51 protein-coding genes, 1 tRNA gene and 1 pseudogene (1 of these 53 running past the window's edge) are annotated in these 56825 nt (G+C 71.3%); 36 read left to right on the top strand and 17 right to left on the bottom strand.

Going from position 1 to position 56825, the window contains the following annotated elements:
- The 3 genes and pseudogenes from ACFVS9_RS03610 to ACFVS9_RS03620 all read left to right on the top strand — a co-directional run.
- Nucleotides 1-362: pseudogene (locus ACFVS9_RS03610) on the top strand (2-oxoacid:ferredoxin oxidoreductase subunit beta); the annotation flags it as partial.
- A 67-nt stretch (nucleotides 363-429) separates the two neighbouring features.
- Nucleotides 430-1113: a formylglycine-generating enzyme family protein gene (locus tag ACFVS9_RS03615; RefSeq protein ID WP_389929809.1), complete on the top strand. Its 684-nt coding sequence runs from the start codon at nucleotides 430-432 to the stop codon at nucleotides 1111-1113.
- Nucleotides 1114-1210: 97 nt separating this feature from the next.
- A complete protein-coding gene (locus ACFVS9_RS03620; RefSeq protein ID WP_383118516.1) occupies nucleotides 1211-1942 on the top strand; it encodes a hypothetical protein in 732 nt (243 codons plus the stop codon).
- 526 nt (nucleotides 1943-2468) lie between these two features.
- Here ACFVS9_RS03620 and ACFVS9_RS03625 read toward each other — a convergent pair.
- From ACFVS9_RS03625 to ACFVS9_RS03640, 4 genes are all read right to left on the bottom strand, one after another.
- Complete coding sequence (locus tag ACFVS9_RS03625; protein WP_389929811.1) at nucleotides 2469-3098, bottom strand: hypothetical protein; 630 nt, start codon at nucleotides 3096-3098, stop codon at nucleotides 2469-2471.
- 7 nt (nucleotides 3099-3105) lie between these two features.
- Complete coding sequence (locus ACFVS9_RS03630; RefSeq protein ID WP_389929813.1) at nucleotides 3106-4572, bottom strand: hypothetical protein; 1467 nt, start codon at nucleotides 4570-4572, stop codon at nucleotides 3106-3108.
- A gap of 48 nt (nucleotides 4573-4620) precedes the next feature.
- The gene (locus tag ACFVS9_RS03635; RefSeq protein WP_389929815.1) at nucleotides 4621-5091 is read right to left on the bottom strand and encodes a hypothetical protein; all 471 of its coding nucleotides are present in this window, start codon (nucleotides 5089-5091) and stop codon (nucleotides 4621-4623) included.
- Nucleotides 5092-5414: 323 nt separating this feature from the next.
- Nucleotides 5415-5486: transfer RNA gene (locus ACFVS9_RS03640), tRNA-Arg, on the bottom strand.
- Between the two features lie 161 nt (nucleotides 5487-5647).
- Between ACFVS9_RS03640 and ACFVS9_RS03645 the strand changes: the two genes are divergently transcribed.
- The 26 genes from ACFVS9_RS03645 (at nucleotide 5648) to ACFVS9_RS03770 (ending at nucleotide 33569) form a co-directional block, all read left to right on the top strand.
- The gene (locus ACFVS9_RS03645; protein WP_383118512.1) at nucleotides 5648-6130 is read left to right on the top strand and encodes a PleD family two-component system response regulator; all 483 of its coding nucleotides are present in this window, start codon (nucleotides 5648-5650) and stop codon (nucleotides 6128-6130) included.
- A gap of 79 nt (nucleotides 6131-6209) precedes the next feature.
- Nucleotides 6210-7277 (top strand): ArgS-related anticodon-binding protein NrtL, encoded by a 1068-nt coding sequence (nrtL, locus tag ACFVS9_RS03650; protein WP_389929817.1) that lies wholly within the window; start codon nucleotides 6210-6212, stop codon nucleotides 7275-7277.
- A 30-nt stretch (nucleotides 7278-7307) separates the two neighbouring features.
- Nucleotides 7308-8699 carry a diaminopimelate decarboxylase gene (gene lysA / locus ACFVS9_RS03655; protein WP_383118510.1) on the top strand — a complete coding sequence of 464 codons (1392 nt, stop codon included), beginning with the start codon at nucleotides 7308-7310 and terminating at the stop codon, nucleotides 8697-8699.
- A 95-nt stretch (nucleotides 8700-8794) separates the two neighbouring features.
- On the top strand, nucleotides 8795-10105 hold the full coding sequence (locus tag ACFVS9_RS03660; RefSeq protein ID WP_389929819.1) for a homoserine dehydrogenase: 1311 nt from the start codon (nucleotides 8795-8797) through the stop codon (nucleotides 10103-10105).
- Nucleotides 10106-10111: 6 nt separating this feature from the next.
- Nucleotides 10112-11182 carry a threonine synthase gene (gene thrC / locus ACFVS9_RS03665; RefSeq protein WP_383118508.1) on the top strand — a complete coding sequence of 357 codons (1071 nt, stop codon included), beginning with the start codon at nucleotides 10112-10114 and terminating at the stop codon, nucleotides 11180-11182.
- A 263-nt stretch (nucleotides 11183-11445) separates the two neighbouring features.
- Nucleotides 11446-12363 (top strand): homoserine kinase, encoded by a 918-nt coding sequence (gene thrB, locus ACFVS9_RS03670; RefSeq protein WP_383118507.1) that lies wholly within the window; start codon nucleotides 11446-11448, stop codon nucleotides 12361-12363.
- A 387-nt stretch (nucleotides 12364-12750) separates the two neighbouring features.
- Nucleotides 12751-14823 (top strand): transcription termination factor Rho, encoded by a 2073-nt coding sequence (gene rho / locus ACFVS9_RS03675; protein WP_383118506.1) that lies wholly within the window; start codon nucleotides 12751-12753, stop codon nucleotides 14821-14823.
- Nucleotides 14824-15075: 252 nt separating this feature from the next.
- Nucleotides 15076-16905, top strand: coding sequence for a trypsin-like serine protease (locus ACFVS9_RS03680; protein WP_389929822.1), 1830 nt, complete (start codon nucleotides 15076-15078; stop codon nucleotides 16903-16905).
- Between the two features lie 184 nt (nucleotides 16906-17089).
- Nucleotides 17090-18193 (top strand): LCP family protein, encoded by a 1104-nt coding sequence (locus ACFVS9_RS03685; RefSeq protein WP_389929824.1) that lies wholly within the window; start codon nucleotides 17090-17092, stop codon nucleotides 18191-18193.
- 177 nt (nucleotides 18194-18370) lie between these two features.
- Complete coding sequence (gene rpmE, locus ACFVS9_RS03690) at nucleotides 18371-18595, top strand: 50S ribosomal protein L31 (RefSeq protein ID WP_099174467.1); 225 nt, start codon at nucleotides 18371-18373, stop codon at nucleotides 18593-18595.
- Nucleotides 18596-18743: 148 nt separating this feature from the next.
- Nucleotides 18744-19820: a peptide chain release factor 1 gene (prfA, locus tag ACFVS9_RS03695; protein WP_383115075.1), complete on the top strand. Its 1077-nt coding sequence runs from the start codon at nucleotides 18744-18746 to the stop codon at nucleotides 19818-19820.
- A 51-nt stretch (nucleotides 19821-19871) separates the two neighbouring features.
- Nucleotides 19872-20717 carry a peptide chain release factor N(5)-glutamine methyltransferase gene (gene prmC, locus ACFVS9_RS03700; protein ID WP_383115074.1) on the top strand — a complete coding sequence of 282 codons (846 nt, stop codon included), beginning with the start codon at nucleotides 19872-19874 and terminating at the stop codon, nucleotides 20715-20717.
- A 67-nt stretch (nucleotides 20718-20784) separates the two neighbouring features.
- Nucleotides 20785-21432, top strand: coding sequence for an L-threonylcarbamoyladenylate synthase (locus tag ACFVS9_RS03705; protein WP_383115073.1), 648 nt, complete (start codon nucleotides 20785-20787; stop codon nucleotides 21430-21432).
- Nucleotides 21429-22070, top strand: coding sequence for a protein-tyrosine-phosphatase (locus tag ACFVS9_RS03710; RefSeq protein WP_073745241.1), 642 nt, complete (start codon nucleotides 21429-21431; stop codon nucleotides 22068-22070). The genes ACFVS9_RS03705 and ACFVS9_RS03710 overlap by 4 nt, the downstream gene beginning before the upstream one ends.
- Nucleotides 22071-22209: 139 nt before the next feature.
- Complete coding sequence (glyA, locus tag ACFVS9_RS03715; RefSeq protein WP_389929827.1) at nucleotides 22210-23496, top strand: serine hydroxymethyltransferase; 1287 nt, start codon at nucleotides 22210-22212, stop codon at nucleotides 23494-23496.
- Nucleotides 23497-23603: 107 nt separating this feature from the next.
- Nucleotides 23604-24965 carry an MraY family glycosyltransferase gene (locus tag ACFVS9_RS03720; RefSeq protein ID WP_383115071.1) on the top strand — a complete coding sequence of 454 codons (1362 nt, stop codon included), beginning with the start codon at nucleotides 23604-23606 and terminating at the stop codon, nucleotides 24963-24965.
- A 262-nt stretch (nucleotides 24966-25227) separates the two neighbouring features.
- Nucleotides 25228-25665, top strand: a complete 438-nt coding sequence (locus ACFVS9_RS03725; protein WP_383115070.1) for a hypothetical protein — start codon at nucleotides 25228-25230, stop codon at nucleotides 25663-25665.
- Nucleotides 25666-25887: 222 nt separating this feature from the next.
- Nucleotides 25888-26703 carry a F0F1 ATP synthase subunit A gene (gene atpB, locus ACFVS9_RS03730; RefSeq protein WP_356882050.1) on the top strand — a complete coding sequence of 272 codons (816 nt, stop codon included), beginning with the start codon at nucleotides 25888-25890 and terminating at the stop codon, nucleotides 26701-26703.
- A gap of 73 nt (nucleotides 26704-26776) precedes the next feature.
- Nucleotides 26777-27019, top strand: a complete 243-nt coding sequence (atpE, locus tag ACFVS9_RS03735; RefSeq protein ID WP_073727291.1) for an ATP synthase F0 subunit C — start codon at nucleotides 26777-26779, stop codon at nucleotides 27017-27019.
- A gap of 39 nt (nucleotides 27020-27058) precedes the next feature.
- Nucleotides 27059-27604: a F0F1 ATP synthase subunit B gene (locus ACFVS9_RS03740; RefSeq protein WP_383115069.1), complete on the top strand. Its 546-nt coding sequence runs from the start codon at nucleotides 27059-27061 to the stop codon at nucleotides 27602-27604.
- Nucleotides 27601-28416: a F0F1 ATP synthase subunit delta gene (locus ACFVS9_RS03745; RefSeq protein WP_389929831.1), complete on the top strand. Its 816-nt coding sequence runs from the start codon at nucleotides 27601-27603 to the stop codon at nucleotides 28414-28416. The genes ACFVS9_RS03740 and ACFVS9_RS03745 overlap by 4 nt, the downstream gene beginning before the upstream one ends.
- Nucleotides 28417-28561: 145 nt before the next feature.
- Nucleotides 28562-30133 (top strand): F0F1 ATP synthase subunit alpha, encoded by a 1572-nt coding sequence (gene atpA, locus ACFVS9_RS03750; protein ID WP_389929833.1) that lies wholly within the window; start codon nucleotides 28562-28564, stop codon nucleotides 30131-30133.
- A 3-nt stretch (nucleotides 30134-30136) separates the two neighbouring features.
- Nucleotides 30137-31054, top strand: coding sequence for a F0F1 ATP synthase subunit gamma (locus ACFVS9_RS03755; RefSeq protein ID WP_383115066.1), 918 nt, complete (start codon nucleotides 30137-30139; stop codon nucleotides 31052-31054).
- Nucleotides 31054-32496 carry a F0F1 ATP synthase subunit beta gene (gene atpD / locus ACFVS9_RS03760; protein ID WP_383115065.1) on the top strand — a complete coding sequence of 481 codons (1443 nt, stop codon included), beginning with the start codon at nucleotides 31054-31056 and terminating at the stop codon, nucleotides 32494-32496. The genes ACFVS9_RS03755 and atpD overlap by 1 nt, the downstream gene beginning before the upstream one ends.
- Before the next feature lie 109 nt (nucleotides 32497-32605).
- Complete coding sequence (locus tag ACFVS9_RS03765) at nucleotides 32606-32980, top strand: F0F1 ATP synthase subunit epsilon (RefSeq protein ID WP_359472776.1); 375 nt, start codon at nucleotides 32606-32608, stop codon at nucleotides 32978-32980.
- Nucleotides 32981-33122: 142 nt separating this feature from the next.
- Complete coding sequence (locus tag ACFVS9_RS03770) at nucleotides 33123-33569, top strand: DUF2550 domain-containing protein (RefSeq protein WP_014154045.1); 447 nt, start codon at nucleotides 33123-33125, stop codon at nucleotides 33567-33569.
- 99 nt (nucleotides 33570-33668) lie between these two features.
- On the opposite strand, the gene ACFVS9_RS03775 is transcribed toward ACFVS9_RS03770, so the two are convergent.
- From ACFVS9_RS03775 to ACFVS9_RS03785, 3 genes are all read right to left on the bottom strand, one after another.
- Nucleotides 33669-35549 carry a glycosyl hydrolase family 18 protein gene (locus ACFVS9_RS03775; RefSeq protein WP_383115064.1) on the bottom strand — a complete coding sequence of 627 codons (1881 nt, stop codon included), beginning with the start codon at nucleotides 35547-35549 and terminating at the stop codon, nucleotides 33669-33671.
- A gap of 168 nt (nucleotides 35550-35717) precedes the next feature.
- Entirely contained in the window at nucleotides 35718-36368 is a 651-nt protein-coding gene (locus ACFVS9_RS03780) for a response regulator (RefSeq protein WP_389929836.1), read from the bottom strand.
- A gap of 5 nt (nucleotides 36369-36373) precedes the next feature.
- The gene (locus ACFVS9_RS03785) at nucleotides 36374-37561 is read right to left on the bottom strand and encodes a sensor histidine kinase (protein ID WP_389929838.1); all 1188 of its coding nucleotides are present in this window, start codon (nucleotides 37559-37561) and stop codon (nucleotides 36374-36376) included.
- Nucleotides 37562-37711: 150 nt separating this feature from the next.
- On the opposite strand from ACFVS9_RS03785, the gene ACFVS9_RS03790 reads away from it, so the two are divergent.
- The gene (locus tag ACFVS9_RS03790) at nucleotides 37712-38269 is read left to right on the top strand and encodes a hypothetical protein (RefSeq protein WP_389929840.1); all 558 of its coding nucleotides are present in this window, start codon (nucleotides 37712-37714) and stop codon (nucleotides 38267-38269) included.
- Here the strand turns inward: ACFVS9_RS03790 and ACFVS9_RS03795 are convergent, their stop codons facing one another.
- The gene (locus tag ACFVS9_RS03795; RefSeq protein WP_389929841.1) at nucleotides 38270-38842 is read right to left on the bottom strand and encodes a cob(I)yrinic acid a,c-diamide adenosyltransferase; all 573 of its coding nucleotides are present in this window, start codon (nucleotides 38840-38842) and stop codon (nucleotides 38270-38272) included. It abuts the gene before it with no gap.
- Nucleotides 38843-39247: 405 nt separating this feature from the next.
- Here ACFVS9_RS03795 and ACFVS9_RS03800 point away from each other — a divergent pair, with 405 nt between their 5' ends.
- From ACFVS9_RS03800 to ACFVS9_RS03810, 3 genes are all read left to right on the top strand, one after another.
- Nucleotides 39248-40096, top strand: coding sequence for a 3-hydroxyacyl-CoA dehydrogenase family protein (locus ACFVS9_RS03800; RefSeq protein WP_383115059.1), 849 nt, complete (start codon nucleotides 39248-39250; stop codon nucleotides 40094-40096).
- A 244-nt stretch (nucleotides 40097-40340) separates the two neighbouring features.
- The gene (locus tag ACFVS9_RS03805; RefSeq protein WP_014154038.1) at nucleotides 40341-40664 is read left to right on the top strand and encodes an STAS domain-containing protein; all 324 of its coding nucleotides are present in this window, start codon (nucleotides 40341-40343) and stop codon (nucleotides 40662-40664) included.
- A gap of 227 nt (nucleotides 40665-40891) precedes the next feature.
- Nucleotides 40892-43360, top strand: coding sequence for an ATP-binding protein (locus ACFVS9_RS03810; protein WP_389929844.1), 2469 nt, complete (start codon nucleotides 40892-40894; stop codon nucleotides 43358-43360).
- 72 nt (nucleotides 43361-43432) lie between these two features.
- Here ACFVS9_RS03810 and nucS read toward each other — a convergent pair whose 3' ends face one another.
- Nucleotides 43433-44104: an endonuclease NucS gene (nucS, locus tag ACFVS9_RS03815; RefSeq protein ID WP_383115057.1), complete on the bottom strand. Its 672-nt coding sequence runs from the start codon at nucleotides 44102-44104 to the stop codon at nucleotides 43433-43435.
- Nucleotides 44105-44361: 257 nt separating this feature from the next.
- Between nucS and ACFVS9_RS03820 the strand changes: the two genes are divergently transcribed.
- Complete coding sequence (locus ACFVS9_RS03820) at nucleotides 44362-44754, top strand: SCO5389 family protein (RefSeq protein ID WP_030971516.1); 393 nt, start codon at nucleotides 44362-44364, stop codon at nucleotides 44752-44754.
- Between the two features lie 97 nt (nucleotides 44755-44851).
- Here the strand turns inward: ACFVS9_RS03820 and ACFVS9_RS03825 are convergent, their stop codons facing one another.
- Nucleotides 44852-45883 (bottom strand): LLM class flavin-dependent oxidoreductase, encoded by a 1032-nt coding sequence (locus ACFVS9_RS03825; protein WP_389929847.1) that lies wholly within the window; start codon nucleotides 45881-45883, stop codon nucleotides 44852-44854.
- A gap of 214 nt (nucleotides 45884-46097) precedes the next feature.
- On the opposite strand from ACFVS9_RS03825, the gene ACFVS9_RS03830 reads away from it, so the two are divergent.
- On the top strand, nucleotides 46098-46427 hold the full coding sequence (locus ACFVS9_RS03830; RefSeq protein WP_389929848.1) for an ATP/GTP-binding protein: 330 nt from the start codon (nucleotides 46098-46100) through the stop codon (nucleotides 46425-46427).
- A gap of 2 nt (nucleotides 46428-46429) precedes the next feature.
- Here the strand turns inward: ACFVS9_RS03830 and ACFVS9_RS03835 are convergent, their stop codons facing one another.
- The 7 genes from ACFVS9_RS03835 to mce form a co-directional block, all read right to left on the bottom strand.
- Nucleotides 46430-47290, bottom strand: coding sequence for an ABC transporter permease subunit (locus tag ACFVS9_RS03835; RefSeq protein WP_383115054.1), 861 nt, complete (start codon nucleotides 47288-47290; stop codon nucleotides 46430-46432).
- Complete coding sequence (locus ACFVS9_RS03840) at nucleotides 47287-48414, bottom strand: ABC transporter ATP-binding protein (RefSeq protein WP_383115053.1); 1128 nt, start codon at nucleotides 48412-48414, stop codon at nucleotides 47287-47289. The genes ACFVS9_RS03835 and ACFVS9_RS03840 overlap by 4 nt, the downstream gene beginning before the upstream one ends.
- A gap of 137 nt (nucleotides 48415-48551) precedes the next feature.
- Complete coding sequence (locus ACFVS9_RS03845; RefSeq protein WP_383115052.1) at nucleotides 48552-49331, bottom strand: ABC transporter permease; 780 nt, start codon at nucleotides 49329-49331, stop codon at nucleotides 48552-48554.
- A gap of 5 nt (nucleotides 49332-49336) precedes the next feature.
- Nucleotides 49337-50338 (bottom strand): ATP-binding cassette domain-containing protein, encoded by a 1002-nt coding sequence (locus ACFVS9_RS03850; RefSeq protein WP_389929849.1) that lies wholly within the window; start codon nucleotides 50336-50338, stop codon nucleotides 49337-49339.
- Between the two features lie 89 nt (nucleotides 50339-50427).
- Nucleotides 50428-51366, bottom strand: a complete 939-nt coding sequence (locus tag ACFVS9_RS03855) for a cellulose-binding protein (RefSeq protein WP_383115050.1) — start codon at nucleotides 51364-51366, stop codon at nucleotides 50428-50430.
- 175 nt (nucleotides 51367-51541) lie between these two features.
- A complete protein-coding gene (gene scy, locus ACFVS9_RS03860; RefSeq protein WP_389929851.1) occupies nucleotides 51542-55327 on the bottom strand; it encodes a polarized growth protein Scy in 3786 nt (1261 codons plus the stop codon).
- Between the two features lie 204 nt (nucleotides 55328-55531).
- Nucleotides 55532-55960: a methylmalonyl-CoA epimerase gene (gene mce, locus ACFVS9_RS03865; protein WP_383115048.1), complete on the bottom strand. Its 429-nt coding sequence runs from the start codon at nucleotides 55958-55960 to the stop codon at nucleotides 55532-55534.
- A gap of 134 nt (nucleotides 55961-56094) precedes the next feature.
- Between mce and ACFVS9_RS03870 the strand changes: the two genes are divergently transcribed.
- Nucleotides 56095-56825 carry the 5' portion of an acetyl-CoA C-acetyltransferase gene (locus tag ACFVS9_RS03870; protein ID WP_383115047.1) on the top strand. The gene runs 472 nt beyond the window's last position, so 731 of the gene's 1203 nt are visible here — the first part of the coding sequence; it begins with the start codon at nucleotides 56095-56097; the stop codon falls past the right edge of the window.

Consider the following 56825-nt stretch of genomic DNA (forward strand, 5'->3'; position numbering starts at 1 on the left):
AAGAAGCGGTGATCCGCCTCGAACACGGCAAACCGATCCGCTTCGGCACCGAAGGCTCCAAAGGCGTCGTCCGCGACCCCCTCACCGGAGACCTCGCCGTCGTCGCGGTCACCGAGGACAACCAGTCCCAGATCCTCGTCCACGACGCCCACAACCCCAGCCCCACCACCGCCTTCGCCCTCACCCGCCTCGCCGACCCCGACACCCTCCACCACACCCCCATCGGAGTCCTGCGCAGCGTCGAACGCCCCGTCTACGACACCCTCATGACCGACCAGCTCGACACCGCGACCGAGCAGCACGGCAAGGGCGATCTCGACATCCTCCTCACCGGCAAGGACACCTGGACCGTCATCGGCTGACCCATGCCTCCGTAAGGTGTGCCCCGGAGGCCTGTGGGCCTCCCCCCGGCACAGAGAGGTCCACCGCATGCCCCCGCTCACCGACGACCCGCTGGCCGCCTCCATGCTCCGGATACCCGCCGGCACCGTGGAGCTCCGGGACGACCGCCGCGGCACCCGCCGGCGGGAGGAGGTCGAGCCCTTCCTGCTCAGCCGCCACCCCCTCACGGCCGGGCAGCACGCAACGGTCACCGGGACGGACCTCGCGCCCTCCCCGAGCGGTGCCTCGCCCGTGACGGACATCAGCTGGCTCGACGCCGTCGAGGTCTGCAACCTGCTCTCGGCGCGAGCCGGACTGGACCCGGCCTACATCCGTGACGCACCGGATGGTGAGGTGACCTGGAACCGCGCCTCGCGCGGCTACCGGCTGCCGACCGAGGCCGAGTGGCAGTACGCGTGCAGGGCGGGGACCGGGGGGTACCGGTACGGCGTGATCGACGAGATCGCCTGGTACGAGGCGAACTCCGGCGGGAGGGTCCACGACGTCGGCGGCCGGACGCCGAACGCCTGGGGCCTGCACGACATGCTGGGCAACGTCTGGGAGTGGTGCTGGGACCTCTACGACGAGGAGGTCTACGGCTCGTACCGCATCTTCCGCGGCGGCGGGTGGGCCGAGCCGGAGCGCGGCTGCGGGGCCACGGTCCGCCGCCGCAGCCATCCCACCTTCGCGATCGACGACCTCGGCCTCCGCCCGGCCCGCAGTGTGGACTGACCGTCAGGGCCGTGCGGGCGGGCAGCCGGAGGGGCGGAAAACCGTACGGGTGAACGAGATGGCGTGAGGTACGTTTCTGTCACTCGAAGGGGGCGAAGTGACGAAGCTCAACCAGATCATCGCCGTGGAGAAGGGTGTCAAGGGCAAGTCGCTCCAGGACATCACCGCGGCCCACCACAAGGTGCAGAAGCCGGCGCTGCTGGCCGGCATCTCGCGTACGTACCAGCCGAAGGACGAGGAGGGCGAGCAGCTCCCGCCCGAGTCCGCGCGGGTGCAGGTCAAGGCCGAGGAGGCCCTGCGTGAGATGTCCGCGTCGCTGACCCGGCTGTTCGACGTGACCGCGACGAAGGACTGGGCGAACTGCTCGGCCCGCGCGGACGTCACCGTGGACGGCCGTACGATCGTCGCCGAGGTCCCGGTCAGCTACCTGCTGTTCCTGGAGAAGCAGCTCACCGACCTGCACACCTTCGTGAAGAAGCTTCCCGTCCTGGACGCCTCCGAGTCCTGGTCGCTCGACCCGTCGACGGACTGGTGGAAGACGGACCCGGTCCGCACGATCCGGACGAAGAAGGTCCCCCGCAACCACGTCAAGGCCGAGGCGACCGACAAGCACCCGGCGCAGGTCGACGTCTACTACGAGGACGTGCCCATCGGGTACTGGACGACCGTGAAGTTCTCCGGAGCCCTCCCCGCGCGGCGGGTGAACGAGCTGCTGGAGCGGGTCGAGAAGCTCCAGCACGCGGTGAAGTTCGCCCGTGAGGAGGCCAACGGCGCCGAGGTCACCGACCAGCGGGTCGGGGACGCGGTGTTCGGCTACCTGTTCGGCTGACGCCGGACGTGAGGCGGCACCCCCGAGAACGCCCCCGCGCCCAGTCGTGGGGGCTGCGCACCCTGCACGAGGCGGACATGAGGTCCGCCCCGTGTGACGAGCGCAAGCTGAAACTGACGTTCAGCCTGAAGACGCGGTGAAGGTGAAGGTTCGAGTCCTTCCCCCGGCACCACCTGCCGGGGTGGCCCAACATGGCAGAGGCAGCCGTGATCACACTCAGACTCTCGCTCCAGCTTCAGTATCGCCGCCGATTGCCAGATCGACCGAGTACGGACGAACACCGTTGAATGCTGGTTCGAATCCGGCCTGCGCCTCTGCACGGCGCGGTAGTTCAAAGGAAGAACGCGACGGTCTGACGACTGATCCGCACTCTTAAACGGCGCTGGCAAGCGCAATTGGGTGGCAACCCCAGGGGCCCGGGAGCTGGATACGACTCCCGGGCTCCGCCATGTCCGGGCGGTGCGGGAAGGGTGTGCCACCCGGCGGTGCCGGGCACCGTGCCCGCCCCCCGAGGCCCGCACCGGGGTCAGGGGGCCTCGCCCGCGGGAGGGGGCGTCACGGACGGCTCGATGGTCGACCGGACGTAGATCCGCGTGGTGCCGGGGGAGAACTCGTGGGCGAACAGGTCGACGCAGCGCTGGAGGTGGGTGCCCTCCGGGGTCGTGAGGCCGTCCGGGCACAGGCTGATCTTCCGCAGGCCCCGGACGAACGTCTCCGGTTCCGGCAGTCCGAGGTGGCCGAAGGCCGCCGCGGGCCGGTAGCCCTTCGCCTCGGGACGGGAGTTGGCGATCATCTCGGTGCCGTCCGGAACGAGCCGGCCGGTGTACGTCCTCGCCTCCTCGGCCGGGAGCACGAAGGACAGCAGACCGGTGTCGTAGCGCTCCCCGGTCTTGTAACCCGCCCGGCGGTCCGATGCCGTGTCCGGGATGCGGATGCCCATCTGGGTGCCCATCCAGGCGGGCGTGGCCCCTTCCTCCCAGCAGCAGGTCATCTCCTTGTCCGACGAGTCCGACGACACCTTCTCCGCGACGCAGGAGACCACGCCCACGGTGGCGGCGACGCAGGCGAGGAACACCGACAGGACGACCACGGCGACGGGTACACGACGGCGGCGTACGGGCGGCTCACCGGGAGCGGTCTCGTTCAGGCTCTTCATCGGTCCTCTATCGCGCTTCCTGCTGCTCACGGCCCGGGTCCGTACGGCCCCCCTCGCGCCCCGGCCCGTCCGGCGCGGGCAGGGAATCCTGGTTCGGGGCGGATCCGCCCAGATCGTAGTGCTTGACGGAACTGCTGCCCGCCATGTCGAACTCCTGGGCGATGCCCGTGGTGTGGAGGCGGGCCATCTGGCCGTCCGGAATGCTCATGTCGCTGCCCCAGGGCAGGTCGATGGTCACCCCCTTGTCCTCGTCCCAGTTGTAGCGGTCCCACGCGTTGGCCTGGTAGTCGAGACCGACCTGGGGACGGCCGCTCGCATCCGGTACGACGGTGACCACCCCCGTCACGTTCGACCGGGTCGAACCGACGGCGTAGAACCAGTTCTCACTGACGTCCTTGGTGAAACTGAAGTCCCGGTTGCCCGTCTCCACCTGCATCGAGACCGGCTGTCCGCCGTTCCGCCCGAACTCCGCGAGGGCCTCCTCACGCCAGGTGTCCTGCTTCTCCCTGATGCCGTTCTCGATGTGGTCACGGAAACCGGGCACGTCCGACATCGTCGTGTCGACGGGCAGGTCCATGTCCGTGCCGCTGTTCCCCAGGTAGTGCGCCATGTGCCGGGCGGCGTCGCTGTCGCCCGTCCAGTCGGCGGCCTCCGCGATCAGATTCATCTTCTCCCGGGTCCTGCGCTCCTCGGCCCCGGGCTCCTCCGCACCGTGGCGTCCGGAACCCCGGTCGGGAGCGGCCTGCTTGACGGACGGGGCGAGCAGGCCCGCCGCGAGGAGGTCGTCCTTGTGCCCGGCCCACAGCTCCGCACGGGCCCGGGGGCTCAGCGACGTCCACAGCCGCCGCAGTTCGGCCCGCTGCGCGGTGTCCGCGTCCTCGCCGAGCGAGGCCAGTTTCATGGCGCGCGGCAGCTGGTCCTCGTCCAGCGAGGTGTACGTCGCGTGGCCCGCGTCGTGCGGGTCGCCGCCGTGGCTCCTCCTCAACGCCCGGGTGACGGACGCGTCGATCTCCGACGCGTGCGCCACGAGCCCCGTGAGGGTGTCGGCGTACCACTGCATCAGGTCCTTGGTCCGCTGGGACGTCCCGTCCACGTCGCAGAAGGCCTCGGTGACCTTCACGGTGCCGTCGGGGCCGTCCGTCACCAGCAGCCCGGGATCGGGGCCCGCCTGCCGGCCGGGGTCGCCCCTGCGGGCCTCCGCGGACAGTTCCCGTGCCCGCTTCTGCACGTGCGTCAGTTCACCGTGCGCGTCCACGAGGACGGCCGCGATGCTCCGGGCCTCCAGGTGGAGGTCCGCGACCTCCTTGGCCGTCGTGCGGACGAAGTCCTTGGTGACAGCGGCGTTCAGACCGGCCCAGTCGGCCCCGTCCGAGAGCTGGAGGAGACCGCTGTAGACCTCGGTCCGCAGCTTCTCCAGGCCGGTCACCGCCGCCGTCCAGTCACCGGCGGCCGCACCCAGCCTGCCCAGGTCCACCTCGATGAGATCCGTGTAGGAGAACCGCTCCCATGTCCCTGCCCCCGCTCACTTCACGTACTTCTCCAGCTCCGACACGGGCACGGCCGAGCCGTCCCGCCCCGTGAGATCGGCCTCGATCCGCACCTCATCGTTGGCGTGCGCCTTCTTCGAGTAGTCCAGGTGGTCGGAGATGTGCGCACACATCTGAAGGACCGTCCTCACCTGCGAACTCCACACCTCGAGGGTGGTGTACAACTCACCCCCCGCGCCGAGGTTCCGGCGCCGCAGCTCGGCCGCGGCCCGGGCGGTCGTCCCCGCGCCCTCCTTGTCGGCACCGGCGCCGGCGATGTCGGCGCACTTCTTCAGCTCACCGTGGACCCGGAACGCCTCGTTGCCGACCGCGCCGAGGTCGTCCTGGTGGACCACGAGGTCACCGTCGGTCCCCGACGGGCCGCCGGCCGTGTCGAGCGTCATCCGGGCGGCGCGCCGCTCCCGCGCGTCCCCCTTGAGCTCCGCCCACTCGTCGTCGAACGTCATGAGTCCCCCGGCTCCCGATCGTTGTCAACGCGCCATCGCCACAACGGTGTTGTGGCGTCATGGCCCGGATTCACCGTACTGCGCCGGCCGTCGGAACGCTCCCGGATCCGCACCTCGCCCACCGGGCGGCCCCACGGACGTCCACCGGCCGCGCCCCGCCGACCGGGAGCCCTGCCGCGCCGACGGCGGCCGGGCGGTCTCGGGGCGGGAAGGCTTTCCGGGGGAGCGCACCGCACGTCCGCCGGTCGGCGGGACCGGCCCGCCCGGGTACGCAAAAAAGGTCCTGACCCGCATTTCTGCTGGTCAGGACCTTCATCCGGAAGTGCCCCCGGCAGGATTCGAACCTGCGCACCCGGCTCCGGAGGCCGATGCTCTATCCCCTGAGCTACGGGGGCGGTGTCGCTGCGCTTGGCGGCGACGAGTGAAACCCTACCAGCTCCGGGCGGGTGTCCGGGAACGGGTATTCCGCGGCGCGGGGGCGGGCGGGCGACCCCGGAGGCCGGGGCCGCCCCCGGCGGTTCCCGGGCGGGCGCGGGCCGTCCCCCCGGGGACGGAAGTGGGCAAAACCCGGACGCAGCCACTCCGCCCGACCTACCCTCGAAGGGTGTCAGGGGCGTACGGCCGCGTGCTTGTTGTAGACGACAACAAGGTCATCCGGCAGCTGATCAGGGTCAACCTCGAGCTGGAGGGCTTCGAGGTCGTGACCGCGGCCGATGGCGTCGAGTGCCTGGACCTGGTGCACGAGGTCTGCCCGGACGTGATCACTCTTGACGTGGTGATGCCCAGACTCGACGGGATACAGACCGCGGCCCGACTGCGCGCCGACCCGCGCACCGGGCATCTCCCGGTCGCCGTCATCAGCGCCTGCGCACCCCGCGAGGTGGGTTCCGGGGAGGACTCCGGGGTCGACGCGTTCCTGGCGAAGCCGTTCGAGCCCAGCGAGCTGGTGCGCCTGGTGCGCCGCCTCGCCCGCCGGGCGGATCCCGCCCCGTTCCGCGGCAGACGCGGGGCGGGGGCGGCCGGGAGCGCGGCCGGCTGACCCCGTGGCCGGACCGACCGCTGCCCGCATGGCGAAACCGGTTGGCGAAGTGACCCCCTCCCTCCCATACGCTGGTGACGTGACCCCCGCAGATCTCTCCCGGACCGTGCTGCACGCTGTGCGCCGCGCGGTCGACGAGGACGCCCTGCGCGCGCCGGTGCCCGCGCGCGTGCGGGTGGAGCGGACACGGCCCGGCGGCAGCGGCGACTACGCCTGCGCCGTCGCCCTCCAGCTGGCAGGCCCCGCCGGCCTCCCGGCCCGGGAGGTCGCCGCCCTGCTGCGGGACCGGGTCACCGGCGCCCCCGGGATCGGACGCGTCGAGGTCACCGGACCCGGATTCCTGAACTTCACGCTGGAGGCCACCGCAGGCGCCGAGGTCCGCGCCGCCCGGGTCCGCGAGATCCGGGAGCAGGGCCTGCGCTACGGGCGCGTCACCACGGAGGCCGGACGGCTCCACCGCCTGCACCACCCCCGCGAGGTCAGGGCCGCGGTCACCGCGCAGTGCGTGGCCCGCCTGCTGCGCACCCAGGGCAGCCAGGTGACCGTCGGCTGCTCCGGGGAGCCGGACCCCCGCTGGGCGGAGCTGCGGGTCACGGCCGGTGTGCGGCACGGCGACGGGGAGAGCGCCGGGATCCGCCCCGTCCCCGCCCGCGCCGAGGCGGGCGCGCTGCTGGAGCGCCTCGGGCGCGACGCCACGCTCTGGGGACTCCTGCGGCCCGCCGCCCACGACCACGCGCCGCTCGGCGACGACCTGCTCGTGCAGGGGGAGGGCAACCCGCTCTTCCTGGTCCGTTACGCCCACGCCCGCGCCCGGGCACTCGTCCGGGAAGGCGAGCGGCTCGGCCTCACCGGCGCGTACGAGCCGTCCGCCGACGTTCCCGCGCCCGCGCTGCACGCCGCGCTCGCCGACCACCCGGGCGTGCTCGCCGCCGCCGCCCGCCACCACGCGCCCGACCGGCTCGCCCGGCACCTGGAGACCACGGCGGACGCCTTCCTCGACTTCCAGGGCGCGACGCCGCCGCTCCCCGCCGGCGACGAGAAACCCTCGGCCGCCCACCGCTCCCGGCTGGCCCTTGCCGAAGCCGCCGGGAAGGTGCTGGCAGGCGGCCTGTCCGTGCTCGGCATCAGCGCGCCCCCGCACCTCTGATCCAGAGACCTGAGAGAGCAGAGCAGAACGATGAGCCGATCCGCACACCCCGCCGGGCCCCGTCACGCCGACGTCCTCCCCGAGGGCCACTACACCGCCCCGGCGACCGACCTCAACGAGCTGGACGCGAAGGTCTGGTCCCGTACCGTCACCCGTGACGCGGACGGCGCGCTCACCGTCGGCGGGATCGGAGTGGCCCGGCTGGCCGAGGAGTTCGGTACGCCGGCCTACTTCCTGGACGAGTCCGACTTCCGGGCGCGCTGCCGTGCCTGGGCGGACGCCTTCGGCGCGGACGCCGACGTGTTCTACGCCGGGAAGGCCTTCCTCTCGCGCGCCGTGGTGCGCTGGCTCACCGAGGAGGGGCTGAACCTGGACGTCTGCTCCGGCGGCGAGCTGGCCACCGCGCTGGACGCGGGGATGCCCGCCGAGCGCATCGCCTTCCACGGCAACAACAAGACCGTCGCCGAGATCGAGCGGGCCGTCGAGGCGGGCGTCGGGCGGATCGTGCTGGACTCCTTCCAGGAGATCGCCCGGGTCTCGCACATCGCCCAGCGGCTCGGCACCCGCCAGCGCGTCCAGATCCGTGTCACGGTCGGCGTCGAGGCGCACACCCACGAGTTCATCGCCACCGCGCACGAGGACCAGAAGTTCGGCATCGCGCTGGCGGACGGGCAGGCCGCCGAGGCGGTCCGCAGGGCGCTCACCCTGGACGGCCTGGAGCTCATCGGCATCCACTCGCACATCGGTTCGCAGATCTTCGACATGGCCGGCTTCGAGGTCTCGGCGCGCCGCGTCGTGCAGCTGCTCGCCCAGGTCCGCGACGAGCACGGCGTCGAACTGCCCGAGATCGACCTCGGCGGCGGCCTCGGGATCGCGTACACCTCCGACGACGACCCCCGCGAGCCGCACGAGATCGCCAAGGCGCTCGGCGACATCGTGACCCGCGAGTGCGAGTCCGCCGGGCTGCGCACCCCGCGCATCTCCGTCGAGCCGGGCCGCGCGATCGTCGGCCCGACCGCGTTCACGCTGTACGAGGTCGGCACCATCAAGCCCCTCGAAGGCCTGCGGACGTACGTCAGCGTCGACGGCGGCATGTCGGACAACATCCGTACCGCGCTCTACGACGCCGAGTACAGCGTCTCCCTCGTCTCGCGCACCTCCGACGCCGAGCCGATGCTCGTCCGCGTGGTCGGCAAGCACTGCGAGAGCGGCGACATCGTGGTCAAGGACGCGTTCCTGCCGGCCGACCTCGCCCCCGGAGACCTGATCGCGGTGCCCGCCACCGGCGCCTACTGCCGTTCCATGGCGAGCAACTACAACCACGCCCTGCGCCCGCCCGTCGTCGCTGTGCGTGACGGACAGGCCCGGGTCATCGTCCGGCGCGAGACGGAGGAAGATCTCCTGCGTCTCGATGTCGGCTGATGAAATTCACATCTCAAAATCCGGACGGGTGGCAGAATCCCCCGTCCGGTGAGTGAGACTGGTCCACACATCAGAAGTATGAGAAACGAGGTCGGATGATGCGTACGCGTCCGCTGAAGGTGGCGCTGCTGGGCTGTGGAGTGGTCGGCTCAGAGGTGGCGCGCATCATGACGACGCACGCCGACGACCTCGCCGCGCGCATCGGTGCGCCGGTCGAGCTCGCCGGTGTCGCCGTGCGCCGGCCCTCCAAGGTGCGCGAGGGCATCGACCCCGCGCTGATCACCACCGACGCGACCGCCCTGGTCAAACGGGGCGACATCGACGTCGTCATCGAGGTCATCGGGGGCATCGAGCCCGCCCGCACGCTCATCACGACCGCCTTCGAGCACGGGGCGGGCGTGGTCTCGGCCAACAAGGCGCTGCTCGCCGAGGACGGCTCCGCGCTGCACGCCGCCGCCGAGAAGCACGGCAGGGACCTCTACTACGAGGCGGCCGTGGCCGGCGCCATCCCGCTCGTACGGCCGCTCCGCGAGTCCCTCGCGGGGGACAAGGTCAACCGGGTGATCGGCATCGTCAACGGCACGACCAACTTCATCCTCGACAAGATGGACACGAGCGGCGCCGGATACTCCGAGGCGCTCGACGAGGCCACCGCCCTCGGGTACGCCGAGGCCGACCCGACCGCCGACGTGGAGGGCTTCGACGCCGCCGCGAAGGCCGCGATCCTCGCCGGGATCGCCTTCCACACCCGGGTGCGGATCGGCGAGGTGCACCGCGAGGGCATCACCGAGGTCACCGCGGCCGACATCGCGTCCGCCCGCCGCATGGGCTGCACCGTCAAGCTCCTCGCCATCTGCGAGCGCGCCGCCGACGGCAGGTCCGTCACCGCCCGCGTGCACCCCGCGATGATCCCCCTCAGCCACCCGCTGGCCTCCGTCCGCGAGGCGTACAACGCGGTCTTCGTCGAGTCGGACGCCGCCGGACAGCTGATGTTCTACGGTCCCGGCGCCGGCGGCGCCCCGACCGCCTCCGCGGTCCTGGGCGACCTGGTCGCCGTCTGCCGCAACATCATCGGAGCGACCACCGGCCCCGGTGAGTCCGCGTACACGCGCCTGCCCGTCAGCCCCATGGGTGAGGTCGTCACGCGCTACCACATCAGTCTCGACGTGGCCGACAAGCCTGGCGTACTCGCCCAGGTCGCGACGGTCTTCGCCGAACAGGGCGTATCCATCGATACGGTCCGACAGCAGAGCCGGCCGGACAGTCAGGAAAACGGCGGCGAGGCATCCCTCGTCGTCGTCACCCACCGCGCGCCCGACGCCGCCCTCTCCGGGACCGTCGAGGCGCTGCGCAAGCTCGACACCGTGCGCGGTGTCGCCAGCATCATGCGTGTTGAAGGGGAGTAAGGACCCATGACCAGCAAGGGCACCCACCAGTGGCGCGGCATCATCGAGGAGTACCGGGACCGCCTTCCGGTCACGAGCACGACGCCGGTCGTCACACTCCGTGAGGGCGGTACGCCGCTCGTCCCGGCGCAGGTCCTCTCCGAGCGCACGGGCTGCGAGGTGCACCTCAAGGTCGAGGGCGCCAACCCCACCGGTTCGTTCAAGGACCGCGGCATGACCATGGCGATCACCCGGGCGAAGGAGGAGGGCGCGCAGGCCGTCATCTGCGCCTCCACCGGCAACACCTCCGCCTCCGCCGCGGCGTACGCCGTCCGCGCCGGCATGGTCTGCGCCGTGCTCGTGCCGCGGGGCAAGATCGCGCTCGGCAAGATGGGGCAGGCCCTCGTCCACGGTGCGAAGATCCTCCAGGTCGACGGCAACTTCGACGACTGCCTCACCCTGGCCCGCAGCCTCTCGGACAACTACCCGGTGGCGCTGGTCAATTCGGTCAACCCGGTGCGTATCGAGGGTCAGAAGACCGCGGCGTTCGAGATCGTCGACGCGCTCGGCGACGCCCCCGACATCCACGTCCTGCCGGTCGGCAACGCGGGCAACATCACGGCCTACTGGAGGGGCTACACCGAGTACGCCAAGGACGCGGTCTCCACGCACACCCCGCGCATGTGGGGCTTCCAGGCCTCCGGGTCCGCCCCTATCGTGCGCGGCGAGATCGTCAAGGACCCCGCGACCATCGCCACCGCGATCCGCATCGGCAACCCCGCGTCCTGGCAGTTCGCGCTCGACGCGCGCGACGAGTCGGGCGGCCTCATCGACGAGGTCACGGACCGTCAGATCCTGTCCGCGTACCGCCTGCTGGCCTCGCAGGAGGGCGTCTTCGTGGAGCCCGCCTCCGCGGCGTCCGTGGCCGGTCTGCTGAAGGCCGCCGAAGAGGGCAGGGTCGACCGCGGCCAGAAGATCGTCTGCACGGTCACGGGCAACGGCCTCAAGGACCCCGACTGGGCCGTCGCGGGCGCCCCGCAGCCGGTCACCGTCCCGGTCGACGCGGTGGCCGCGGCCGAGAAGCTGGGCCTCGCCTAGCAGGCTCCGCCGCAGCTCGGCCGCCCGTCCGGGGCCAAGAGCGCATAGGAGGTGTGCGACACGCATCGTGCGCCTCCTGTGCGCCCTATGTCGCCACAGAACCTTCCTTCGATAAGCTGTACCCGACGGCCCCGCCGCGCGTGCCGCGGTGCTGCGGCCGTCGTGACCGCCGGGCCCCCGACCCCCCTCGCAACGGCACCCCACGCATGCCGAAGTACCCTGCACCACATCCCCGCCGCCGTACAGGAAGAGTCGTCCAACCGATGGCCGGTCCCGCGTTCCGAGCCGCCGCCGTACGGGTGCGCGTCCCCGCAACCAGCGCCAATCTGGGCCCGGGCTTCGACGCCCTCGGCCTGTCGCTGGGGCTCTACGACGACGTCGTCGTCCGCGTCGCCGACTCCGGGCTGCACATCGACATCGCGGGTGAGGGCGCCGAGACGCTGCCCCGCGACGAGAACCACCTGCTCGTACGCTCCCTGCGCACGGCCTTCGACCTGCTCGGCGGCCAGCCGCACGGCCTGGAGATCGTCTGCGCCAACCGCATCCCGCACGGCCGGGGCCTCGGGTCCTCGTCGGCCGCCATCTGCGCCGGGATCGTCGCCGCCCGCGCCGTCACGACGGGCGGCGAGGCCCGCCTCGACGACGCCGCGCTGCTGGAGCTGGCGACCGAGATCGAGGGACACCCCGACAACGTCGCCGCCTGCCTCCTCGGCGGATTCACCCTCGCCTGGATGGACGGCGGAGCCGCCAGGGCGATCCGGATGGATCCCGCGGAGTCCGTCGTCCCCGTGGTCTTCGTCCCGGCCACCCCGGTGCTCACCGAGACCGCCCGCGGCCTGCTGCCGCGCACCGTCCCCCATGTGGACGCGGCCGCCAACGCCGGCCGCGCGGCCCTGCTCGTCGAGGCCCTGACCCGGCGCCCCGAGCTCCTCCTCGCGGCCACCGAGGACCGGATCCACCAGGAGTACCGGGGCCCGGCGATGCCCGCCAGCGTGGAGCTGGTGAACCGGCTGCGCGCCGACGGCGTGCCCGCGGTCATCTCCGGCGCCGGGCCCACGGTGCTCGCGCTGACGGAGGAGGGTTCGGCCGACAAGGTCGCCCGGCTGGCGGGTGAGGGATGGGCCGCGAACCGGCTCGCTCTCGACGCGGCCGGGGCGAGCGTGCTGCCGCTCGCCGCGTAATCGCACGTGATTGCCGGTGCATGAGAGGGGGAATGTTTGTTGGAGCCGGTAGTGTTAACCTCAAGTCAGCAATCGACGTCTTCGTGGCGCGTTGCTTCGTGTCCCCTTCCGGGACCACCACTCTTCCGTGAGCCTCCCCGACTGCCTGAGCAGCCTGCCTGAGCTTTCGAGCACGCTCCGGAACCGGCACGACACCCTCTTGCTCGTCCAGGAGTGGGCCGAGCAGGGGGATCTCGCGCCGGACCCCGCACATTCGTCTCTCCGCCGTACCCGGCGGACCACCGCCCCGGCAAGGTCCGCGATCGACACGATCAACAGACCGCAGTCGGACAGCACAACCGGTCGCCGAGCCAGAAGGCCGACGTCCGCTCCAGGGAAGGACCCTTCGTGAGCGACACCACCGATCTGATGGGCGTGACTGCCGACAAGAGCGTCGACAGTTCCGCGCCCGCCGAAGGTGCTGCCACTGGCACCACCGCACGGCGCCGCCGCTCCGGCACCGGCCTCGAGGGCATGGTCCTGGCCGAGCTGCAGCAGGTCGCGTCCGGCCTCGGCATCAGGGGAACCGCGCGGATGCGCAAGAGCCAGCTGATCGAGGTCATCAAGGAGGCGCAGGCCGGAGGATCCTCCGCGCCCGCCCCCAAGGCCGCCGCTTCCGCCGCCGCGGACGCCGGGAGCAAGCCGAAGCGCCGCGCCACGTCCAAGTCGCGCACCGGTGACGAGAGCGCCGCCGCGCCGGCCGCCGACAAGGCCGCCGCGCAGCAGCAGATCGACATCCCCGGGCAGCCGGCCAGCGACGACCAGCCGACGGGCGAGCGCCGCCGTCGCCGGGCGACCGCGCAGGCGGGCAGCCCCGACACCAAGGCGGAGTCCAAGGCCGAGCCGAAGACGGACGCCGAGCCGAAGTCCGAGCCCAAGGGCGAGGGCCGCCAGGACCGCGCGGACGAGCGCGGCGAGGCGAAGGCCGACGCGAAGGCGGAGTCCGCCGCGGACACCGCCGAGGGCCGCCGGGGCGACCGCCAGGACGGCCGGCGGGGAGACCGCCAGGACCGTGGCGACCGCGGCGACCGCCGGGACCGGCAGCGCGACCGCCGGGGCAAGGGCGACGACCAGGGCCAGCAGGGCGGCGGACGCCGTCAGGGCCAGCAGGGCGGCGGCCAGGGCCAGGGCCAGCAGGGCGGCCAGCAGGGTGGCGGCCAGCAGGACGACGGTTACGACGACGAGGGCGGCCGGCGCGGGCGCCGGGGCCGCTACCGCGACCGCCGGGGCCGTCGAGGCCGCGACGACTTCGCGACCGACGTGCAGGTCGCCGACGACGACGTCCTGATCCCCGTCGCGGGCATCCTCGACATCCTCGACAACTACGCGTTCATCCGGACCTCCGGCTACCTGCCGGGCCCGAACGACGTGTACGTCTCGCTCGCCCAGGTCCGCAAGAACGGCCTGCGCAAGGGTGACCACGTCACCGGCGCCGTGCGCCAGCCCAAGGACGGCGAGCGCCGCGAGAAGTTCAACGCGCTGGTCCGCCTCGACTCCGTCAACGGCATGGCGCCCGAGACCGGCCGCGGCCGTCCGGAGTTCCAGAAGCTGACCCCGCTGTACCCGCAGGACCGGCTCCGTCTGGAGACCGACTCCAACGTCCTGACCACCCGGATCATCGACCTGGTCGCCCCGATCGGCAAGGGCCAGCGCGGCCTGATCGTGGCCCCGCCGAAGACCGGTAAGACCATGATCCTCCAGGCCATCGCCAACGCGATCACGGTCAACAGCCCCGAGTGCCACCTGATGGTCGTCCTGGTGGACGAGCGTCCGGAAGAGGTCACCGACATGCAGCGGTCGGTGAAGGGCGAGGTCATCTCCTCGACCTTCGACCGTCCCGCCGAGGACCACACCACGGTCGCCGAGCTCGCCATCGAGCGCGCGAAGCGCCTGGTGGAGCTCGGGCACGACGTGGTGGTCCTGCTGGACTCGATCACCCGTCTGGGCCGCGCCTACAACCTGGCGGCACCGGCCTCCGGCCGCATCCTGTCCGGTGGTGTCGACTCGACCGCGCTCTACCCGCCGAAGCGCTTCTTCGGTGCCGCGCGCAACATCGAGGACGGCGGCTCGCTGACCATCCTGGCCACCGCGCTCGTCGAGACCGGCTCGCGCATGGACGAGGTGATCTTCGAGGAGTTCAAGGGCACCGGCAACATGGAGCTCAAGCTCGACCGGAAGCTCTCGGACAAGCGCATCTTCCCGGCGGTGGACGTCGACGCGTCCAGCACGCGTAAGGAAGAGATCCTGCTCGGCACCGACGAGCTGGCCGTCACCTGGAAGCTGCGCCGGGTGCTCCACGCGCTCGACCAGCAGCAGGCCATCGAGCTGCTCCTGGACCGCATGAAGAAGACGCAGTCCAACGCGGAGTTCCTGCTCCAGATCCAGAAGACGACGCCGGGCAACGGCGGCGGCAACGACTGACGTCACCGCCCCGCGCACGCATGACAGATGCCCCGTCACGGAAGTGACGGGGCATCTGTCATGCGTGCGCCTATGGTGAGTTGTGTGATCACCTGAGTAACATGAGCCGGTCACGGTGGGGATCATCCGCCGCAGCGCAGGTCACCAGGGGGGCCTAGTACCGCGCTGCCCGTACGTCGTCGTACCCCGCCGCGACGCACATCTCGCTCATGGCAGGGCCGTGCGCCCGCCGCACACACAGGGGGTTGACGAGTGCAGATACGCACCAGAGGTGGCCGGTACAGACGTTCTCTGAGCGTGCTGATCCCGACCGTGGCGGTGGTGGCCGGGATGCTGGGAAGCGGTCTCGCCGCCACCGGTGCGCAGGCCGCCGAACCCGGGGGCAAGCCCCACCTCACCCAGTCCTCCGACCGGGTGGACGCACCGTCGCAGTCCGAACTGCGCACCCGCGCGTCCCGGTCGATGCAGGCCGACCAGAAGGCCAAGACCTCACTGGCACCCTCGGCGCTCGGCGCCGGTGCCGCCGGCGGCACGAAGAAGCCGGACGCGAAGATCATCGGCGGGTCCGAGACCACGATCTCGGCCGCTCCGTGGATGGCGCAGCTCCACTTCTTCGACGACAAGGACACGGCCGACCCCAGCGACGACGTCGGCTACTTCTGCGGCGGCTCCGTCGTCGCACCCACGAAGGTCGTCACCGCGGCGCACTGCGTCAAGGGACTCAAGTGGTACCTCGACAGCACGGTCATCGTGGGCACCGACCAACTGCCCACGGACACCGGCCGGATCGACGCCGACGGCTACCACGTCTACGACTTCCACGGAGGGCAGCTGCGCGGTGCCTACCGCCAGTGGCACCACCCGGCCTACGACGACGTCACGATCGACAACGACGTCGCGGTGCTGACGCTGACCTCCCCGGTGGACGTCAAGACCCTCCCGATCATGCGGAACACCGACACCGCGGTCTACGCCCCGGGCACCGCCGCGAAGGTCTACGGATGGGGCCGTACGAGTTCCACCGAGGAGGGGCTCGCCCAGACGCTGAAGGTCGCTCAGGCCGACATCAACGCGAACGCCGACTGCACCAGGGCGTGGGGCTCGTACTACGTCGTCGGACACATGGTCTGCGCCGGATCCCCGGCCACCGGAAGCGACGCCGACACCACGACCGTCTGCAACGGCGACTCCGGAGGCCCGCTGGTCGCCGACGGAATGCTGGTCGGGGTCGTCTCCTGGGGTGCCGAGGACTGCTCGGCCGAGGGCGCCTACTCGGTGTACGCGAAGATGAGCACGTACTCCGCGCCGGTCAAGGCCCGTGTCCACGACACGAACCTCAGCAACGACCACACGGCCGACCTGTTCGCCCGGCTGACCTCGTCCAGCACGCTGTACGAGTGGGACTCGTCGGTGACCAAGCTGACCCGGAAGTACGACTGGGGCGACGCCGGGGGCATCAACCTGCTCGTCCAGGCGGACCTGGACCGGGACGACAACCAGGACCTCCTCTACCGGGTGGGCAACGGGGACGTCTACTGGGACCACTGGGTCACCTCGACGCAGTCCTGGGCCGGCAAGCTGGTCGCCAAGGGGTGGGGCGCGCACAAGCAGATCCTGGTGCCCGGCGACCTCACCAACGACGGTCTGCCCGACATGCTCGCCGTCAACTCCGCGGGCAACCTGCACCTCTACCCCGGCAAGGGTGACGGGGGATTCCAGGCCCCGATCCTGATCGGCAGCGGCTGGGGGCAGTACAGCATGGTCCGCGGGCACGGCGACTTCACCAACGACGGGAAGCCCGACGTGCTGGCACGCGGCTCCGACGGGACCACCTACCTGTACAAGGGCACCAGTGACGCGACGGTGCCCTTCGAGCCCAGGGTGGCGGTGGCCTCCCTCGGCGCCCTCGACATGCTCGCCACGACCGGCGACGTGAACAGCGACGGCCACGCCGACCTGCTGGGCCGGGACACGGCCGGGAAGCTCTGGCTGTACCCGGGCAACGGCAAGTCCTCGGGTGCGATCTTCGCCACACGCGTGGCGTTCGGCACCGGCTGGAACAGCTACAACCTGTTCGGCTGAAACACCAGGTGAGCGCCGGGTCGCCGGCCCGCTCACCCGCATTTCCTGAGGCCCCCGCCGTCCGGCGGGGGCCTCAGCTCGCTGTGCGAGGCTGCTGGATGCTCCGGCGTCGCACCGAGTGACCGCCGGACCGCGCCCGTGCGCCACGGCAGGGGGTGACAGCGAGAAGCGGAAGAGGGAGCCCATGAGCGAGCAGAGCAGGAGCGCCGGCCGAATACGCGGGACCGGCAGCCGCCGGAGGAAGCCCCCGCGGGCCCGCCGGATGAAGCGGATCGCGCTGTGGGGCGCCGCCGCCCTCGTGGTCGTCGGGGGATCGGGGCTCGGTTACGCCTACTTCACGCTCAACGGGAACCTCAAGGGCGTCGACATCGACGCCGCCCTGGGGACCGCGCGGCCCGACGACGTGGACAACGGGTCGCAGGACATCCTGGTCCTGGGGTCGGACTCCCGCTCCGGTGCCAACTCCCGGTACGGCGCCGACGAGGGCACCGCGCGGGCGGACACCGCCATGATCGTCCACGTCGACGAGGGGCACACCTCCGCCAGCGTGGTCTCGGTCCCGAGGGACACCCTCGTCGACCGCCCCGCCTGCACGAGCGACACGACCGGCGAGCAGGTCGCCGCGGCGCACCGGACGATGTTCAACTCGGCCTACCAGGTCGGCGGACCCGCCTGCGCGGTGAAGACCGTCGAGGCCATGTCCGGCATCCGCATGGACCACTACGTCGAGGTCGACTTCACCGGCTTCAAGAAGCTCATCGACGTACTCGGCGGTGTCGAGATCACCACCTCGCAGGCCATCGACGACCCCGACAGCCATCTCCGGCTGGCGCCCGGCACCCACACCCTGGACGGGGAGCAGTCGCTCGGCCTCGTCCGCACGCGGCACAGCGTCGGCGACGGCAGCGACCTGGGCCGCATCCAGCTCCAGCAGGCGTTCGTGAAGGCCCTGATGGACCGGACGGCGAGCGTCGGGGTGTTCTCCGACCCGAAGACCCTCTTCCGGCTGGCGGACACCGCGACCAAGGCCCTCACCACCGACTCCCGGCTGGCCTCCGTCAAGAAGCTCACGGGCTTCGCCGCCGGGCTCAAGGGCCTCGGCTCGAAGAACGTCGACATGATCACGCTGCCCGTGCGGTACGACCCCGAGAACCCGAACCGCGTGCTGCCCCAGGAGAAGGCCGACCGGCAGGTGTGGGCGGCTCTCCGGCAGGACAGGCCCGTCCCGGCGTCCGCCACGGCCGGTTCGGCCGGGGACAAGGGCGATGCGGGGAAGGTCGTGCGATAAGGGCACCTTCCGTCACCGGACGGTCGCGGAACGTTCGCCGTACGCACGGGAATACACCTGGCCGGGTCCTCGTTTTGGGAGATACGGCCGGTCCTGGCAGACTGGTACGTCGGTCCCGGTTCACGGACGCGCAATCCGCGCGAACGACCCGGAACCCTCCCGAATCTAGGAGACACCTTGAAGCGCGACATCCACCCCGAGTACGTCGAGACGCAGGTCAGCTGCACCTGCGGTGCGTCGTTCACCACCCGGAGCACCCTTGAGGGCGGCGCCATCCGCGCCGACGTCTGCTCCGAGTGCCACCCGTTCTACACGGGCAAGCAGAAGATCCTCGACACCGGCGGCCGCGTGGCCCGCTTCGAGGCCCGCTTCGGCAAGGCCGCCGGCTCCGCCAGCAAGTAGCGAGCCACTGCGCCGGTTCCCGACGCCCTCCCACGGGCGCCGGGACCGGCGCTTTTTCCGGCTGTGCGGCCGGACGCGCCCCGGCGCTCCGGCGGCACACCGTCCAGCAGGCCCGCAGACGTATGACGCAGAAACCAGGAGCCCGAAGATGTTCGAGGCGGTCGAGGAACTGATCGGCGAGCACGCCGATCTCGAGAAGAAGCTCGCCGACCCGTCGGTCCACGCCGACCAGGCCAACGCGCGCAAGCTCAACAAGCGCTACGCGGAGCTGACCCCGATCGTCTCCACGTACCGGTCCTGGAAGCGGCTCGGTGACGACATCGGCACCGCCCGCGAATTCGCCGCGGACGACCCGGACTTCGCCGCGGAGGTCAAGGTCCTGGAGCGGCAGCGCGAGGAGACCACCGAGAAGCTCCGCCTCCTGCTGGTCCCGCGCGACCCCAGCGACGACAAGGACGTCCTCCTGGAGATCAAGGCGGGCGCGGGCGGCGACGAGTCCGCCCTGTTCGCCGGTGATCTGCTGCGCATGTACCTGCGCTACGCCGAGCGCGTCGGCTGGAAGACCGAGATCATCGACTCCACCGAGTCCGAGCTCGGCGGCTACAAGGACGTCCAGGTCGCCGTGAAGACCAAGGGCGGCAACGGCGCCACCGAGCCCGGCCAGGGCGTCTGGGCCCGGATGAAGTACGAGGGCGGCGTGCACCGCGTGCAGCGCGTGCCCTCCACCGAGTCCCAGGGCCGCATCCACACCTCGGCCGCCGGCGTGCTCGTCACGCCCGAGGCGGAGGAGGTCGACGTCGAGATCCACGCCAACGACCTGCGCATCGACGTCTACCGCTCCTCGGGCCCCGGCGGCCAGTCCGTCAACACCACGGACTCCGCCGTCCGCATCACACACCTGCCGACCGGCGTCGTCGCCTCCTGCCAGAACGAGAAGAGCCAGCTCCAGAACAAGGAGCAGGCCATGCGCATCCTGCGCTCCCGGCTGCTGGCCGCCGCCCAGGAGGCCGCCGAGCAGGAGGCCTCCGACGTACGCCGCAGCCAGGTGCGCACCGTGGACCGCTCCGAGAAGATCCGGACGTACAACTTCCCGGAAAACCGGATCTCCGACCACCGCGTCGGCTTCAAGGCGTACAACTTGGACCAGGTGCTCGACGGTGACCTCGACGCGGTCATCCAGGCCTGCGTCGACGCCGACTCCGCCGCCAAGCTCGCCGCCGCGTAAGGCGCGCAGGACCCGACCCGCCCCGCTCGTGAACCCGTACGGAGAACCGCGATGAACCTGCTGCTCGCCGAGGTGGCCCAGGCCACCCAGCGGCTGGCCGACGCCGGTGTCCCCTCGCCGCGCTTCGACGCCGAGGAGCTCGCCGCGTTCGTGCACGGCGTCAAGCGGGGCGAGCTGCACCATGTGCGGGACGCCGACTTCGACGCCCGCTACTGGGAGACGATCGCCCGCCGCGAGGCCCGCGAGCCGCTCCAGCACATCACCGGCCGGGCCTTCTTCCGCTACCTGGAGCTCCAGGTCGGCCCCGGTGTCTTCGTACCGCGCCCGGAGACCGAGTCGGTCGTCGGCTGGGCGATAGACGCCGTCCGCGCCATGGACGTCGTCGAGCCGCTGATCGCCGACCTCTGCACCGGATCGGGCGCCATCGCGCTCGCCATGGCGCAGGAGGTGCCGCGTTCGCGTGTGCACGCCGTGGAGCTGTCCGAGGACGCCCTGAGGTGGACCAGGAAGAACGCCGAGGGGTCCAGGGTCACCGTGCACCGCGGCGACGCCCTGAGCGCCCTTCCGGAGCTCGACGGCCAGGTCGACCTGGTCATCTCCAACCCGCCCTACATCCCGCTCACCGAGTGGGAGTACGTGGCGCCGGAGGCCCGTGACCACGACCCGCAGATGGCGTTGTTCTCCGGCGAGGACGGACTCGACACCATCCGCGGCATCGAACGCACCGCGCACCGGCTCCTGCGCCCCGGCGGGCTCGTCGTCATCGAGCACGCCGACACCCAGGGCGGCCAGGTGCCGTGGATCTTCACCGAGGAGCGTGGCTGGGCCGACGCGGCCGACCACCCCGACCTGAACAACCGGCCCCGGTTCGCGACGGCCCGCAAGGCCATGCCGTGACCACCGGGACACCGGCACCGCACGATCCCCACCCGTCATACCCGTACATGTCCGAGGAGGCCGGCTGATGGCACGGCGATACGACTGCAACGACGCGACCGACCGTACGACCGGCCTGCGTGAAGCCGCGTCCGCCGTCCGCCGCGGCGAACTGGTCGTGCTGCCCACCGACACCGTGTACGGGATCGGTGCGGACGCCTTCAGCGCGGAGGGCGTGGCCGACCTCCTCGACGCCAAGGGCCGCGGCCGCAACATGCCGACGCCCGTCCTGATCGGCTCCCCGAACACCCTGCACGGCCTGGTCACCGACTTCTCCGAGCAGGCCTGGGAGCTCGTCGACGCGTTCTGGCCCGGCGCCCTCACGCTCGTCGCCAGGCACCAGCCGTCCCTCCAGTGGGACCTCGGCGACACCCGCGGCACCGTCGCCGTCCGGATGCCCCTGCACCCGGTCGCCATCGAGCTGCTCACGGAGGTCGGCCCGATGGGCGTCTCCAGCGCCAACCTCACCGGACACCCCTCTCCCGAGACCTGCGACGCCGCCCAGGAGATGCTCGGCGACAGCGTCTCCGTCTACCTCGACGGCGGCCCGACCCCCGGGAACGTCCCGTCCTCGATCGTCGACGTCACCGGCAAGGTCCCCGTGCTGCTGCGGGCGGGCGCCCTCTCGGTCGAGGAACTCCGCAAGGTGGTACCCGACCTCGAGGTGGCCAATTGACCGCCCCTGAGGGGCGTGGCATAGCGGGGCAGCACGACACTTTCCGCATCCTCCACGTCAGCACCGGCAACGTCTGCCGCTCGCCCATCACCGAGCGGCTGACCCGCCACGCCCTCGTGGACCGCCTCGGGGACCCGCTCAGCGGCGGCCTCATCGTGGAGAGCGCGGGCACCTGGGGGCACGAGGGCGCGCCCATGGAGGCCAACGCCGAGGTCGTCCTCGCCGACTTCGGCGCGGACGCCACCGGCTTCGTCGGCCGTGAGCTCCTCGACGAGCACGTGATCCGCGCCGACCTGGTGCTCACGGCCACCCGCGACCACCGCGCCCAGGTGATCTCCATGGGCCACTCGGCGGGCCTGCGGACGTTCACGCTCAAGGAGTTCACCCGGCTGGTGCGGGCCATAGACCCCGCGACGCTGCCCGACGCCCGCGAGGAGGGCGTCGTCGAGCGCGCCCGCGCCCTGGTGCGCGCCGCCGCGGCCCTGCGCGGGTGGCTGCTGGCCCCCACCGCGGAGGCGGACGAGGTCTACGACCCGTACGGCGCCCCCATCACGTTCTTCCGCTCCATCGGCGACGAGATCAGCCAGGCGCTCGATCCCGTCATGACGGCCCTCACCGGGGTACGCGCACCGCACTGATCCGCCGGCGTCCCGCGCGTCCCGCACCGGGGTGCGCCGACCGGCGTAGAGGGGCGCCCGGCAGCGGGCAGGCGGCCCGGGGCGGGCCTACATTGGATCTGACGCCACGCACCCCCTCCTCCAGGTCCGGAGCCGTCAGATGCCGGTCACCACCACCGCACACGCGGCCGCGCCACCGTCCTCACCGTCCGGCGCGGCCCTGCCGCAGGACTTCGGCGCCCTGGTCCGCCAGGACCCGGAGATCAGCGGCATCCTGCTGGCCGAGGCCGGCCGGCAGGCGAGCACCCTCCAGCTCATCGCCGCGGAGAACTTCACCTCGCCCGCCGTCCTCGCCGCCCTCGGCTCCCCGCTGGCCAACAAGTACGCCGAGGGCTACCCGGGAGCCCGTCACCACGGCGGCTGCGAACAGGCCGACGCCGTGGAACGCGCCGCCGTCCGGCGGGCCATGTCGCTCTTCGGCGCCAAGCACGCCAACGTCCAGCCGCACTCCGGCTCCTCCGCCGTCCTGGCCGCCTACGCCGCGCTGCTGCGCCCCGGGGACACGGTGCTGGCCATGGGGCTCCCGTACGGCGGCCACCTCACCCACGGGGCCCCGGGGAACTTCTCCGGCCGCTGGTTCCGGTTCGCCGGCTACGGCGTGGACCCCGACAGCGGCCTCATCGACTACGCGCAGGTGCGCGCCCTGGCCAGGGCCCGGCGGCCCAAGGCGATCGTGTGCGGGTCGATCTCGTACCCCCGGCACCCCGACTACGAGCAGTTCCGGGCCATCGCCGACGAGACCGGCGCGTATCTGATCGCGGACGCCGCCCACCCCATGGGGCTGATCGCCGGGGGAGCGGCGCCCAGCCCCGTCCCGTACGCCGACGTGGTGTGCGCGACGACACACAAGGTGCTGCGCGGGCCGCGCGGCGGCATGATCCTGTGCGGCGTCGAGCTGGCGGAGCGGATCGACCGGGCGGTGTTCCCGTTCACCCAGGGCGGTGCCCAGATGCACACCGTCGCGGCGAAGGCCGTCGCGTTCGGCGAGGCGGCGGCCCCGGCCTTCACGGTCTACGCCCACCGGGTCGTCGCGCACGCCCGCGCCCTGGCGGCGGCTCTGGAGGCCGAGGGCTTCGAGATCACCACGGGCGGCACCGACACCCACATCGTCGTCGCCGACCCGGCGCCGCTGGGCGTCGACGCCAGGACCGCACACGAGCGGCTCACGGCCGCGGGCATGGTCCTGGACACCTGCGCCCTGCCCTATGGGGACGCGCGGGGCATCCGGCTCGGCACCGCCGCCGTCACCACCCAGGGGATGGACGAGGAGGACATGGCGCGGATCGCCGCGCTGTTCGGCGCGGCCGTGCGCGACGAGGGCGACGCGGGCCGGCTGAGGGCGGGGGTGCGCGCGCTGGCCGAGCGCAATCCGCCGTATTCGGGGTAGGCGGGAGCTGTGGAAGACCCGTGGAACCATCACCCGTGGCTCGGTGTCCTCGCTCATGAGACTAGGGTGTGGGGCTGAGATGGCCGGCGAATTCTGTGGGGCAGCCCGTGCGTGATTACCTGCTGACGCTCTGTGTCACGGCCGCAGTTACCTATCTGCTGACCGGACCGGTGCGGAAGTTCGCCATCGCGGTCGGGGCGATGCCCGCGATCCGCGCGCGTGACGTACACCGGGAACCGACACCTCGGCTCGGTGGCATCGCCATGTTCGGCGGACTGTGCGCGGGACTGATCGTCGCGGACAACCTGTTCAACCTGAACGGCGTGTTCGAACTGTCCAACGAGCCCAGAGCGCTGCTCTCCGGGGCCGCGCTGATCTGGCTGATCGGCGTCCTGGACGACAAGTTCGAGATCGACGCGCTGATCAAGCTCGGCGGACAGATGATCGCGGCCGCGGTCATGGTCATCCAGGGTCTGACGATCCTGTGGCTGCCCATCCCCGGTGTCGGAACCGTCGCCCTCACCCAGTGGCAGGGCACCCTGCTCACGGTCGCGCTCGTGGTGATCACCATCAACGCCGTCAACTTCGTCGACGGCCTGGACGGCCTCGCGGCGGGCATGGTCTGCATCGCGTCCGCGGCGTTCTTCCTCTACACCTACCGCCTCTGGTACGGGTACGGGATCGAGGCCGCCGCCCCCGCGACGCTCTTCGCGGCGATCCTCATGGGCATGTGCCTGGGCTTCCTGCCGCACAACATGCACCCCGCCCGGATCTTCATGGGCGACTCCGGATCGATGCTGATCGGCCTGGTGCTGGCCGCCGGCGCGATCTCGGTCACCGGCCAGGTCGACCCGGACGCGATGAAGCTCTTCGAGGGCAGCGAGCGGCAGGCGACCCACGCGATGCTGCCGGTCTTCATCCCGCTGCTGCTCCCCCTGACGATCATCGCCATCCCGGCCGCCGACCTGGTGCTGGCCATCGTGCGGCGCACCTGGAACGGCCAGTCGCCGTTCGCGGCCGACCGCGGCCACCTGCACCACCGGCTCCTGGAGATCGGCCACTCGCACAGCAGGTCCGTGCTGATCATGTACTTCTGGTCGGCGCTGATCGCGTTCGGCGCCGTCGGCTACTCCGTGCACTCCGCGTCGCTCTGGATCGTGCTGGTGATCGTGGGGCTCAGCGCCGTGGGCCTCGTCCTGCTGCTCATGCCGCGCTTCACCCCCCGCGCGCCGCACTGGGCGGAGTCCTTCGTGCCGCCGCGCTACAGGCGGCGCCGGACGGACTCCGCGGAGCCCACCGCGACGGACGTCACCCCGCGCGGCCAACAGGGCTCCGGCGGGCCGGACATGGCCTCCCCGGTACCGGAACCGGCCGGCGTGCCCGTGGGTGTCTCCGGCGTCAACGGAGCGACAGCGATCGGCCCCCGTTCGCGCTTCACGGATCGCGACCGTGCCGAGTCACCGCGCTGATCCGGTGGGACAGAAATCCCTATACCAGACAATGCGCCGTGATGTTCTGCACACACGCGCGGTGTAACTCTCACGTGTGACAGCTGGCACACTTTCTGAGTAAAGACCTCATCAAATAGTTTGTGATACCGTTCACGAAGCCCGGTGAGGAAGCCGAAGGACCTGAGTAGCACGGTCCATTGGCCTGAAACATCGACTCGGACCGGGCCTACGCTCGTCCCTGACGACCACCGACCACCCCCTGCAACGCGGAGTAACCGCCATGCCGTCCAACGACGTCCGGACTCTCCTCCACACCGCCGTGCCCACTGCCGCCGCCGGTGTCGTCACCGTTGCCGTCAGCGCCGCGCTCGCCGGCGGCAAGGGAGCGATCGGTGCGGCGGCCGGGACGCTGGTGGTGATCCTCTTCATGGGGATCGGACTCGGCGTCCTGCAGCGGACGGCCAGGTCCCTGCCGCACCTTTTCCAGTCCATGGGGCTGCTGCTGTACACGACCGAACTGCTGCTGCTCTTCGTCTTCGTGGCCGCGTTCAAGAACACGACGCTGTTCAATGCCAGGGCCTTCGCGGCCGCGGTGATGGTCGCCACCCTCGTGTGGGTCGCGGCGCAGATCCGTGTGCACATGAAGACCAAGATCCTTTACGTCGAGCCGGACTCGTCCGCGGGCAGGAAGCCCGAGAACATGGGGTCTTCGACGTGAGGGGTAGGGCCGGGATAAGCGCGCGTTCGAGACCCTGCTATCGTCCGGTGCCAACTGCGGCACTGCGGGCGCGGGCATCGAGAACGGCGCCTGCTTCATCGCGAGGCGTAATGCCTGAGCCGCCCCCCATCCGTAACACCAGTCCAGTGCCGACCAGCGGCTGCTTGCCGCGCCGACACAACGAGGTTGCCGTACCTATGCGCCACGCTGAAGGAGCCCGCGGTGAGTGCTGACCCGACGACGGTGCTCGCCTTCGAGACCGACTGCCACATCTTCGACGGATGCGGCTTCCCGGCTCCTGGCCTGCACTCCTTTGTTTTCGAGCCGATGTTCACCGTCGGCGGCATCGAGATCAACAAGCCGATGCTGCTGGCGGTCCTGAGCACCGTTGTCGTCGTCGGCTTCTTCTGGGCCGCTTTCAACAAGCCGAAGCTGGTGCCCGGAAAGCTCCAGATGGTCGCCGAGGCGGGTTACGACTTCATCCGCACCGGTGTGGTGTACGAGTCGCTCGGCAAGCGCGAGGGCAAGAAGTACGTGCCCCTCATGGTCTCGCTGTTCTTCTTCATCTGGATCATGAACCTCTGGGCGATCATCCCGTTCGCCCAGTTCCCGGTGGTCTCGGTCATCGGATTCCCGGTGGCGCTGGCCGCGATCGTGTACGTCCTCTGGGTCAGCCTGACCTTCAAGCGGCACGGCTTCGTCGGCGGCTGGAAGAACATCTCCGGCTACGACCCGTCGATCGGCCCGGCCCTCCCGTTCGTCATGGTCATCGAGGTCATGTCGAACCTGCTGATCCGGCCGTTCACCCACGCCGTGCGACTCTTCGCCAACATGTTCGCCGGTCACGTGCTGCTGCTGATCTTCACGATCGCCAGCTGGTACCTGCTGAACGGCATCGGCATCGCCTACGCCGGTGTCTCTTTCGTGATGGTCATCCTGATGACCGCCTTCGAACTGTTCATCCAGGCGCTGCAGGCCTACGTGTTCGTCCTCCTGGCCTGCAACTACATTCAGGGCGCTCTCGCCGAGCACCACTGACCAGCCCAGCTCCACCCCGATAGTCGTCCGGTGGCCAACCCCCACCGGTTCTGAAAGAGAAGGAAGAAACGGCATGTCCGCTCTTGAGACCCTCGCCGCCGTCAACATCTCGGGCAACCTCGGTTCCATCGGTTACGGCCTCGCCGCGATCGGCCCCGGCGTCGGCGTCGGCATCATCTTCGGTAACGGCACGCAGGCTCTCGCCCGTCAGCCCGAGGCTGCCGGCCTGATCCGGTCGAACCAGATCCTCGGCTTCGTGCTCTGTGAGGCGCTGGCCCTGATCGGTCTCGTCATGCCCTTCGTCTACCCGTTCTAGTCGCGGCATTCCCAGCCCGATTCGACGAAAGGCATTGATGTGATCGCCCTACAGCTGGCTGCAGAGGAAGAGATCCAGAACCCTCTGCTTCCGGCGATCCCCGAGATCGTCATCGGCCTGATCGCTTTCGCCATCGTCTTCGGCTTCCTCGCCAAGAAGCTCCTCCCGAACATCAACAAGGTTCTGGAAGAGCGCCGCGAGGCCATCGAAGGCGGAATCGAGAAGGCCGACGCGGCCCAGACCGAGGCCCAGAGCGTGCTCGAGCAGTACAAGGCTCAGCTCGCCGAGGCCCGCCACGAGGCCGCCCGCCTGCGCCAGGAGGCACAGGAGCAGGGTGCCGTCATCATCCAGGAGATGAGGGCGGAAGGTCAGCGGCAGCGCGAGGAGATCATCGCCGCCGGCCACGCCCAGATCGAGGCCGACCGCAAGGCCGCGGCGTCCGCGCTGCGCCAGGACGTCGGCACGCTCGCCACCGCCCTGGCCGGCAAGCTCGTCGGCGAGTCCCTCGAGGACCACGCCCGGCAGAGCGGCACCGTCGACCGGTTCCTCGACGAGCTCGAGGCGAAGGCCGAGGCTGTCCGATGAACGGCGCGAGCCGCGAGGCGCTGGCCGCCGCACGTGAGCGTCTCGACGCACTGACCGACTCCACGTCGGTCGACGCGGCGAAGCTCGCCGAGGAGCTGGCAGCCGTCACCGCGCTGCTCCACCGCGAGGTGTCGCTGCGCCGGGTCCTCACCGACCCGTCGCAGGGCGGCGAGGCCAAGGCCGAGCTGGCCGGACGGCTGCTGAGCGGTCAGGTGGGCGGCGAAGCCGTCGACCTGCTCTCCGGCATGGTCCGCTCCCGCTGGTCGCAGTCGCGTGACCTGGTCGACGCGGTCGAGGAACTGGCGAGCACCGCGGACCTCACCGCCGCCCAGCGCGCCGGTGTGCTCGACGACGTCGAGGACGAGCTGTTCCGGTTCGGCCGGATCGTCAGCTCCGACAAGGCGCTGCGTTCCGCGCTCACCGACCGGACCGCGTCCGCGACCGCCAAGGGCGAGCTGCTCCGCAGCCTGCTCGGCGGCAAGGCGCAGCCCGTCACCGAGCGTCTCGTCACGCGCCTCGTGAACCAGCCGCGTGGACGTAGCCTTGAGTCGGGACTCGAGTCCCTGGCCAAGCTGGCCGCGGAGCGCCGGGACCGCCTGGTCGCCGTCGTCACCTCGGCCGTGCCGCTGTCCGACCGGCAGAAGCAGCGCCTCGGCGCCGCTCTGGCGAAGATCTACGGCCGACAGATGCACCTGAACCTGGACGTGGACCCGGAGGTCCTCGGGGGGATCTCGGTGCGCGTCGGTGACGAGGTCATCAACGGCACGATCGCGGAGCGTCTCGAAGAGGCGACCCGCCGGATGGCCGGCTGACGCGCGCAGCGCAACAACCGCACCAACTGAACGAGCAAGAACAGCGGCCCGGTTGGGCCGTGCAGAAATTGCAGAAGATTCCTGGGGGTCGCCCCCAGACCCCCTTAAGAAACTTCGGGCCCAACAAGGAGAGCAGGGAACCCAGATGGCGGAGCTCACGATCCGGCCGGAGGAGATCCGGGACGCACTGGAGAACTTTGTCCAGTCGTACCAGCCGGACGCGGCCTCGCGCGAGGAGGTCGGTACGGTCAGCGTTGCCGGCGACGGCATCGCGAAGGTGGAGGGCCTGCCCTCCGCCATGGCGAACGAGCTGCTGAAGTTCGAGGACGGCACCCTCGGTCTCGCCCTCAACCTCGAGGAGCGCGAGATCGGTGCGATCGTCCTCGGCGAGTTCAGCGGAATCGAGGAGGGCCAGCCGGTGCAGCGCACCGGTGAGGTGCTCTCCGTCGGCGTCGGCGAGGGCTACCTCGGCCGTGTCGTCGACCCGCTCGGCAACCCGATCGACGGTCTCGGCGAGATCGCGACCGAAGGCCGTCGCGCCCTCGAGCTGCAGGCCCCTGGCGTCATGGTCCGCAAGTCGGTGCACGAGCCGATGCAGACCGGCTACAAGGCCGTCGACGCCATGGTGCCGATCGGCCGGGGCCAGCGTCAGCTGATCATCGGTGACCGTCAGACGGGTAAGACCGCTCTGGCCGTCGACACGATCATCAACCAGCGCGACAACTGGCGCTCGGGCGACGTGAACAAGCAGGTGCGCTGCATCTACGTCGCCATCGGTCAGAAGGGCTCCACCATCGCCTCCGTGCGCGGTGCCCTCGAAGAGGCCGGCGCGCTCGAGTACACGACCATCGTCGCCGCCCCGGCGTCCGACCCGGCCGGCTTCAAGTACCTGGCGCCGTACACCGGTTCGGCCATCGGCCAGCACTGGATGTACGACGGCAAGCACGTCCTCATCATCTTCGACGACCTCTCGAAGCAGGCCGACGCCTACCGCGCCGTGTCGCTTCTGCTGCGCCGTCCGCCGGGCCGTGAGGCCTACCCGGGCGACGTCTTCTACCTGCACTCGCGTCTGCTGGAGCGCTGCGCCAAGCTCTCCGACGACATGGGCGCCGGTTCGATGACGGGCCTCCCGATCGTCGAGACCAAGGCGAACGACGTGTCGGCGTTCATCCCGACCAACGTCATCTCCATCACCGACGGCCAGTGCTTCCTGGAGTCCGACCTGTTCAACGCGGGTCAGCGTCCGGCGCTCAACGTCGGTATCTCGGTCTCCCGCGTCGGTGGCTCCGCCCAGCACAAGGCCATGAAGCAGGTCTCCGGCCGACTGCGCGTGGACCTCGCCCAGTACCGCGAGCTGGAGGCGTTCGCCGCCTTCGGTTCCGACCTGGACGCGGCCTCCAAGGCGTCGCTGGAGCGCGGTAAGCGCATGGTCGAGCTGCTGAAGCAGCCGCAGTACGCCCCGTTCCCCATGGAGGAGCAGGTCGTCTCGGTCTGGGCCGGCACCACGGGCAAGATGGACGACGTCCCGGTCGAGGACATCCGCCGCTTCGAGGGCGAGCTGCTGGAGTACCTGCGCCGCGAGCGCAAGGACCTCCTGACCAGCATCGCCGAGGGCGGCAAGATGTCCGACGACACGCTGCAGTCGGTCGCCGACGCGATCGCCGCCTTCAAGCAGCAGTTCGAGACCTCGGACGGCAAGCTCCTGGGCGAGGGCTGATCGATGGGCGCTCAGCTTCGCGTTTACAAGCGCCGCATCCAAGCCGTCACCGCGACCAAGAAGATCACCAAGGCGATGGAGATGATCGCCGCCTCGCGCATCGTCAAGGCGCAGCGCAAGGTGGCGGCGTCGATGCCCTACGCGACCGAGCTCACCCGTGCGGTGACCGCGGTGGCGACCGGCTCGAACACCAACCATCCGCTCACCACCGAGGCCGAGGCTCCGGCCCGGGCCGCGGTCCTGCTCCTCACGAGCGACCGCGGTCTGGCCGGGGGCTACTCCTCCAACGCCATCAAGGCGGCGGAGCGGCTGAGGGAGCGGCTGGCCGCCGAGGGCAAGGAGGTCGACACGTACATCGTCGGCCGCAAGGGTGTCGCGTACTACGGCTTCCGCGAGCGCAAGGTCTCGGAATCGTGGACCGGCTTCACCGACAGCCCCGAGTACTCGGACGCCAAGAAGATCGCCGAGCCCCTCATCGAGTCCATCCAGAAGGACACGGCCGAGGGCGGCGTCGACGAGCTGCACATCGTCTTCACGGAGTTCGTGTCGATGATGACGCAGAACGCGGTCGACGGCCGGATGCTGCCGCTGTCGCTCGACCAGGTCACGGAGGAGAGCACGGGGAAGGGCGAGATCCTTCCGCTGTTCGACTTCGAGCCGTCGGCTGAGGACGTCCTCGACGCCCTTCTGCCGCGCTACGTCGAGAGCCGTATCTACAACGCACTGCTGCAGGCCGCCGCTTCCGAGCACGCCGCCCGCCGCCGCGCGATGAAGTCGGCGACCGACAACGCCGGGGATCTGATCAAGAGCCTCTCCCGGCTTGCCAACGCGGCCCGCCAGGCCGAAATCACCCAGGAAATCAGCGAGATCGTCGGCGGTGCAGGTGCGCTGGCCGACGCGTCCGCGGGGAGTGACAAGTAATGACGACGACAGTTGAGACGGCCGCTGCCACGGGCCGCGTCGCCCGGGTCATCGGCCCGGTCGTCGACGTGGAGTTCCCCGTCGACGCGATGCCGGAGATCTACAACGCCCTGCACGTCGAGGTCGACGACCCGGCCGAGGCCGGCGCTCGTAAGACGCTGACCCTCGAGGTCGCCCAGCACCTGGGTGACGGCATGGTCCGCGCGATCTCGATGCAGCCCACCGACGGCCTGGTCCGCCAGGCTCCGGTGACCGACACGGGCGCGGGCATCACCGTCCCCGTCGGTGACGTCACCAAGGGCAAGGTGTTCAACACCCTCGGTCAGATCCTGAACGAGCCCGAGGCCGAGTCGCAGATCACCGAGCGCTGGCCGATCCACCGCAAGGCCCCGGCCTTCGACCAGCTCGAGTCCAAGACCGAGATGTTCGAGACCGGCCTGAAGGTCGTCGACCTGCTGACCCCGTACGTCAAGGGCGGCAAGATCGGTCTGTTCGGTGGTGCGGGCGTCGGCAAGACGGTCCTCATCCAGGAAATGATCATGCGTGTGGCGAAGCTGCACGACGGTGTGTCGGTGTTCGCCGGTGTCGGCGAGCGCACCCGTGAGGGCAACGACCTCATCGACGAGATGACCGACTCGGGCGTCCTGGACAAGACCGCGCTGGTCTTCGGCCAGATGGACGAGCCGCCGGGCACCCGTCTGCGGGTCGCGCTGTCCGCCCTGACCATGGCGGAGTACTTCCGCGATGTGCAGAAGCAGGACGTGCTGCTCTTCATCGACAACATCTTCCGCTTCACGCAGGCCGGCTCCGAGGTCTCCACGCTGCTCGGCCGCATGCCGTCCGCGGTGGGTTACCAGCCGACCCTGGCCGACGAGATGGGTGTGCTCCAGGAGCGCATCACCTCGACGCGTGGTCACTCGATCACCTCGATGCAGGCGATCTACGTCCCCGCGGACGACCTGACCGACCCGGCCCCGGCCACCACGTTCGCCCACCTCGACGCGACGACGGTTCTCTCCCGTCCGATCTCCGAGAAGGGCATCTACCCGGCCGTGGACCCGCTGGACTCCACGTCCCGCATCCTGGACCCGCGTTACATCGCGCAGGACCACTACGACACGGCCAGCCGTGTCAAGGGGATCCTGCAGAAGTACAAGGACCTCCAGGACATCATCGCGATCCTCGGTATCGACGAGCTGGGCGAGGAGGACAAGCTCGTCGTCCACCGTGCCCGTCGCGTCGAGCGCTTCCTGTCGCAGAACACCCACGCCGCCAAGCAGTTCACCGGCCTGGACGGTTCGGACGTGCCGCTCGACGAGTCGATCGCCGCGTTCAACGCGATCTGCGACGGGGAGTACGACCACTTCCCCGAGCAGGCGTTCTTCATGTGCGGTGGCATCGAGGACCTCAAGGCGAACGCCAAGGAGCTCGGCGTCTCCTGAGCCTCCGGCTCACCGAGGGGGGTGGGTGTGTCCCGCCCCCCTCACCACGCCCCGTAGAATCGAAACGACACCCGGCACGACCGCCGGGTGGTGACCCGAGGAGCCACCCTTGGCTGCTGAGCTGCATGTCGAGCTGGTCGCCGCGGACCGCAGTGTCTGGTCCGGCGAGGCCACCCTCGTTGTCGCACGTACCACGTCCGGCGACATCGGCGTCATGCCCGGTCACCAGCCGCTCCTGGGTGTGCTGGAATCGGGCCCCGTGACGATCCGTACGAGCGACGGCGCGACGGTTGTCGCCGCTGTGCACGGCGGTTTCATCTCGTTCGCGGACAACAAGCTCTCGTTGCTGGCGGAGATCGCCGAGCTGGCCGACGAGATCGACGTCCAGCGCGCCGAGCGCGCGCTGGAGCGCGCGAAGTCCGACACGGACGCGGGCGCCGAGCGCCGCGCGGACGTGCGACTGCGTGCGGTGGCGGCGCACTGAGCGTCCCCACGAGGTGTTTTTTACTCAGCCGCGGCCCGGTCTGGAGCGATCCAGACCGTGCCGCGGCTGAGGCGATGCAGGTGCGGTTTGGTTCGGCTGGGTTCGGTATCCGTTACTCGACGATGCGAGGAGGTCGGTGGAGATGGTCCTCGCGTTGTGGGTGGGCGGTCTGGTCGTCGTACTGGTCGCGGTGGGTCTGTTCGTCTTCGGCCTCCGCAGGCGGCTGATCCAGCGCTCGGGCGGGACCTTCGACTGCAGCCTGCGCTGGGACGTGTCCGAGGAGCCCGATCCGTCGGGCAAGGGCTGGGTGTACGGGGTCGCCCGCTACAGCGGTGACCGCGTCGACTGGTTCCGGGTGTTCTCCTACTCGCCGCGTCCGCGCCGCGGCCTGGAGCGTTCCGCCATCGAGGTGGTCGCACGCCGGCTGCCCGAAGGCGAGGAGGAGCTCGCGCTGCTGTCCGACTCCGTCGTGCTCGGCTGTCTCCACCGGGGGACGCGCCTGGAGCTCGCGATGAGCGAGGACGCCCTGACCGGCTTCCTCGCCTGGCTGGAGGCGGCACCGCCCGGCCAGCGGGTCAACGTGGCCTGAGCGCCGCCAGGGCACACGAAAACCGGGGAGACAGGGGGCGGACCTGTCTCCCCGGCGCTTTTTCGGGGGGTGGCGGCTGCCTCGTGGGCGGCGGAAGGGCTAGTTGAGGCCGCTCTTCATCGCGCTCACGAGCTCACCGTTCGCGGTGTCACCGCTGAACTCCCAGAAGAACGCCCCGCCCAGGCCCTGGCTGTTCGCCCAGGCCATCTTGGACGTGATCGTCGCCGGGGTGTCGTAGCTCCACCAGTTGGTGCCGCAGTGGGCGTACGCGGTGCCGGCGACGGTGCCGGTGGCGGGGCAGCTGGTCTTGAGGACCTTGTAGTCCTCGATGCCGGCCTCGTAGGTGCCCGGGGCCGCCCCGGTCGCCGTACCGCCGGGTGCCGACTGGGTGACGCCGGTCCAGCCGCGTCCGTAGAAGCCGATGCCGAGCAGCAGCTTCGAGGCGGGGACGCCCTTGGCCTTCAGCTTGGCGATGGCGGCGGCGCTGTTGAAGCCCTCCTGCGGGATGCCGCTGTACGAGTTCAGCGGGGAGTGCGGGGCCGTCGGACCCTTGGCCTCCCAGGCACCGAAGAAGTCGTACGTCATCACGTTGTACCAGTCGAAGCTCGCCGAGGCGCCGGCGTAGTCGGCGGCGTCGATCTTGCCGCCGGTGGAGCCGTCCGCCGTGATGGCGGCGGTGACCAGGTTGTTCGCGCCGAACTTCGTGCGCAGCGCCGAGGCGAGGTTCTTCAGCGCGGCCGGTCCGCTGGTGTCACAGGTCAGACCGCAGGCGTTGGGGTACTCCCAGTCGATGTCGATGCCGTCGAAGACGTCGGCCCAGCGGGGGTCCTCGACCAGGTCGTAGCAGGACTGGGCGAACGCGGCCGGGTTCTGCGCCGCGGCACCGAAGCCGCCGGACCAGGTCCAGCCGCCGAAGGACCAGAGGACCTTGATGTTCGGGTACTTCGCCTTGAGCTTGCGCAGCTGGTTGAAGTTGCCGCGCAGCGGCTGGTCCCAGGTGTCGGCGACGCCGTCGACCGACTGGTCGGCGGTGTAGGCCTTGTCGTAGTCGGCGTAGGAGTCACCGATGGTGCACTTGCCGCCCTGGACGTTGCCGAAGGCGTAGTTGATGTGCGTGATCTTCGCGGCGGATCCCGAGGTCACCAGGTTCTTGACGTGGTAGTTGCGCCCGTAGACGCCCCACTCGGTGAAGTAGCCGAGGTTGACCTTGGTGCCGGTCCCGGGCCCCGGGTCGGTGGTGCCGGTGGTGCGGACCGCCACCGGGGAGCTGACCGGACCGGTCTGGTCGGCGGTGTCGCGGGCCTGCACCGTGTACGAGTAGTCGGTGGCCTTCGTCAGGCCGGTGTCGGTGTACGTCGTCGTGGTGACCGTCGCGACCTTGGCGCCGTCCCGCAGGACGTCGTAGTTCTTGATGCCCTTGTCGTCCGTGGCGGCGGTCCAGCTGATCTTCGCCGAGGTGTCCGTCACGCTGCTCGCGGTCGGGGTGCCGGGCTTGGACGGCGGGTTGTCGCCGGGAACGCTGCCTCCGTCACAGGAGGCGCCGTTCAGCTTGCAGCCGGAGGGGGAGCCGGAGCCGGTGCCGTTGAAGCCGAAGCTGATGCTGGCGCCCGGGGCGACCGAACCGTTCCAGCCGAGGTTCTTGGCGGTCCAGTGGGTTCCGGAGCTCGTGACGGTGGCGTCCCAGGCGGAGCCGACGGCGGTACCGGAGGGGAAGTCCCACTCGATCGTCCAGGAGGAGAGGGCGGTGGTGCCGGTGTTCTTGACCGTCCACTGGCCCTCGAAGCCGGTGCCCCAGTCGGACTTCTTGACGTAGGTGGCGGTCGCGGAGGCGGCTGCCTCGGCGGGGGAGGCGAGGCCGACCATCGCGGCGAGGGGAAGCAGCAGCGCGGTGAGGCCGGCGACGGCCTTGGACCTGGTGGATGTGCCCGCTCCACGGCTCCATCTGAGTCGGGTGAGGCGAACGGGGTTGTCAGTGCTCAACGGTGCTCCTCGGGTGAGGTCCGGCAAACGGGGATGGTCCGTAACCTGCAAACCCTGCGTCGCCCTGAGCCCGCTTTGTCATGGCGTACTCACCGCAGCGTGTCCGGTGAGATTAGGAAGGTCTGGACCAATCGTCAAGAGGTCCAGACCAAAGATCCGTGCCGGACCTCAGAGGCCCAACTCCTGCGCGAGCACCGCCGCTTGGACCCTGCTGCGCAGCTCCAGCTTCCCGAGCAGCCTGCTGACGTGCGTCTTCACCGTCGCCTCGGCCATCGACAGGCGTCCGGCGATCTCCGCGTTCGACAGCCCCTCACCGAGGCGGGCCAGCACCTCCCGCTCCCGCCGCGTCAGCGAGTCGAACCCCTCCGGAGGGGGCCCGGCCGCGCCCCGGGCGGGGGAGGTCCCGGCGAACTCCTCGATCAGCCGCCGGGTCACGGCCGGGGCGATCAGCCCCTCGCCGCGCGCCACCGTGCGCACGGCGTCGAGCAGGTCCCGGGCGTCGGTGTTCTTCAGCAGGAAGCCCGACGCCCCCGCGCGCAGCGCGCCGAAGACGTACGCGTCCAGGTCGAAGGTGGTCAGCACCAGCACGTCCGCAAGCCGCTCGGCCACGACCTGCCGCGTCGCGGACACCCCGTCCAGCCGTGGCATCTGGACGTCCATCAGCACCAGATCCGGACGGAGTTCACGGGCCAGGCGCACGGCGGCCTCGCCGTCGGCCGCCTCGCCCACCACCTCGATGTCCGGCGCGCTGCCCAGGATCAGCACCAGCCCCGCGCGCACGGCCGACTGGTCCTCCGCCACCAGCACCCGGATCGTCATGCCCGTCACATTCCCTCCCCGACGGGCAGTTCGGCCCGCACCGTCCAGTTCTCCGCACCGTCACCCCGTGGCTCCGGCCCCGCCTCGACCGTCCCGCGCAGCAGCGCCACCCTCTCCCGCATCCCCACCAGACCGGCCCCGGAACCGGGGGCCCGCAGCGCCGGCCGGTCGCCCAGCACACTGCTCACCTCCACCGTCAGCACCTCGCGGGCGTGCTCCAGCCGGACCGTCACCGGGCCGGGCGCCGCGTGCTTGAGCGCGTTCGTCAGCGCCTCCTGGACGATGCGGTACGCCGCCAGCTCCACCGGCACGGGCAGCGGGGCGGCCCCCTCACGGCGGTCCTCCAGGGTGACGGTGAGTCCGCTGGACGCGGAGTTCGCGCCGGCCTGTTCCACGAGGGAGTCCAGGGAGGAGAGGGCCGGCACCGCGCTCGGCGGCCCGGCCGCGCCGCTCTCCCGCAGCAGCCCGATCAGCCGCCGCATCTCGGCCAGCCCGTCGACACTGTTGCGCCGGATGACCCCGAGGGCGTCGCGGGAGGTGGCGGGGTCGTCGATGGAGAGGGCGGCGGTCGAGTGGATGGCGATGGCGGAGAGGTGGTTGGCGACCACGTCGTGCAGCTCGCGCGCCATCCGGGACCGCTCGGCGGCCACCGCCCGCGCCCGGTCCGTCTCGGCCAGCAGGCCGGTCCGGTCGGCGCGGAGCCCGGCCGCCTCCGCGGCCTCCCGGTGGTTGCGCACGCTGACACCGGTGAGGGCGGGCGCGAAGGAGACCAGCCCGGTCACCACACCGAGCAGCAGCGCCTCCGGCCTGCGGAACCAGGCGAGGAGACCGATGGTGACCGCGACGGTGACCAGGAACGCCGTCACCGGGATCCGCCGGGCCGCGGCCGGACTCCCGTAGACCACGGCCGCGTACATCAGGTCGGTGTACATCAGGACGGTCGCCAGGCTGCCCGTCGTGAACCGGTCGGCGATCAGAGCGAGCGTCCCGAGGGCGAGCGCGGTCCGCGGCCGGGTGCGGCGCAGCAGTTCCAGAGCCGCCGTCACCGCGAGCGGCACGAGAGCCGCCCCGTGGCCGCCGAGGACGCGGCCGCCCTGGGTGTGCGGACCGGCGGCCCAGAGCGTCAGCCCGCCGGCCAGACCGGTCACCGCGATCAGGACGTCGTGGCGGTGCGGCCGCGGAGAGGTGAACACCCCTCCATCCAACACGCCGTGCGCCCGCGGCACGTCCGTACGCCGGGGGAGGCGCGGGTACATCGAAGGATGCAGTCACGGTTCGTCATCGCCGACGACGAACCCGCGCCGGACGGAGGGGAGTCTGGAGGGGACCGAGGGAGAAGGACCGTGATCGTCACACTGATCGTGCTCTGCGAGGCCGGCTTCTGGGTCCTGCTGGCCGCCGGGCTCGCGCTGCGGTACGTGGCGGGCAAGCCCCGGCTGGGCGCCGCCGTGCTGCTGTGCGAGCCCCTGCTGGAGGTCGTCCTGCTGGTGGTGACGGCCGTCGACCTGAGGAACGGCGCCGAACCGGGCCTGAGGCACGGCCTGGCCGCCGTCTACATCGGCTTCACCGTGGGGCTCGGCCGCTCCACCGTCACCTGGGCCGACGCCAGGGTCGCCCACCGCTTCGCGGGCGGGCCGCCGCCGGTCAGGCCCCCGAAGTACGGGACGGCGCGGGCCGCCCACGAGTGGCGCACCGCGGCCCGCTGGATCCTGGCGGCGGTCACCGCCCTCGCCCTGCTCCAGGCGGCGGCGTGGTACGTCGGGGACGACGCGGCGACCGCCCCGCTGCGGATGTGGCAGGAGAAGATGCTCTGGGTGATCGGCGTCAACCTGCTCATCGCGTGCGGCTACACCCTCTTCCCCCGGCGCGAGCCCGCGGAGCGGACCGGGACGTGCCGCTGATCAGCGCTCACCGCCCGGCACCCACAGCACGTCCCCGACCTCCTTGTTCGCCGTCCTGGCCAGGATGAACAGCAGGTCGGAGAGGCGGTTCAGATACGTCGCCGTCAGCGCGTTCATCACCTCCCCGTGCACCTCCAGCGCCGCCCAGGTGGACCGCTCCGCCCGCCGCACGACCGTGCACGCCTGATGCAGCAGCGCGGCCCCGGGGGTGCCGCCCGGAAGGATGAAGCTGCGGAGCTTCTCCAGCTCCTCCAGGAAGGTGTCGCAGTCCGCCTCCAGCTTGTCGACGTAGGACTGTTCCACCCGCAGCGGCGGGTACTGCGGGTTCTCCACCACCGGCGTCGACAGGTCCGCACCCACGTCGAACAGGTCGTTCTGCACACGGACGAGGACCTTCACGACGTCCTCGGAGAGGTTCCCGAGCGCGATGGCCGTGCCGATGACGGCGTTGGCCTCGTTGGCGTCGGCGTACGCGGAGATCCGCAGATCGGTCTTGGCGGTCCGGCTCATGTCGCCGAGGGCCGTGGTGCCCTGGTCGCCGGTGCGGGTGTAGATGCGCGTCAGATTGACCATGGGGTCAGCGTAGTGACGCTCCGGCCCCGCGGGCGACGCGCGTGCCGGCCGCCACGGTGCGGGCGGCGGCACGCGGCCGGCACCACCCGCCGCCTACGGGGACGCGCCCCGCACCGGCCCGTACCGCCGCGCGCCGGGGGAAGTCCCGGGCGGATCCCGGCCGTCCGGCCCGGGAGCCGCCCGGCCGGGCCCGCCGGCGACGCGCCGTCCCTGGCCGGGGACATGACGGACCTCCCCACGGCCCCGCGCTCAACTGCGCGCGGCGCGCCGCCGGGTGACACCGGCCGGTGTGATGTCCGTCATGTGAGACGTGACGCGCATCTCTTCAGGGCCTCACGGCCCCTCACGGGTACTAATCTCCGCCGGAGAGCATGTGAACGACCGAGAAGCATTGGGGTGCGAATCGTGGCCAGGAAGCTCGCCGTCATCGGCGCCGGACTCATGGGATCCGGTATCGCGCAGGTCTCCGCCCAGGCGGGCTGGGACGTGGTGCTGCGTGATGTCACGGACGAGGCCCTGGCCCGCGGGCGCGGCGGGATCGAGGCCAGCTACGGCAAGTTCGTCGCCAAGGGCAAGCTGGAGGCGGCCGACGCGGAGGCCGCCCTCGCCCGGATCACCACGACCACCGACCTCGACGCCGTGGCCGACGCGGACGTCGTGGTCGAGGCCGTCTTCGAGAAGCTCGAGGTCAAGCACGACATCTTCCGTACGCTCGACAAGGTCGTACGGGAGGACGCCGTCCTCGCCTCCAACACCTCCGCCATCCCGATCACCAAGATCGCGGCCGTGACGGAGCGCCCCGAGCGGGTCGTCGGGGTGCACTTCTTCTCGCCCGTCCCGATGATGCAGCTCTGCGAGCTGGTGCGCGGGTACAAGACCAGCGACGAAACCCTCGCCACCGCCCGGGAGTTCGCCGAGTCCGTGGGCAAGACCTGCATCGTCGTCAACCGCGACGTCGCGGGCTTCGTCACCACCCGGCTGATCTCGGCGCTCGTCGTCGAGGCGGCCAGGCTGTACGAGTCGGGCGTCGCCTCGGCCGAGGACATCGACACCGCCTGCAAGCTGGGCTTCGGCCACGCCATGGGGCCCCTCGCCACGGCCGACATGACCGGCGTCGACATCCTCCTGCACGCCACGGGCAACATCTACACCGAATCCCAGGACGAGAAGTTCGCCGCCCCGGAGCTGATGCGCCGGATGGTCGATGCAGGTGACATCGGGCGCAAGAGCGGGCAGGGCTTCTACACCTACTGATCACGACCGGCCCCCGGGCCGTCCGATGCGCCGTCGATCAGACCCGGGGGACCGGGGTCCCGCGCCGTCAGGCGCACGGATCCAGCGGGTACCGCAGAACCGGCTTCACTCCTCGGGGTGAATTCGGTAGCGGTTCGCCCACTGACGGCAACTTCCCTGTCGCCGCGGCAGTCAGTTGGGGCAGAGGCAGGAAGAAGAAGACAGACCGACCGACCTTGCTACGGAGTACTTCCGGGGAGCGCATATGCACATCAGGGGCGACCACGCCGAGCTGGTCGTCGGGGGCCGCCTCGACGTCCGAAGCGCGGCGGACGCCCGTACGGTTCTGCACTCGGCCGTCGACGACGGAGCCGGCGACCTCGTGCTGAACCTGACCGAGCTCGACTCCTGGGACGCCACCGGACTCGGCGTCATCATGGGCGCGCACCGAAGAGCCGGGCGGGCCGGCCGGCGGCTGGTGCTGCGCGGTGTGCCACCGCAGATGCAGCGCCTGCTGGTGGCGACGCGGCTGCACCGGATCCTGGCCATCGAGGGCGGGCTCGCGGCGGACTCCCTGCCGCGCGTCTGAGGCCCCGTCAGTGCCCACCGGGGGCGATACACGCACAATCCTCACGAGAATGTGATGTCGCGGGCGGCGCGGCCCCCCACTGGTTCGTAGATACTGTGCCAAGGTTTAGGGTTCGGCCGTCCGCTGATCGACGAGAACCCACTGGCGGACACCGGACCGGGAGCGACTGCGGGGCGTGCGAGGCCGGAGGGGGCTACCGCGCACTGCGCGTCTGGGGGACTTTGACGATGGACCCGACCAACCGGGGACCGGAAGAGCACGGCAAGGGCCGCTCCGGTGACGACGGTGCGAGGCGCCGGCAGTCCCGCGACCCGCTGACGCCCGACTTCGGGCACCAGGCACCGCAGCAGTCACGCACGGTGCGGCTGATATCGGGCGACTTCCTGCTCACCGTCAATCCGGTCGACGGCAGCGAGATCGAGCCCTGCCGCCCGGGCGAGCGGCCCGACGCGCCCGTACGGCACACCGGCGCACAGCGTGTGGAGCGCGAGCGCGCCGCAGCGCCGCCCGTCCCGCCGGGGCCGCCCGCCCCGCAGATGCCCCTCCTGGAACGCCGGGACGAACGCGACCGGCTGGTACGGCTGCTGGCCCGCGGGCGTTCGGTGTGCCTCACCGGACCGGCCGGGTCCGGCCGTACGGCCCTCCTGGACGCCGTCGCCGCCGACTGCGCGGACCTGGCGCCCGACGGGGTCGTCCGCCTCTCCGGGTACAGGCGGACCGCCGGCGAGCTGATGTACGGGCTGTCCGAGGCCGTCCACCGCGCCCCGCTGTACCGCCCCGACCGTGAAGGCCTCCTCGCGCTCGTCCACGGCATCGGCGCCGTCGTCGTCGTCGACGACCTCGAACTCGGCGGCGCAGCCCTCCAGGAGCTGCTCGACGCCACCCCGGAGTGCGCCTTCCTCTTCGCCACGACCCCCGACGTGCCGTCCCCGGCGGCCGACACGAGCCTCGAGGAGGTCTTCCTCTCCGGTCTCGGCCGCGGCGCCTCGATCGAGCTCATGGAGCACGTCGTGGAGCGCGCCCTCACCGACGAGGAGGCGAACTGGGCGGGCGACCTCTGGTTCGAGTCCGAAGGGCTCCCGCTGCGCTTCGTCCAGGCCGGCGCCCTGCTGCGCCAGCGCGACGACCTGCGCGCCGCCCAGGAGCGGCCCGACGGCTACGAAGACGACCCGTCCGACGCGCCGTTCGGCCGGGCCGGGCCCGCCGTCCTCGCGCTGCCCAGCCTCGGCGAGGGCGCGGCGCCCGCGGCGCTGCTCGCCTCCCGGCTGAGCGAGGCCGCCCGCGAGACCCTGCGCTTCGCCGTCGCGCTCGGCGGCGAGGTGCCGCACCAGGCGCACCTGCCGGCCCTCGTGGGGGACACCCACGCCGACGCCGCGCTGGGCGAGCTCGCCCTCTGCGGGCTGCTCTCCCCGGCGGGCCCCCGCTACCGGCTGGCCGCCGGAGTCCTGACCCAGCTGGAGGCGAGCGGATACGGCGAGGACGCGGACGCGCACGCCCGCAGCGCCGCCCAGCACTACGCCTGGTGGGCGGGCCACCCCTCCGTCACCCCGGAACGCGCGGTCGCCGAGGCGGACGCCCTCCTCGCGTCGATGACCCGCCTCGTCCCCGGCGAGACACCGGGACAGGCCAGTGTGGCCGTCCTGCTGGCCCGCAGCGCCGCCCCCGCCTTCGCGGCGGGGATGCAGTGGGGCGCCTGGGAGAAGGCCCTCAGGAGCGGCCAGGAGGCCGCGCGCATCGCGGGCGAGGTCGCGGAGGAGGCGTACTTCCACCACGAGCTGGGCGTCCTCGCGCTGTGCACCGGCCATCTGGACCGGGCCAGGGCCGAACTGGAGACGTCCATCGGCATGCGCGGGGCGCTCGCCGACAAGCCCGGCGCGGTGGCCGGGCGCCGGGCGCTCGCACTCGTCGCGGACCGCTCCGGCGAACCCCTGCACAGCACCCTCCCCGGCGAGGAGGCACCGGCCCCGCGCCACGACGAGCCGGCCCCGCCCCCCGGCGGCGGCTCCCCGGCGCCCAAGCCCCTCTTCCCCCGGATCACCGACACCTCCGCGACCCTGATCACCCATCAGCCCCCGCCGCCCGCCCGCCTGTCCGCCGGGCGCATGGGCGTGCTCCGCGGCGCCCGGCGCAACCTCGTCGCGGTGGGAGCGGGCGCGCTGCTCGCCGCCGTGCTCGGCACCGTCGTGACCCTGGGGGCCACCTCGGGGAGCGAGGACCCCGAGGGGCAGGGCGCCACCACGGAACAGTCGGCGACCGAGGACGACGGCGGAAGCGGCCTGTCCGAGGACGAGCCGACCGACGGCCCGGCCACCGGCGAGGGCACCGCCGGCGGCGACGCCGCGTCGCCCGGCCCCTCCGGCCCCGCCACCCCGTCCGCGAGCGGCAGCCCCTCCCCGGACGCCTCGGAGTCCGGCACGCCCCCGGAGACGGACGACCCGTCGAGCGGCAGCCCCAGCGACTCGCCGACGCAGGACAGCCCGACACCGACGAAGAGGCCGACGAGGACACCGACCACGTCGCCCAGCCACTCCGAGACCCCGAGCGAGACGCCGACCGACCCCGAGTCCCCGGCGCCCACCCCCTCGGAATCCGAGACGACCACGGAACCGTCCATGTCCGACTCGGCGAGCGGCCCGGCCGAGACCGTCACCGCGTCGGCGACGGAGGACGTCCCCGGTCCGCCGGCCACGGCCTGAGGGAGCGCAACGCCGTACGGGCCCGGAGACCGGGCCCGTACGGCGTCATGAGGGGCAGCGCGGCCCCCGCGGTCAGAACAGCCGCAGCTTGTCGTCCTCGATGCCGCGCATCGCGTCGTAGTCGAGGACCAGGCACCCGATCCCGCGGTCCGTGGCCAGCACCCGTGCCTGCGGCTTGATCTCCTGCGCCGCGAACACGCCCCGCACCGGCGCCAGATGCGGATCGCGGTTGAGCAGCTCCAGATAGCGGGTCAGCTGCTCCACGCCGTCGATGTCGCCCCGCCGCTTCAGCTCGACGGCCACCGTCGCGCCGTCCTTGTCCCGGCACAGGATGTCGACCGGACCGATCGCGGTCGGGTACTCACGGCGGATCAGGGTGTACCCCTCACCGATCGTCTCGATGCGGTCCGCCAGCAGTTCCTGGAGGTGCGCCTCCACGCCGTCCTTGATGAGCCCTGGATCGACACCCAGCTCATGGGACGAGTCGTGGAGGATTTCCTCCATGGTGATGATCAGTTTCTCGCCCGCTTTGTTCACCACGGTCCAGACGCCCTCGCTGTCGTCGGCGCCCTCCTTCAGGGTGCACGGCGGGGACATCCAGTTGAGAGGTTTGTACGCCCGGTCGTCGGCGTGGATCGAGACGCTGCCGTCCGCCTTCACCAGGATCAGACGGGGGGCGGAGGGCAGGTGGGCGGTGAGCCGGCCCGCGTAGTCGACGGAGCAACGGGCGATGACGAGACGCATGGTCGGCAACGCTACTCGACGACCCGACCTCCACGCGATTCCCGTACCCGTCCCGGCGGCCCCCCGACGGCCGCCGAGCGGGCTTGCCCCTCTTTGCGACCGTTCGTTATTGGCCGGTTGTGTTCCCAATCTCCTGGTGCGGCCCGGACTGCGCGCTTACCGTGTAAGCGGGAGGTCGCCGTCTGTGTACGCAGCGTCGCCGTCCCGCCCTGCCCGTAAGGCCCCGGCCACCCGTCGGGGTCGCGAGAGGAGAACCCATGTCGCTCGACGTCTCACCGGCGCTGTTGGAACAGGCCGAGCGAGGCGAGGTCGACGAAGCCGACTTCGTCGACTGCGTCCGGACCTCCCTGCCCTACGCATGGGAGATGATCAGCTCTCTGGTGGCCCAGCTGAAGGTCGACGGCGGAGAGTTCGCCGACAACCAGACGCCGCCGCCGGACGAGCAGGCACGCGGCCAGCTGCTGCGTGCGCTCGCCAGTGATGCGATACGCGGTGCGCTGCAGCGGCACTTCGGAGTACGCCTGGCCTTCCAGAACTGCCACCGTGTCGCGGTGTTCCCGCTGGACGCCTCGGTCGACGAGCGGCTGGCCCGGTTCACCTCGGTGAGGGGACAGTTGCTCAACCAGTCGCCCGAACTGCGGGACTGCTGAACGCTTCTGCTGCCGCTTCGGGCCGCGGGAGGTGCAACTGGCTCCGGGGCGGCAGCTCCCGCACCACCGCACCACCAGGACCACCGGCGTGACCGGGTCATTCCAGCAGCGGCAGCACCTCCGTGCCGAGCCGCTGGACGTTCGTCTCCGTCGCCGCGAGATCGCCCGAGCCCTCCACCATCAGGGCGAAGCGGGTGATGCCCGTGCGCTCGGCCGTGGCCGCCAGCCGGTCCGCGGCGAGACGGGGCGGGCCCACCGGGTGCAGGCCGCAGAGGTACTCCGTGTACGCGACGGGGTCTCGCATCACCCGGTGCCGGCCGTCCACCGTCACATGGGCGTCGAGCCCCTGCCGGAGCCAGCCGGGCATCGCCTTCACGAGGGTCTCCAGGGCGTCGTCGGGGCGCTCGGCGATCTGGGCCACCCCTGCGGACACATGTGCTGCCCGCTCGACGACCTCCGCCGGCTGGCCGGCCTCCCGGGCGGCCGAGCGCCACAGCGCGACCATGCCGGCCTTCTCCTCGTCACCGCAGTGCATCCCGAGGAGCATCGGCAAACCCTTTTCAGCGGCGAGTTTCACGCTTTTCGGCGAGGTGCACGCGACGATCACCTCCGGACCCGGGGGACCGTCCCCGAGGAGCTCGTCGGCCCGGGGCACCACGGCCACCTCACGGAAGCCGTACCGCTCCCCGCTTCCCGCGACCCGGGAGCCGTCCAGCCACGCGAGCAGCAGATCCAGGGCTTCGGGAAAACCCCGCTCGTAGGCGTCGAGACCGCCCTGGAACACCTCCAGGTCGACCCAGGGGCCGCCGCGTCCCACTCCCAGGGAAAAGCGCCCGCCGCTGGTCAGGTGCAGCAGGGCCGCCTGTTCGCCGAGCATGACCGGGTGCTGGTTGGGCAGCACGCTCACCGCAGTGCCCACGCGGATCCGGCGGGTGCGGCCGAGCAGCAGGCCGGCCAGGGTCGTGGCGGACGGGCAGACCCCGTACGGCACGAAGTGGTGCTCCGCCAGCCAGACGGAGTCGAGCCCCGACTCCTCCGCGACCTCCGCGGATCTGACGGCACGGTGCAGGGCCTCGCCCTGCCCCTGGCCCGGGAACTGTGCTGCCAGTACGAATGTTCCTACGCGCATCGTCTGTCGCCTCCTTACGGCCGACGCGGCTGCCCCCCTACCGGCAACAACGTCTGACACGTGCCAAAGGCACGGTCCACGGCGAAGTTGTTGCGATTTTCCGGTAACCCACCCGCCCCGCCGCAGCTCACGGCTCCCACCCGCCACCGGGCCCCGGCCGATGGCTCTAGGCTGGACGGAACCGACCGCCCGTACCCGTCCTGTGAGGTGTTCCGTGTCCCCGCGCCGCAACCGCCCCCGAGGCGGCGAGAGTCCCACCGGCAGCCCAGGAACGGCGGGGGAGCGCTACGGCGGGGGCGGTGCCACGGAGAGCTGGCAGGGCGAGGAGTGGTCGGTGCGCCCGGTCAGCGGCGCCGGTGCGGCGGGCAAGCGCTACCGCTGCCCCGGCTGCGACCAGGAGATCCCGTCCGGGGTCCCGCACCTCGTCGCCTGGCCCGACTACGGCGGGATCGACGACCGCAGGCACTGGCACAAGGCCTGCTGGAACGCGAAGGACCGCCGCACCACACGGGTGCAGCGGTCCAGGAACGCCCCGCGCCACTGAGTTCAGACGTCCCGGCGGTCCAGCGAGGCGAAGGCCCCGGCCATCGCCACCGCGGTCACGCAGGCGATGACCCCCAGGGGCTCCCAGCCGCTCGGCCCCGAGGTGGTCACCGACACGTCGTACATCGCGCCGATCTGGTTGGGGATCGAGTACTCGAAGAGGAACTGCTGCACGGAGGCCAGCGTCGGCGAGAACATGAAGATCGCCAGCACCAGCGGGAGCAGCACCACCGCGATCATGACCGTGATGGCGCCGGCCGAGTGCCGCACGAGCGCGCCGACGGCGAGCGAGAGCAGCCCCAGCGTCGCGACGTAGAGGCCGATCCCCAGCGTGGAGCGCATCCAGAGCCCGGTGTCGGGTGTGGCGCCGTCCAGCAGGGCGGTCTGGAGGACCCCGACGATGCCGGTGGTCACCGTGGTGATGGTGAAGGCGAGCAGGAAGAAGACGATCGACTTCGCCGTCAGCATCCGCGCCCGGCTCGGGCAGGCCGTCAGGGTCGTACGGATCATCCCGGTGCTGTACTCGGACGCGATGGTCAGCACCCCGAGCGTGATCACGCAGATCGATCCGAGGAGCACCCCGAAGAAGCCGAGGCTGAGCACGGGGGTGTCGTCCAGCGGCTCGTCCGCCAGGCTCACGACGAACGCCACGAGCAGACCGATGCCGATCAGCAGCACGATCATCACCCCCAGCGTCCACATCGTGGAGCGCACGGAACGGATCTTCGTCCACTCCGAGGCGAGCGCGTCCCCGAGGCCGGGGGTGCGCACCGGGATCGGGGAGGCGTACGGGCCCGGCGAGCCCTCCCAGCCCTGCTGCGGCTGCTGAGGAGCCTGGTGCGCCTGCGGCGGAGGCATCGTCATCGGGGGTCCTCGTCGGTCTCGCGCTCGGTCCGCCCCACGGGGGGCGCGGGGGTGGGTGCCGGTGCGCCGGCGTACGGGTTCTGTCCGGGCGGCGGCGGGGCGTACCAGCCCTGCTGCGGGACCTCCGGGGGCGGCTGGGGCGCGTAGCCCGGCTGGGGGTGGCCCCCGTAGCCGGGCGGCGGCACCTGGAGGCCCTCCTTCGCGTCCGCCGTCGAGCGGTAGTCCACGGCGGACTGCGTCATCCGCATGTACGCCTCCTCGAGCGAGGCCCGGTGCGGTGAGAGCTCCCAGAGCCGCACGTCGGCCCCGTGCGCCAGGTCGCTGATCCGGGGCAGTCCGAGCCCGGTGACCCGCAGGGCGCCGTCCGGTTCGGGCATGACCCGCCCGCCGGCCTCGGTGAGGGAGGCGGTCAGCTTCTCGCGGTGCTCCGGATGTTCCGCCGGGACGCGCACCCGGGCGAAGTCGGCGGAGTTGGCGGAGATGAAGTCGGTGACGCTCATGTCGGCGAGGAGCTGTCCGCGGCCGATCACGATCAGATGATCGGCGGTGAGCGCCATCTCGCTCATCAGGTGGCTGGACACGAACACCGTGCGGCCCTCGGAGGCCAGCCGCTTCATGAGGTTCCTGACCCAGAGGATGCCCTCGGGGTCCAGCCCGTTGACGGGCTCGTCGAAGAGCAGCACCTGCGGGTCGCCGAGCAGCGCGGCCGCGATGCCGAGCCGCTGGCCCATGCCCAGGGAGAAGCCGCTGGAGCGCCGCTTCGCGACGTCCTGCAGCCCGACCACGCCGAGGACCTCGTCCACCCGGGCCGCCGGGATACCCGCCAGCTGGGCCAGGCTCAGCAGGTGGTTGCGGGCGCTGCGCCCGCCGTGCACGGCCTTGGCGTCCAGCAGTGCCCCCACCTGGCGTGGTGCGTTGGGCAGGCTGCGGAAGGCGTGACCGCCGATCGTCACGTGTCCGGACGTCGGCCGGTCCAGGCCGAGCATCATGCGCATGGTGGTGGACTTGCCCGACCCGTTGGGACCGAGGAACCCCGTGACGGCACCGGGCCGCACCTGGAAGGAAAGGTTGTGCACGGCCGTCTTCGCGCCGTAGCGCTTGGTCAGGCCGACTGCCTCGATCATGCTCCAGCCCCATCGACGTATCAGTCGTAGGGGCCCAGGCATCCGGCCGCACGCCCCCGTCAAGAGTTAGGAGGATAACCAGCCGGAGGCGGTTCCGGCCAAGTCGTCACGCGGGGCGCCGGCGCCGGGGGCGCCGCTCAGGCGTCCCGGTTCTTCAGCACGAGGTAGCCGCCGGCCACCGCCGCCACCACCCAGAGCGCCATGATCCCGAGCCCTGCCCAGGGCCCGTACGGCGCCGGGCTGCTGTTCATGGCGTCCGGCACCACCTGCATGATCTTGGAGCCGGCCCGGTCGGGGAAGTACCGGGCCACGGTCTTGGCCCCCGGGACCGCCGAGAGGATCTGCGAGACCAGGAAGAAGAACGGCATCAGGATGCCCAGCGACAGCATGGAGCTGCGGAGCATCGCCGCCACCCCCATGGAGAAGACCGCGATCAGGCCCATGTAGATGCCGCCGCCCACGACCGCGCGCAGCACGTGCTCCGCGCCGATCCCGGTGCCGCGGCTGCCGAGCAGGGCCTGGCTGAGGAAGAAGGTCACGAAACTGGTGGCGAGGCCGACCAGCAGGGCCAGGACGCCCGCCACCGCGATCTTGCTGAAGAGGAACGAGCCGCGCTGCGGCACCGCGGCGAGCGAGGTGCGGATCATGCCGGAGCTGTACTCCGTGCCCACCACCAGCACGCCGAAGACGACCATCGCCAGCTGTCCGAGCACCATGCCCGAGAAGCCCACGTACGTCGGGTCGAAGGTGGCCCGCTCGACGCTGGAGAGATCGTCGAACTGGCTGTTCAGCAGGGCGCTCAGGGCGGCGCCCATGGCGACGGTGACGAGGAACGCGCAGATCAGCGTCCAGGTCGTCGAGGAGACCGTACGGATCTTGGTCCACTCGGAATTCAGGACCGCGGGTACCGATGCCATCGCTGTCACACCCCCGTCGTACGGTCGGCCGGGCCGCCGGTCTGCTCGTTCCACCGCGCGCCCCAGTCCGGGGCCGCCGCCGGTGGCTGGAGGCCGTCGCGGTCGGAGTGGGCGTGGTATTCCACCGAGCCCGCGGTCATCTGCATGAAGGCCTCCTCCAGCGAGGCCCGCTGGGCACTGAGCTCGTGCAGGACGATCCCGTGCCGGCCGGCCAGCTCGCCGAGCCGTTCGGGGGTCTCGCCGTCGATCTCCAGCAGGCCGGCGCCCGACTCGACCGCCACGACACCCTCCGCGTGCAGCAGGTCGCGCAGGCGCTCCTGCTCGGGGGAGCGCATGCGCACGTAGCTGCGGGAGTTCTCGTGGATGAAGTCGGCCATCGAGGTGTCCGCGAGCAGCTTGCCCTGCCCGATGACGATCAGGTGGTCGGCGGTCAGGGCCATCTCGCTCATCAGGTGCGAGGAGACGAAGATCGTCCGGCCTTCCGCGGCGAGCGTCTTCATCAGGTTGCGGATCCAGTGGATGCCCTCGGGGTCGAGCCCGTTGACGGGCTCGTCGAACATCAGGATCTCGGGGTCGCCGAGGAGTGCGGCCGCGATCCCCAGCCGCTGGCCCATGCCGAGGGAGAAGCCCTTGGACTTCTTCCTCGCCACGGCGGTCAGACCGACCGTGTCCAGCACGTGGGAGACCCGGCTCTCCGGGATGCGGTTGCTCTGGGCGAGGCACAGGAGGTTGTTGTACGCGCTGCGCCCGCCGTGCATCGACTTGGCGTCCAGCAGGGCCCCGATGTGCTTGAGCGGCTCCTGGAGGTCCCGGTAGGGGCGGCCGTCGATCCGCACCGTGCCGCTGGTCGGGTTGTCGAGGTCGAGCATCATGCGCATGGTCGTGGACTTGCCCGCCCCGTTGGGGCCGAGGAATCCCGTCACCATGCCCGGTCTGACCCGGCATGAGAGGCGGTCGACGGCAACCTTGTTGCCGAAGCGTTTGGTGAGGCCGTCGAGCTCGATCATGCGCCCACGCTAGAACGGCCGCGCGCCCGGCGCCACCACAAGGGCGGAACCGGGCGCGCGATGGGGTACGGCTGAGGCGGGCGCCTCGCTCAGCGGGTCTGCTGGGCGGGGACCCCACGGGTGGCGGAATCGTCCTCCACCGGGGAGCCGGCGGCGGCGACCGCGGCACCCGTCAGCGTCGCCAGCATCTCGCGGACGTTGGTCAGCTGCGCGTTGATCGAGTCGCGGCGGTTGGTGAGCGCCGCCAGCTCGCGCTCCGACTCGCTGCGGATCCGGTCGGCCTTGGCGTTCGCGTCGGCGACGATGTCCTCGGCCTGGCGCTGCGCCGTCTCCACCGTCTGACGGGCCCGGCGCTCGGCGTCCGTACGGAGCTTCTCGGCCTCCAGGCGGAGCTGCTCGGCGCGGTGCTCGATCTCGGCCAGGCGCTTCTCGGCCTTCGCCTGGCGGGAGGCGAGGTCGCGCTCGGACTGCTCGCGGCGCTTGGCGAGGTTCGTCTCGAAGTCCGCGGCGGCCTGGGCGGCCTTCGCGCGGGTCTCCTCGAAGAGGGCGTCGGCCTCCTCGCGCTTCTGCTGGGCGTCCTTCTGGGCGTCGGTGCGCAGCGTGCTCGCTTCGCCCTTGGCCTTCTCGACGATGCGGACGCCCTCGTCCTCGGCCTTCGCCTTGCGCTCCGCGGCGAACGTCTCCGCGTCGTTGCGCACCTGCTGGGCGGCCGACTCGGCCAGCTCGCGGTGCTGCTCGGCCGCGCGGCGGGCCTCCTCACGCAGGTCCTTCGCCTCCTCCTCGGCGAGGCGGAGGATCTTCTCGACACGTGCGCCGAGTCCGGCGTACGACGGCTCGGAGTCGTTGACCTGGGCCTGTGCGTTCTGCGTCTCGAGGTGGAGTTCCTCGATGCGCTTCTCCAGAGAGGTGATCCGTGCGAGGGCGCTGTCACGGTCGGCGACGAGTTTGGTAATGCGGTCGTCCACCTGACCGCGGTCGTATCCACGTCGCACGAGCTCGAAGCCGAAGGGGGAGGAAGGGTCGCTCATGGGGTTCCTGTCGAATGAGACCGGTGAGGTGTTAGAGGGAATCCTAGGGGTCTGGGCGGCGTGTCAACGTGAAGATGCCGCTTTGGTATGGAGAATGACACCCCTTTTGAGTGGCTGACCCCCGGAGCGCTTGCGACCCGAAGGGTTGAATGTTCATGACGAAATCCGTGAGCGGCTACCCGTCCGACGCCTTGCCACCCGACCGTGTGCCCGCCGTGGCACCGGCCTTGACGCCTCCGCCCGACCCCTTGCCCGCCGTGCCCGGAGCCTCGAAAGATTCCAACGCCTCCAGGACGTCCTGGACACGGGAGATCTCCGTATTGATGTCCTCGCGTCTGCGGACCAGCAGGTCCAGCTCCCGGCGGCCCTCGTCGACCATCTGCTTCGCCTCGGCCTCGGCGTCGGCGCGGAGCTTCTCGGCCACCCGGGTCAGCTCGGCCTTCTTGGTCTCGGCCTCCTTGAGGAGTGACTCGGCACGCTTCACGGCGGCGATGCGTACCTTGCTCGCCTCCGAATTGGCGTCCGACAGCAGCTCCTTGGCCTTGGTCTCGGCCTCGGCCCGCTGCTCCGTCGCCGCCTTCATCAGCTTGTCGACGCGCTCGCCCGCCGTCTTCATCTGCTCGGAGGTCTCGCGCCGGGCGCGCTCGTGCAGATTCTCGATCTCGCTCTCGATCCGGGTCCTGAGCTCCTCCGCCCGCTCCCGGGTGGCGGTGGCGTCCCTGCGGGCGCCCACGAGCAGTTCGTCCGCGTCCGTACGGGCCCGCTCCACCAGGGAGTTGCCCTCGACGGTCGCCTCGGAGGTGATGCGGACGGCCTCGTTGCGGGCCGCGCCGACCATCCGGTCGGCCTGCTCCTCGGCCTCCGTCGCGGCGCGCAGCGCCTCCTCCTGGGCCTTCTCGACGAGCTGGTCGGCCTGTTCGGCGGCGTCGGTGCGGCGTTTCGCCGCGGCTTCGCGTGCCTCGTCCAGCAGCCGGTCCGCCTCCTGGCGGGCCTCCGCGCCCAGTTGCTCCGCGGCGGACTCGGCGTCGGCGCGCAGCCGTTCCGACTCCTCGCGGGTGCGGGCCGCGTGCTCCTGGGCCGAGCCGACGGTCTGCGCCGCCTCCGCGCGCAGCCGCTCCGCCTCGTCTCCCGCCTCCGCGACGAAGTGCTCCGCCTGCTCGGTGGCCTCCGTACGGACCCGCTCGCTCTCGGCGGTGGCCTCGGCCATGAGCCGGTCGGCCTGCGCCGCCGCCTCGGAACGGATGCGGTTGGCGTCCTCACGGGCCTCGCCACGGGCCCGCGCGGCGTCCTGCTCCGCCGACGCGAGGGCGTCGGAGGCCTCCGTGCGGACCCGCTGGCTGTACTCGGAGGTGTCCGAACGCAGCTTCTCCGACTCGGTGATGGCCTCGGACACGGTCCGCTCGGCCAGGGCCTTCGCGGCCTCCGACTCCTCGTGCGCGACCTGGCGGGTGCGGTTGGCGTCCTCGCCGGCCCGCTCGCGCTCGGCGTAGGCGTCGGTCCTGACCCGGTCCGCCTCCTCCTGCGCCTCGGTGCGCGTGCGCTCCGCGGCGTGCTCGGCGGCGGACCGCAGCCCGGTGATCTCCTCCTCGGCCTGCTCCTGAAGCCCGGCGACGGAGTCCCGCACCTGCTGGGCGGTCTGTTCGGCTGCCGACACCAGCTCGGTGGCCCGGCTCTCCGCCTCCTCGACCAGCCTTTGCGCCTCGGCCTGGGCCTCCTCGACCCGCTTCCGGGCGGAGGCGAGGAGTTCCTCGCTCTGCTCGCGGGCGCGCTCGCGCTCCTGCTCGGCCTCCGCGCGGGCGGAGCCGAGCGTCTCCTCGGCGGCGCGGCGGCGCCGCTTGGCCTCCTCCTGGGCGGCCTCCAGCGCCTCGGCGGCCTCGGTGCCGACCCGCTCGGCGGCGGCGGCGGCCTCCGAGCGCACCCGGTCGGCGCTGTCCTGCGCCTCGTTCTTCAGCCGCTCGGCCTCGGCGGCGGCCTCGGAGCGCAGCCGTACGGCCACGGACTCGCCCTCGGCGCGGGACTGCGCGGCGTCGGCCGCGGCCTCGTTCCGCAGGCGTTCGGCCTCTGTGGTGGCCTGCTCCTGGAGCACGCGCAGCCGCTCGGCGGCCTCGGCGCGGAGCCGCTCGGACTCCTCGTTCGTCTCACGGCGGATGCGCTCCGCCTCCGTACGCGCCTCGCCGAGGGCCTCCTCGGCGGCGGTGACCCGGTCCTCGGCCTCGGTGTGCAGCCGGGCCAGCTCCTCGGCCGCCTCGGACTTGCGGGCCTCGACCCCGCGCTCGGTCTCCTCGCGCAGCTCCGTGGCGGCCGTCTCGGCCGCGGCGGTCAGGGCGGACGCCTGCTCCTCGGCCTCGGCGCGCAGCTTCTCCGCCTCGGCGCGGCTGCGCTCCAGCGCTTCCTCGGCCTGCTTGCGCAGACCGGCGGCGCGCTCGGCCGCCTCGGTCCGCACGCGCTCGCTCTCGGTGCCCGCGGAGGTCCGCAGCTCCTCGGCGTCCGCCTTCGCCTTGGTCAGCAGCTCCTCGGCGGTGCGTGCGCCCTCCTCCAGCTGCTGGACGGCCTCGCGCCGGGCCTCGCCCCGGATCCGCTCGCCCTCGGCGACGGCCTCCGAGCGGAGCTGCTCGGCCTCGCCGCGGAGCCTGCGGGCCTCCTCCTGCAGCTCGACGGTCTTGGCGCGGTACTCCTTGGTGTCGTCCTTGGCCGCGCCCTTGAGCTGGTCGGCCTGCTCGGCCGCCTCGCCGCGCAGCCGGTCCGCCTCGGCCTCGGCCTCCCGGCGGATCCGGTCGGCCTCCTCACCGGCGGCCCTGGTGGTGGACCTGGCGTCCTCGGAGGCCTTGGTCAGGACCTCCTCGGCGTTCCGGGCCGCCTTCGCCAGCTGGGCGGCGGCGTCCTCGGCGGCCAGGGTGCGGGCCTTCTCCGCGGCCTCGGTGACCTCCCGCTCGGCCTGCGCGCGGGCGTCGACGAGCGCCTGCTCGGCCTCCTCCTTGAGCGCCTCGGCCTGCTTCGTGGCCTCGCCGACCAGCCGGGCGATCTCGGACTTCGCCGTACGGGTGCGCTGTTCGTTCTGCGACTCGGCGGCGGCCAGCCGCTTGACGGCCGCCTCCTTCGCCTCGGAGAGGACCTTCTCGGCCTCCAGCCGGGCCTCGCGCAGCCTGGTCTCGGCCTCCTGCGTGCGCTGCTCGGCGGTGCGGTTCAGCTCCGCGGTCTGCTGCCGGGTCTGCGCGGTCTCCGCGGTGGCCGCCGAGCGCAGCCGCTCGGCGTGGCCGGTGGCCTCCTGGGCCTGCGTGGAGGCGGCGTCGAGCAGCCTCTCGGCGTCCCTGCGGGCCCGCAGCAGCGTGGCCTCCGCCTCGCCACGGGCCGACTCCGCCTCGGAGTTGAGGCGCCGGCGGGTCTCGTCGGCGATCCTGGCCGCCTCGGCGCGGGCCGCGGCCAGCGACTGCTCGGACTCCGTGCGCGACTCGTCCAGGAGGCGGCGGGCCTGGGACTCGGTCCTCGACCGCAACTGCTCGGCCCAGGCGACGTTCTCGTTGACGTGGGACTCGACGGTCTGCCGGCGCTCCGCCAGCTCCTGGTCGAGCCGCTGGCGCCGCTGCACCGCCTCGGCGTGCAACTCGGCCTGGAGCCGCGCCTGGTGCTCCGCGTGCTCCTGGAGGATCCGCTGCGTCTGCGCCCTGGCCTCGCGCAGCTCGCGTTCGGCGTCCGTACGCAGCTGGTCGGCCTGGATCTGGGCGTTCCGCAGCATCTGGTCGGCCTGGTAGCCGATGTCCGCGCTGTCGTGAGCGGGACGCATCGCCAGACTGCGCCGTGCCTCGTGCAGCTTGGCGCGCAAGACCTCGACCTGGTAGCCGAGGTCCTCGGCGTGCTGGACGGCCTTCTCCCGGTCGGTCTTCAGCCGGTCCATCTCGGCTTCGAACCGCGAGAGATGGTCGTCGTCAGCTCGGTGGCTCTGCTGGCTCTCGTAGCCCCGCACTGCGCGGTCCCATCCTTCCCCGAGCTCTCAACTTCGTTCGAGCAGGGGAGACCCCAACCCTGGTCACAATTCTCCGTACGAGAACCGCTCGCCGACGAGCGGTCCCCCGGGGAATGGTGACAGATCAACGGCGAGGACGCGGCGCGGCCCCGGCCCGGCCCCGGCCCGGAACCGCCCACTCTACCGGGCCGGGTACCGGTCGGGTCAGTGCTCCGTCGCCGAGGTGACCAGTTCCGTCAGTACGCCGTGGCAGTCCTTGGGGTGGAGGAACGTGATCCGGGAGCCCATGGAGCCGGTCCTGGGCTCGTCGTACAGCACCCGGACGCCCTTCTCGCGGATCTCCGCGGCGTCCCCGTCGACGTCCGCCGTCCCGAACGCGATGTGGTGCACGCCCTCGCCGTTCTTCGCCAGCCACTTGCCGACGGCCGAATCCTCACGGGTCGGCTCCAGCAGCTGGAGGTAGGAAGCCCCGCCGTCCGAGGTGCCGTTGATCTTCAGCATGGCCTCCCGTACACCCTGCTCCTCGTTGATCTCGGTGTGGTGCACCTCGAAGCCGTACGTCGCGCGGTAGAACTCCACCGTCCTGTCGAGGTCGAAACAGGCGATTCCGATGTGGTCGATTCGCGTCAGCATGGAACCAGTGCAGCGCCCCCGCGATGGTTACGCAACGTGCGCGCGATCACACCGACAGCCGGATGACGGGCGCGGTACCGCTCAGTACATTCGGGTAAACCCTCGTTCACAACCAATCCAAGGGGCTGCGCCTCATGTCAGGAACGACCGGAACCACCTCAGTGATCGTCGCGGGCGCGCGTACGCCCATGGGCCGTCTGCTCGGCTCGCTGAAGAGCTTCTCCGGGGCCGACCTCGGAGGCGTCGCGATCAAGGCCGCGCTGGAGCGCGCCGGGATCGGCGGCGACCAGGTCGAGTACGTGATCATGGGCCAGGTGCTCCAGGCCGGTGCGGGGCAGATCCCGGCACGCCAGGCGGCGGTCAGGGCCGGCATCCCGCTGAGCGTCCCCGCGCTCACCGTCAACAAGGTCTGCCTGTCGGGGCTCGACGCGATCGCCCTCGCGGACCAGCTCATCCGCGCCGGCGAGTTCGACGTCGTGGTGGCCGGCGGCCAGGAGTCCATGACCAACGCCCCGCACCTGCTCCCCAGGTCCCGCGAGGGGTACAAGTACGGCGCGGTCGAGATGCTCGACTCCATGGCCTACGACGGGCTGACGGACGCCTACGAGAACATCCCGATGGGCGAGTCCACCGAGCGGCACAACACCCGGCTGGGCCTGACCCGCGCCGACCAGGACGAGATCGGCGCCCTCTCCCACCAGCGCGCCGCCGCCGCCCGGAAGAACGGCCTCTTCGAGGCCGAGATCACCCCGGTCGAGATCCCGCAGCGCAAGGGCGACCCGGTCCTGTTCACGGAGGACGAGGGCATCCGCCCCGACACGACCGCCGAGTCCCTGGGGAAGCTGCGGCCCGCCTTCACCGCCGA

Source organism: Streptomyces sp. NPDC058008 (genome assembly GCF_042886395.1).
In the GTDB taxonomy this organism is placed as follows: Bacteria; Actinomycetota; Actinomycetes; order Streptomycetales; family Streptomycetaceae; genus Streptomyces.

Excerpts from the sequence above, each read along its gene's own strand:
- ACFVS9_RS03615 (WP_389929809.1), top strand. The coding sequence starts at position 430 with ATGCCCCCGCTCACCGACGACCCGCTGGCCGCCTCCATGCTCCGGATA.
- ACFVS9_RS03625 (WP_389929811.1), bottom strand. The coding sequence starts at position 3,098 with ATGAAGAGCCTGAACGAGACCGCTCCCGGTGAGCCGCCCGTACGCCGC.
- ACFVS9_RS03635 (WP_389929815.1), bottom strand. The coding sequence starts at position 5,091 with ATGACGTTCGACGACGAGTGGGCGGAGCTCAAGGGGGACGCGCGGGAG.
- lysA (WP_383118510.1), top strand. The coding sequence starts at position 7,308 with ATGAGCCGATCCGCACACCCCGCCGGGCCCCGTCACGCCGACGTCCTC.
- ACFVS9_RS03660 (WP_389929819.1), top strand. The coding sequence starts at position 8,795 with ATGATGCGTACGCGTCCGCTGAAGGTGGCGCTGCTGGGCTGTGGAGTG.
- thrC (WP_383118508.1), top strand. The coding sequence starts at position 10,112 with ATGACCAGCAAGGGCACCCACCAGTGGCGCGGCATCATCGAGGAGTAC.
- thrB (WP_383118507.1), top strand. The coding sequence starts at position 11,446 with ATGGCCGGTCCCGCGTTCCGAGCCGCCGCCGTACGGGTGCGCGTCCCC.
- ACFVS9_RS03685 (WP_389929824.1), top strand. The coding sequence starts at position 17,090 with ATGAGCGAGCAGAGCAGGAGCGCCGGCCGAATACGCGGGACCGGCAGC.
- prfA (WP_383115075.1), top strand. The coding sequence starts at position 18,744 with ATGTTCGAGGCGGTCGAGGAACTGATCGGCGAGCACGCCGATCTCGAG.
- prmC (WP_383115074.1), top strand. The coding sequence starts at position 19,872 with ATGAACCTGCTGCTCGCCGAGGTGGCCCAGGCCACCCAGCGGCTGGCC.
- ACFVS9_RS03705 (WP_383115073.1), top strand. The coding sequence starts at position 20,785 with ATGGCACGGCGATACGACTGCAACGACGCGACCGACCGTACGACCGGC.
- glyA (WP_389929827.1), top strand. The coding sequence starts at position 22,210 with ATGCCGGTCACCACCACCGCACACGCGGCCGCGCCACCGTCCTCACCG.
- ACFVS9_RS03725 (WP_383115070.1), top strand. The coding sequence starts at position 25,228 with ATGCCGTCCAACGACGTCCGGACTCTCCTCCACACCGCCGTGCCCACT.
- atpE (WP_073727291.1), top strand. The coding sequence starts at position 26,777 with ATGTCCGCTCTTGAGACCCTCGCCGCCGTCAACATCTCGGGCAACCTC.
- ACFVS9_RS03745 (WP_389929831.1), top strand. The coding sequence starts at position 27,601 with ATGAACGGCGCGAGCCGCGAGGCGCTGGCCGCCGCACGTGAGCGTCTC.
- atpA (WP_389929833.1), top strand. The coding sequence starts at position 28,562 with ATGGCGGAGCTCACGATCCGGCCGGAGGAGATCCGGGACGCACTGGAG.
- ACFVS9_RS03755 (WP_383115066.1), top strand. The coding sequence starts at position 30,137 with ATGGGCGCTCAGCTTCGCGTTTACAAGCGCCGCATCCAAGCCGTCACC.
- atpD (WP_383115065.1), top strand. The coding sequence starts at position 31,054 with ATGACGACGACAGTTGAGACGGCCGCTGCCACGGGCCGCGTCGCCCGG.
- ACFVS9_RS03770 (WP_014154045.1), top strand. The coding sequence starts at position 33,123 with ATGGTCCTCGCGTTGTGGGTGGGCGGTCTGGTCGTCGTACTGGTCGCG.
- ACFVS9_RS03780 (WP_389929836.1), bottom strand. The coding sequence starts at position 36,368 with ATGACGATCCGGGTGCTGGTGGCGGAGGACCAGTCGGCCGTGCGCGCG.
- ACFVS9_RS03795 (WP_389929841.1), bottom strand. The coding sequence starts at position 38,842 with ATGGTCAATCTGACGCGCATCTACACCCGCACCGGCGACCAGGGCACC.
- ACFVS9_RS03805 (WP_014154038.1), top strand. The coding sequence starts at position 40,341 with ATGCACATCAGGGGCGACCACGCCGAGCTGGTCGTCGGGGGCCGCCTC.
- ACFVS9_RS03810 (WP_389929844.1), top strand. The coding sequence starts at position 40,892 with ATGGACCCGACCAACCGGGGACCGGAAGAGCACGGCAAGGGCCGCTCC.
- nucS (WP_383115057.1), bottom strand. The coding sequence starts at position 44,104 with ATGCGTCTCGTCATCGCCCGTTGCTCCGTCGACTACGCGGGCCGGCTC.
- ACFVS9_RS03820 (WP_030971516.1), top strand. The coding sequence starts at position 44,362 with ATGTCGCTCGACGTCTCACCGGCGCTGTTGGAACAGGCCGAGCGAGGC.
- ACFVS9_RS03825 (WP_389929847.1), bottom strand. The coding sequence starts at position 45,883 with ATGCGCGTAGGAACATTCGTACTGGCAGCACAGTTCCCGGGCCAGGGG.
- ACFVS9_RS03835 (WP_383115054.1), bottom strand. The coding sequence starts at position 47,290 with ATGACGATGCCTCCGCCGCAGGCGCACCAGGCTCCTCAGCAGCCGCAG.
- ACFVS9_RS03840 (WP_383115053.1), bottom strand. The coding sequence starts at position 48,414 with ATGATCGAGGCAGTCGGCCTGACCAAGCGCTACGGCGCGAAGACGGCC.
- ACFVS9_RS03845 (WP_383115052.1), bottom strand. The coding sequence starts at position 49,331 with ATGGCATCGGTACCCGCGGTCCTGAATTCCGAGTGGACCAAGATCCGT.
- ACFVS9_RS03850 (WP_389929849.1), bottom strand. The coding sequence starts at position 50,338 with ATGATCGAGCTCGACGGCCTCACCAAACGCTTCGGCAACAAGGTTGCC.
- ACFVS9_RS03855 (WP_383115050.1), bottom strand. The coding sequence starts at position 51,366 with ATGAGCGACCCTTCCTCCCCCTTCGGCTTCGAGCTCGTGCGACGTGGA.
- mce (WP_383115048.1), bottom strand. The coding sequence starts at position 55,960 with ATGCTGACGCGAATCGACCACATCGGAATCGCCTGTTTCGACCTCGAC.